Raw genomic sequence first — 55,589 nt, forward strand, 5'->3', positions numbered from 1 at the left:
GAACTCTCGGGGGTAGGGCTTGGGCACAGCGACATCCTTCCAGCCCGCCCACAGGGCAAGCCATCTCAGGTGTCACCTATCGGTGCAGCAGACCCGGTGGTGGAGCTTGTCGTCGTCGCTCGGGACGGCTTGCAGGGCGCGGGCGGCCAGGGTCGCTATGTGGCGGGCGAGGGTGTGGTGGGCGTCGGCGGGGTCGAGTTTGTGGTGTTGGACCAGGGCGGGATCGACGTGCTGGAGGCGGTCGGCCAGCTCACGAGTGATCAGATGCTCGTAGACGCCCCGCTCAAGATCCGTCATCACCGCACGGTAACTCTCTCTGTGGCGGCACTGCCCTCCGCCGCGCTGTGAAAGGTGACGTCGAGCTGTCGCTTGCACCGTCCGGCGGAAACAACAGCACCCGTACGTCCGCGAGTGCAGCGAAGGCCCGCTCCAGCAACGGTCGGACTTCGCCCCAGTCGAGACCGCCGTTACCGCAGCTCAGCGCCGGCACCGCGACCGAGGAGATGCCATGCGCGCGGACAACGTGGACGAGGTCGCTGAGCCCGGCCTGGATATCTGCCACCTTCGAGCTGGTACGCCAGTGGCCCTTCGTCGGGAAGTTGATCACGTAGCGGCCTGGTCCTGGACGAGCCGAGTCAAAGAGGAACATCTGACCAAGCTTTATCTCCTTGGCGGCGCATGCTGCCCGGTAGGCGGCGTAGTTGGCCGGGTAGGCGCGTTTGAACTGAAGGGCGATCCCCTTGCCCATCACACCCACGGTGTTGACCGCGTTGACCAGAGCCTCGGCGTCAGCGGTCAGCAGGTTGCCTTGCGCGATGATGATCAAATCCGTGTCTTTCCCATGGTGATCCTTGGTACCAGTTGGGCCTGACATCGACGGACACGGCAGTGAGGCTAGCGGCAGCCACTTCTCAGCAGGTACTGGAAGGGTTTGCGCCCTCAGGTGGTGATTTCGGAGATTTCCGCTCGGCCCAGGCGTGACAAGATCGGCGAATGGCCGCCAGGGCTTGGCGTGGTTGTCCTTCCGCACCGATTGGAGGCGGTTGACGAATTCCGCGGCCACGGCCGTCGAGGTCGTCAGGAGCGGCACGGCGGCTGCGATCATCTTCAACTCGCGTGCTTGCCGAAGAAGCGGCCACGACGGGTCCGAGGTGACGTCAAAGCCGTACGCGGTGGCCAACGAGCGGTGTCTCCCTGTTCCTCCGAACCGTGCCTCGCCGACCGCAACCGCCGCTAGATCAACCTGCCAGGGTCCGATGGAGGTCGCGTCGAAGTCACACAGGACCGTCCGACCCGACGTCTCTCTGAGCAGGTTGCTCGCGTGGGCGTCCCCGTGGATAAGCGTCTGCGTCCCGCGCTCGATGAGGGCCGTGACTTGCGGCTCCAGGCGTTCACACCAGCCGGCCAGGAAATCCCGGTCGGGCTCGCTGAGCCCGTCGGCGTCAGCCAGCCTTCGCCGTGCGTCGCCGACCGGGTCCCAGACGGGCAGCGGGAAGGGTGGCACGCCGAGTGCATGAAATTCGCGCAGCACCGTGCCAAGATCCTCCGCCGTGAGGGTAGGTGGTTGCGGCGGGACGTATTGCCACACCGAAGCGACGAGATCCCCGACCTCGATTGGCTGCTCGACGTCTCGCGCCAGGCGGATCGTCGGCGCATCGATCTCGGCGAACCACCGCGCAAGCCGGACCACCTTCCGCACCCTGTCCTGAAGCTGATGGGTCCGCGCGATCCGGATGACGATTCCGGCCCGAGGCAGCGCGAAGGCGGCGTTGTTGGTCAGTCGCAGCAACTGGGCGTCGTCGGCCGAGACGCCTAGGGTGCTGGCGATGTCCCGCATGGCCGCCGTCATCGCCGCCTCGGAGAACCGTCCGCTCATGCTGGACGAAGCAACCGCAGCGCCTTGATGACCATGCTCCAACGGTCGGACGTGTGGGTCGCGTTCAGGGGCATCCCCTCGGCCACGACAATGCCGGCGGCGCGCAGCACCGCCACGTGCCCCGCATACGCCGGATGCGCGGCCAGCTCCGCCTTGACGTGCGGAAAGGCAAGGATCGGTAGGCCCGCGCCCGTTGCCTCGTTGAGGACGCCGAGCGCCAACGTGTCGTTGATGCCCAAGGCCCACTTCGTCACGGTGTTGAACGTGACCGGCGCGGCCACCACCACATCGGCCGGTGGGTGCGGCTCGGGGTCGCCGGGCATCCGCCACTCGACGCGTACGAGATGGCCGGTCTTGTCTTGCAGCGCCGCACGGTCGAGCCATACGGCGGCGGTGGGACTGGCGATCATGCATACCCGCCACCCGTCGGCGATCAGGAGGTCGACCAGCTCGTCGATGTGTTCCGCCGGACCTGCGGCGCACACGACCAGATACAACACCGGGCGTTCGGGCGGCGCCTTCTCGCTCATGTGTCGGCTCTGCCGCCCAGGGCCGCGGTGTTGTGGGTGGGTGTTCGGACCAGGACATCGAATACTGGCGCGTTCTCCCAGCTCGGCTGAAGCATGGTCACCTTGGCCCACCCCCAGGAGCGGTACGCCGTTTGAGCGGCAGCATTGTCGGGACGAGCCAGGAGCGTGGTTCGCGGCTCACCTCGGGCCGCGATCAGCTCGTCATGCAACGCGGCAGCGATGCCCCGGCGGCGCCAGGCGGGGTGGACCAGCAGCTCGCTGAGCGCGAAGGTGCGGGTGCCGTCCTCTTCGGTGAACCCGGGCGGCACGGGCTCGTGGATGCCCTCCCACCATCGCGTCTGCGGGGGTAGCGGGAAGCCGTAGATGTAGCCGACCAAAACGCCGTCGACTGTGGCGGTGACTAGCTCCCACCCAACTCGCTCCATGTGGAGGTCGAGCTGACGCCGGTAGCGATCCTCGCTGTAGAACTCGCCGCGACCCGCGTAGACCTCTAGGTAGAGGTCCACAAGCTGATCGAGGATCCCCTCGGCCTCCTCGGCGCTGTGATGGCGGAGTCGCAGGCCCTCAATCACACACTCACCGCCCGGTCGTAGGCGTGAACGAACTGCCGCGTTGCCGCGGTCGGGTGCCGTGACGCGGCTAGATTCGAGCGCACCTGCGAAAGCTGTCGGCTTATGCGCCCCGAGTTCATCTGACTGGCCACCGGCAGGATGTCCAGGGCTATGCGTGCTGCCCCGTTGGCGTCACCTTGCTGGTACGCGGCCTCAGCGAGGTCGACCGTGTATAGGACCTGGTTGCGTCGATGGCCCGGCGACGGATTGGTGATGATGGCGCGGAACGACTGAGCGGCACGGTCGGGCCGGTCCAGCGCGAGGTAGGAAAGCCCCTGGATGCCGTTCACTTCTTGCTCGTTCACGAAGTCGAGAAAGCCCAGATCATCCTCGTGCGGTCCACGCTCCAGCTCCCGGCGTGCTTTGGTCATCTCCCGGCTGAAGCCACTCGCATCCCTGAGCACGGCGTACGTATGCGCTCTGCGCAGATGGAGCAGCGTGGTGAGTCGAGGTGTCGCCCATCTGGCAGAGACGCGTAGCGCGGCTTCGGCGCAGTGCAGCGACTCGCCGGGTTGACTCTCGCGGAGCAGCATAGATAGCTGGGTCAGCGCACGTACTTCCACGCGAGGGTCGTCGGCGATGCGGGCCCGGGTGATGGCCTCGTTCAGGTACGGCCTGGCTTCGGGCCTGCGTTCAGCATCGATAGCGAGCCACGCGGCCTGGATGCTGAGGTCAGCCAGGGCGCTTTGAAGGGCGTCGCCGACTTGTCGGCTGTAGGTGGCCCTCGCCGCCCAGGCCGACAGCCTGGCGTGCGCCTGGACGGCGACATCACAGAGTTGGTCGGCGCCGGCTGCCGCATCGGCTCGACGGAGATCTTCGACCAGCGAGCTGGCCAGTCGTACCTGCTCCATGCCGATGTTCCTCGGGTCAGTAGCTCCCGGGAGCAGGTAGGTGTGCCCGGCTGCGGCGAGTCCCGCGAGCGCGGCCATTGCGTTGAAACGTCGCCGGTCCGTAGCGCCACCCCCTCCGGTTGCTGCCCCCTCCACGGTAACCGCTATGGCCGGCAGATCGCCCTGCTCAGCTATCCGGCCGCGGGCATAAAGATCGTCTGTCGTGCCCTCTGCGGAGCGGTGGTCGGCGAGGTAAGGCTGGCCAGGAAGACCGAACCATAGGCAGGGTGCGGGTATCCCGAGAAGCTGTGCCCAATGCGTCAGTCGGTCCAGGTGTACCAGCGGTGGGCCGTTCTCCACCCGACTGAGCTGCGCCTGCGTGATGCCCAACCACCCCGCCACCACGGTCTGCGGCAAGGCGACCCGCCCGTGGTACGGATGGCAGCGGTACGCCCGGATCACCCGCCCGAGATGCCGCTCTGCCAACGCGAGCCGCACCGGCTCGTGTTCCCAGAAGCTAGCCGGCACCACCGGCGGCGCGCTCAACCGGTCCCGCTCGGCGGCCTGGCAGGGCGTACACCGTCCGCTGTCGTTGTCCCGGGCCAGCCGTCCGCCACACCGGGGGCAGTTCGCGTGGGTCACCGGCGGCTCCGTCCGTCTCGCCTCATCGAACCTATCCATTGAACACGGTGCGTGCGGAGCTGGTATACGCACGACGCATATGGTCGAGGACCGCCGGACAGGGCAGACGACAGCTACTCAGGCTGGACGAAGCAACCGCAGCGCCTCGATGACCATGCTCCAACGGTCGGACGTGTGGGTCGCGTTCAGGGGCATCCCCTCGGCCACGACAATGCCGGCGGCGCGCAGCACCGCCACGTGCCCCGCATACGCCGGATGCGCGGCCAGCTCCGCCTTGACGTGCGGAAAGGCAAGGATCGGTAGGCCCGCGCCCGTTGCCTCGTTGAGGACGCCGAGCGCCAACGTGTCGTTGATGCCCAAGGCCCACTTCGTCACGGTGTTGAACGTGACAGGCGCGGCCACCACCACATCGGCCGGTGGGTGCGGCTCGGGGTCGCCGGGCATCCGCCACTCGACGCGTACGAGATAGCCGGTCTTGTCTTGCAACGCCGCACGGTCGAGCCATACGGCGGCGGTGGGACTGACGATCATGCATACCCGCCACCCGTCGGCGATCAGCAGGTCGACCAGCTCGTCGATGTGTTCCGCCGGACCTGCGGCGCTCACGACCAGATACAACACCGGGCGTTCCTTCATGCCCGCAGTCTGCCCGACCAGGGCGACACGGAGTCGACCATACGCATCGCACATGCCGCCAACGATCACCGCGACATGCCGTAGTGCCTGGTCAAGCGCGAGAGTCGACGTATGGCCCGGGGCGGGTGCCTTGTCCCGGAGTGGCGCCGACCCTCACCGGCGCGGCTCCATCCACCCGCCCCGGTGCCCCTCGATCCGTCAACGTCTCGGAGCCGGCATGCCCACCTCGATCGACGACGACCACCCGACGCACCGGAGCCTGGCCGCCGCCTGGGCGTCGGTCGACGTGCGGGCCGCCGGCGACTTCTGGTGCAGCCTCGAAGACCGCCGATCCGGCCTGCTCCGGCACCGCGACGCGCCGCTGTTCTTCACCGCGTTGGGCCAGCTCACGGTCGGCGTTGACGACCCGGCGCACCGGGCGGCGCTGCTCCTGGTGCTCGGCCGCGCGTACCGTCATCTTGACCTGCTCCCGCACACCACCACCGTCGGTGACGCCCTGCTCGCCACCGTGGCCCGTCACGCGCACCCACTGTGGACGTCGCAGCTCGCCCGCGCTGCGGAGCGCGCCCTGCGCCGCGCCACGCAGGCCATCCGTCGCGCCGCCGCGCAGGTCGACGACGGTCGGGCCTGGTGGCACGTCGAGGTGGTCGACCACGACCGGCCGTCGCCCGACATCGCCATCCTGACGGTACGTCCCTGGCGGCGAATCCCCTTCCAGTCAGGTCAGGCGGTCCCGGTCTGCACACCCCGCCTGCCGGGGCAGTGGCGCTGGCTCTCACCGGCCAACGCCCCACGCGCGGACGGCACCGTCGAGCTGCACGTCCGCGCCGTACCCGCCGGCTCCGTCTCCCACGACCTGGTCCACGAGGTACGCCCCGGCGAGTTGCTCTGGCTCGGCCCACCTCGCGACGTTGGGCTGAGTCTCGACCCGTCGAGCGCGAACGATCTGCTGCTCGTGGCCGGTGGCACCGGGCTGGCGCCGCTGCGTGCCCTGGTCGAGCAGGTCGCCGCCGCACCTGATGGTCGGCGGGTGACGCTTGTCGTCGGCGCCCGCGCCTTCCTCGACCTGTACGACGCGATCACGCTCGACAAGCTGCAATGCGCCCACGACTGGCTGACCGTCGTGCCGGCGTTCTCCGCCGACCCCTGCGCCGAGCCGGCCGAGCAGGGCGACGCCCTGACCATCGCCCTCGATCACTACCAGCCGGGCCAGGAGGTCTACCTCTGCGGCCCACCCGCGATGCTGGCCGGCGCGCGGGCACGGCTGCTCGCCCGGGGCATTCCCGACGCTCGCATCCACACGCCCGCGACCTTCACCCGCTGACGGGCAAATGCCGCAGTCGATACATTCTGGCGGGCCCTGTGAGGTTGGCAGATTCACTTTTCCCTATCCGAAGACACGAACAATTCGGACCAAGTCCTGGCCTTCGTCTTGTTAGCCTGATCGCCAATCCACAATCGTGGGAGATGACCATGACCGGATATTGGGAAGCAGACCGCACTGTGCACTTCTCGCGCAGACTCGGCAAGTCGGCCGCGGAGCTGGGCGAAAGTGGGGGAACGACGACCTGTCCCGACGTCTGGGAGCTGTCGAACGGCGATGTCGCGGTCATCGGGCGCGATCTGACCGATGTCCTTGCCACCCGGCTACCCGGCGGCGTCAGTGTGGGTGCCGACGAACGGGTGGTCGTCATTCCAAGGAGCATGCTCGTTGCCGCCAAGCCGGACATCCCGGATGCGTGATCTGTTGAGTGCGGTCGGCCGGGAGCGGCTGAGCCTCGCCGAGTACGACGCCGACTTCTACGCGACCGTCGAGTCGACCGACGGTCCGATCCTCAAGACCGAGCGGATGCAGACCTTCCGTGAGCCGGGCAGCCCCAGTTGGGAGGCGTACGCCGATGGTCGTTGGGAGGACGCTCTTCGGATCGCCGCGGAGCCGAACCCGGAGTTGGTGGCGTTCTTCGAGCACCTTGACCAGCTCGGTTCCGGCCTTCGGCGCCTACGGATCGTCGAACTGCCGTTGACGCCGTACCTGATCTGGGAGCTGCATTTCCTTCGCTACCGGGCCGAAGCCGGGGAGCAGATTCGCGTGCTGAACGCAGGCTCGGTGAGCGAGTGGGAGGCTGCGGCTGGCTTGGTTCCGGAGCTGATGGTGGTCGGCCGTCAAGCCGTCTACGAGGTTCTCTACGACGATTCGGGCACCCCTGTCGGTGCCGAGAAAGCAGTTGAGCCGGCCGTGGTGGCGGGCTGTCGAAGCCGTGTGCTGTCGCTGCTTGAGCAGGCCGAGCCCTTCGAATCCTTCTTTCGTCGAGAGGTCGACGGGACGAGGCCGAGACTGCCACAGCTGTAGTAGCCTGCCTCCACCAGCGAGCGTGGAGGCAGTGTGCCCCGACTCCGGATGGTCTCCGATCTGGCCCGTCGATCCGCCACGCCGACGATCCTGCTCCTTGCCGTCCTGGCCATGCTGGCAGCCGTCCTGCTCTCGCCCGCCGTCCTGCTCTGGATCGGCAGACGACCCGGGTACGACTGGCCGTTGCTGGGCAACGTCGGTCAGACGTACGGTGCTGCTTCGGCGATCCTCGCGGCTCTCGCGCTCATCGGCGTGGTGTCGTCGCTGACGCTGCAGGCACGGGAGGCCAAGGCGGCCCGTGAGCAAGCACTGCGCGCCCTGCACACCGATCTGCTCAAGATGGCCATCGACGAACCCGCGCTTCTCGAATGCTGGGGGCCGATCGAGGACGCCGCCGACATCGGTTGGTTCCGCAAGCACGTCTACGCGAACCTCATCGTGTCCCACTGGCAGTTGATGTGGGAGGTGGACGTTCTCACCGCGCAGCACCTCGAAGTGCTCGCGGACCAGTTCTTCAAGGGGCACGTCGGCCGTCGATTCTGGGCCGAGGCACGTACACCGCGGATGACCGCCGAGACGTCACGACGAGCCCGACGTTTCACGGCGACCGTCGACCGCCGCTACCTGGCGGCGGTGGCAGCAGGACCGGCCGAGAATGAGCCCGTCGGGACGGCAGGGTCGACCAGTCCCGACACAACGTCTGCGCGCGGGGCCCGGGCGGCGGGACACGCGACCGCGCTTGGCGTCGGCGTCGTACTCGGCGCGGCTGCCGTCATCGCCGGGCGCCGTCGACGCCTCGATGGCTCACGCCGGCGCGACGGCTGAGCGCATCAGGCGGCGGGGTCGCCGAACTCGCGTACGCCGTCGACGTCGACCGTGATCCGTTCGTTGTCGGTCCACTGACCGGTGGCGGCGAGCCAACTCGGGTCGTCGCGCTCGTCGATGTCACTCCAACTGTGCCGGTGGTGCCGTAGCTGGATCGGGCCTGTCGACTCGCCCGGCTCCAGCGTGCCGTCGGTGAAGGTCAGCTCGACCCAGCCGTAGATCGGTGTACCCGGGATCGGGTAGCCCGGTGGCGTGGGGGTGGTCGACGCGGGCGGCCCGGCCGGCGGTGGGATGAAGAACAGCACGGTCTGCCGGATCCGGTCGCAGCCCAGGGCGGCCCAGTCGCAGTTGGCCACCAGCGAGGTGTTGGCGCCCTCGAAGCGCAGGTGGTAGCGCACCCGCACGGTGCTCAGGTCGAGTGGCCCGGTGCCGGTGTTGGTGACGTTCACGGCGTGCTGGATCTGGTTGTTGGTGGGGGACCAGTCGAGGTTGAGGTAGCTGACAGTCGCGCGGCCGCTGGCGGTGCGCACTGTCGTGACGGCCGAGGTGTCGGAGTAGCCGCCGAGCGCGCGGGCGGCAACCCCGATCCGGTACGTCGTGCCGGGTGCCAGGTCGGTCAGCGTGATCGTTGTGCCGGTCGACGTGCCGAGCCAGCGGTACGAGTGTGGGCCCAGCGGAACCTGCACCTCATAGTTGATCGGCTGCTCGGCGGCCGGATCGCCGACCCATGTGGAGGGCGCCCAACTGAGGGTGAGCTGGTGTGGTTGGTTGACCACCACAGTGGGGGTGCCGGGGGTGCTGATGGCGGGGCCGTCGGCGCGGGCGGCATCGACGGCGAGCAGGCTCGCCAACGCGGCGAGGACGACGGCGGCGGTGAAGCGGCGAGCAGGCATACCCGAATGCTAGCGGCAATGCACCGAAGTCAATGCGATGTCTCACGTGTTGGGGGCGGATGCACGATGGTGCCCCAAAAGCCTATTGTCAGGATTCTGCACAGATCAGAACTGGCGATCAATAAAGGATTCTCCATACGCTGATCGGGCGGTCCATCCATCGCGAGGTGTCGAATGGTCATTCCACGTCCCATTGTCGCAGTGCTCACTGTCGTACTCTGCTGGCTTTTGATCCTTTTTCCGGCACCCGGCCCGGCGAGCGCCGCTCCGGCCGGAAGTCAGGAAATAGCCGATTATCTGGCTACCCACCCGGGCGGCAAGGCGATCAACGACAACGAGATCAGCTACGACGGTGGGGCCTTCGTCGTGACCCTGCGGCGGCCGTTCGGGACGCTCGCCGCCGCCGACTGCCCCTCGGGTTGGTACTGCTTCTACGAGTGGCCCAACTACGGCTATCCCCGGGGCCGGCTCTCCGACTGCGGCCGGCAGAGCCTCGCCACCTGGTACTGGCAGTTCCGTGTCGAGTCGGCGCACTACAACCTCACGAGCGGTTCGGTCTCGTTCTACTACTACGACACCCGGCTCTTCGACATCGGTGCGGGCAACCGGGTCCGCAGCGACGCGGCGCCCTACCGCAACTGGCCGAACTACGTGCAGCGTCGCTGCGGCTGACGGTCAGGCGCAGCCGGGGCCGGTGGTGCGGCTGGTCCGTTCCTTGCCCAGGAACAGCACGTAGTCGAGGGTCCGGTTGTCGGTCACAGTGGTCGTCTCGTGGCTGAGCAGCTCGCCGGTGCGGGCGTCGAACTGCACGGTCTCCCGGCGGTCCTGACTGTCGTCGGCGCTGAAGGCCAGCCCGGGTCTGTCGTTCCAGTCCGGGTACGCGCCCCGGTCCTGGATGCCCGGAGTCGCCGCCAACTCGAACAACAGCGCCGAGAGCTGACGCGGGCTCAGCAGGTGGTAACGGAAGATCCGCACGACCACGTTGAGCATCCCGGCCGCGTTGCGCAGCTCCGATGGCAACTCGCCCAGCTGCGCGGCGAGCTGCCGGCGTAGCTCCACCGGGTCCGTCGAGGGCACCGGCGGGATCTCGGACAGCTCACCCAGCCCGTAGCGGAACGACGTGGGCTTGCCGGAGCGGCGACCGCCGGTGACCAGGGTGACGATCCGCTGCCCGGACAACGCGGCGGTCCACCACAACTGCTCGTCGCGGTAGCTGCGGCGATCGAGGCCCGGCGCGAGATCCTCCGGTGCCCAGACCCGAAGGCAGGACACTGTGTACGCCCCGTCGGCGGCCGCGGGCGTGACCCCCGCGGCCGTCAGCGCGAGGTCCGCGAGACGCCGGGTGCTGCCGGCGTACGTGGGGGTGCTGCCGACCGACGGCACTGCCCCGGGCGACGCCTCGCTCGTCGGGGTGACCGGAGTCTCGTCGCGCCCCCGGATCCCGGAGCCGCAGACCGCCACCAGCGGTGTCAGGGACACCCCACCGAGCAGGATCGCCAGGACGGCCCGCAGCTTGGGCGGCAGTCGGCTGATCCGGCCGGGGCCCGCCGGCACCCCGCTGGAGCCGTCGCCAGCGGGGCGGCGGGGTCGGGGAATCGCGTTCGTGCGGGCGGAGTCGACGTAGCGCGGGGCCGGTCGGTTGACGGGCCGTTCGCCGTCGCGGACCGGCGGCCAGCCGGACGCGCCCGCTCGGGTGACACCTGCCGCGTTTCCCGTCGCCGCGCCCGGCCGGCTGCTGATCGGGGCGTTGCCACTCGTCGACAGCGCGCCGGACGCGAAGCGTGGCGGGTTTCCGCCGTCGCCGGGGCGGGCGATCGGCGGTGCCGTCGGACGCCGCGGCGTCCCGTGCCAGCCACCGGGACCCGGCTGTTGCTGAATGGGGACCGACCCCCAGGGCCACGCCGGTGCCTCCGGGACGGGCGGGGGCCGCGTCTGGTCCGGCGGCATCCGGTCCAGTGGGGCGGCGCGGTTCTGCTGGCTCGGCTGTGGTCCCGCCGCGTCGAAGCGGGCCGACCTGTCGTTTGCCGGTGACGCCGGGTGCGGTGTCGCGCCCGGCAGGGTGGGCAGGCCGGCCGCCGGCGGCGGCACCACCTCCGGCCGGAACTCCTGTCGGTAGGCGTGCGCCGCGTGGGCGGCCAGTCGGAGGTACCAGGCTCGTCCGGTGGGGCCGGCATCCTCGTAGGTGCAGCAGATCAGCGCGTGGCTCAGCAGGGAGAGCAGGTACTGCGCGCGCCAGATCGTCCCCCAGTTGCCCTTCGTGGCGACCGTCGACCCCGCAGTGTGGCTGGCCTTGATCACCTTCGTCGCCAGCGCGGGCAGCCGGTCCGAGGCACGACCGCCCGGGTCGACGAGCAGGGCGAGGAGCGCGTTGGCCTGGGTGGTGCGGGGCGCGCCGGCCACCTCGGGGAGGACGAAATCCAGAAGCAGGGTGACCAGGTCGCGGGTGAGTGGTGCGTCGACGGCGAAGCGGTCCGTGTCGACCAGGCAGAACTTCCGGACCTGCACCCGGTCGGCCGAGGAGTACGGGAAGAGCACGTTGCGCCCGTGCAGGTCGCCGTGCGACGCCCCACTGAGCCTGTCGATCTTGTGGTCGGCAAAGAGCGCGCCGGCGTCGGCGAGCCGGAGTGGGTTCGGCAGCACCAGGCCGAGCGCGGGGTCGTACAACCAGTCGGCGGCGGGGTCGCCGAGGCCCAGCGCGGAGACGGCCCCGTACACCTCGGCCTCGGCACCGGCGTCGGCCAACTCCTGTCGCACGAACTGGCCGACACTTGTCTGGCTGATCCGACGCCCCGGGCGGTGCCACCCCCACACCCCGTCGAGCAGTGCGCGGTAGGCGTCCCTGAGCTGGTCGTCGCTCACCTCGGCGAGCGGGACGACCCGTTCCGCCCCGCGCGCGACGTCCTGGAACATCAGGTGCCGGCCGTCGCCGACCGGGTGTCGCGGGTACGGCTGGCGGACCAGGTGGCGCTCCGCGAAGCCCGCGTCGACGCCGACCGCCCTGCGGTGCCGGGCGGCCTCCTCACTCGCCTGCCCGGTCGACAGCACCTTCACGTACAGCTGCTCGGGATCGCGGCCGTCGTTCTGCTCCACGACCACCGGGATCAACCGCCCGCCGCCGCGCCCCCGAAGCGGGGTGCCATGGCTCGGGGGGCGAATGCTGGCGTCACGCCCGGTCGCCCAGTTCCGCAGCGCGGCCGAAACCGCCGCATCCTGTATGTAGCGTTCGAACTCGTCAATGAGGCCGTCGCCCATGTCCGCCGTTGGACCTTCCACGAGGGGTGAAAGTGGACGCGGACGGGCGGGGGTGGCACGTCCGAGGAGGGATGCGCGGGTGGGCGCGAGGCTCAAGCTACCGCAACTTTCGGGCGAACGCGGTATTTATTCGCAGCATCCCCCGCACCTACCCAAAAGTAATAGATGACTACTTTCCGCTTGCGGGGCAACGCGATCCGTAACGTCCAGAGTGGAGGCTGGCCGTCAGGAGTGGTCGTCATCCGAGGGCGTCGCCGGCAGGTGGACGGCCCCGACGAGGGCGTCGGCGAGGAGGGCGGCGGCGTCATCATCGAGCCCGAGGGTCGTGGCGTGCCGCCGCGACACGTCCCGCAGTCGGGCCACCTGGGCCGCCGTCACCACGATCCGGCCCTCGACCGCCGGCAGTGCGGTGCCGGCCAGCTCGCGACCCGACGCCGCACGACGCTCGGTGCCTCGCCACCGCCGCCAGCGCGACCTCGCCACCTCGACGCCGAGGCCCAGGATCTCCCGGACCGACATCGTCACCACCTCGAGGACGACCGCGCTCACCAGCGCCTCCTCGATGCCGAAGCCGACAGCGCTGCCGGGCGTGCGGCCCCGCGCCGCCCCGGCGTGCCACAGCGCGGCCACCTCGTCGAAGACCTCCGACTCGGCCGGGGCGAGTCGCCCGCTCACCTGCCGGGCCAGCCGGACCACGAAGTCCGACGCGTCGACGGTGGTGGTCGGAACGGCGGATTCCATGGTCAACGCGGCCTCCCGAGCCGACTCCAGCACGATTCGACCCCAGGCTATCGAGCACCGGCAAGCACGTCTGTCCCTCGATCGTCGCAACGGCCACGGCGCGGACGGCGGACCGCTCGGTCCGTTACGCGACGTAGTCGGTTTAGAGATAATGCCTGGTCAACCGACTACCTACCGTGAACCCGTCATCACCAACGGCCTCGACGTCGGCGTCGTCACGCCCACCGGCCGAGGCCTCAGACGGGAGAAACACCATGCGTACCAAGAAACAAGCCCGAGCGTTCGTACTCGTGCTCGGTCTCGTCGCGGCCGGGGCGGTGCTCGTCCCGGCGAGCCCGGCATCCGCCGCGGTCCCCGGCCTGGTGCGGATCGCCGCGACAAGTGTCAGCAACTCGGCCGACTTCCACAGCGCCACGGCGACCTGCCCGGTCGGCAAGGTGCTGACCGGCACCGGCTACGAGCTGAACGGCGTCACCGGCGAGGGCATCGTCGACGACCTGCGCCCCAACGGGGGCCCGGCCACCGCGCCGACGGCCGTCACGGTGGGCGCGTACGAGGCGGAGGCGTTCGCCGGCAACTGGTCGGTGACGGCCTACGCGATCTGCGCCAACCCGCTGCCCGGCCTGGTGCGGGTCTCCGCGGTCAGCGTCAGCGACTCGGCCGACTTCCACTTCACCACGGCGACCTGCCCGGTCGGCAAGGTGCTGACCGGTACGGGCTACGAGCTGAACGGCGTCACCGGTGAGGGTGTCGTCGACGACTTCCGCCCCAACGGCGGCGTAGCCGCGGCACCGACAGCGGTCGGTGTCGGCGCCTACGAAGCCGATGCCACGGCTCTCAACTGGTCGGTGACCGCGTACGCGATCTGTGCCAACCCGCTGGCGGGCCTGGTGCGTGCCGCCACAGTGGGTGCCAGCAACTCCCTCGACTTCCGCAGCGTCGTCGCGGGCTGCCCGGTCGGCAAGGTGCTGACCGGTGCCGGCTACGAGCTGAACGGTGTCACCGGTGAGGGCGTCGTGGACGACTTCCGGCCCAACGGAGGCCCGGCGACCGCCCCGACGACTGTCGACTCGGGTGCGTACGAGGAGGACGCGTTCGCCACCAACTGGTCCGACACGGCGTACGCCATCTGCGCCACGGCGTAGCCGGCAGGCCGTGGTCGGAACGGACGGCCGCCCCGACAGGCGTGATGCCGGTGGGTCATCACGATGACTCACCGGCATCACGCTCGTCAGGGCAGGACCGTCAGCGCTCGTCCGGCCTCACGGATTCCAGTAGACGAAGACGCTGGCCCTGTCGAAGCGTCGTTGCTTCAGGTCGGCACGCTGGATCACCCAGTGGATGCTCGCCCCGCCCTGTCTGCCGCCGTGGAACTCGGCCAACAGAACCCAGTCACCATGGTCGGGTGGCCCGTCCTCGCCGGAGCTGCCCGAGCGGTCGGCGCCCAACCAGGCGGGGTTGAAACCGTTGCAGTCAGTGCCGTAGCCGCCCAGCAGCAGCGGCGTCGTATGGCCGCCGTAGGAGAAAGCGCCGTCCGGCACGTCGCCCAGGACGTCCTGCCACACCTTGGTCAGCTCCTCGAACGGAGGATCGCCCGGCAACGGCGGAGACCACGGTGGCCCCGGGATCGTCTTGACGTAGGGCAGGGAGATGTCGACGGTGAGGTGCAGATCGCCCTGCGGGATCTCCGCGTAGACCTCGGCGCACTCCTCGTCCTCCGGAGAGAACCCCTGCGGATACTGCTCACGCTCGTCGACTGCCACGCCCGCCGGCACGTACATCACCTGGCCGTAGCCGTCCTCCTCGGGCCAACCGAACAGCAGCAACTGGCCGTCGGCCGGTAGCGGAAGGTCTGTCACGTCTGCCGGAAGGGCAGCGCAGTCGATGGTGGCGATCAGGGGGAACGTGGGATCCTTGGCGTCGGCTGGGAGCAGCACGGGCCCACGGATGGCGCCCACGACCGGCCCATCACCCTGCTGGGTCAGGAGCGCGGACGGGCGGGCGAGCCCCAGCCAGCGCTCCACCTCGGCGGCGGGGATGTCGCGGCGCAGCGCCTCGGCGCGGACCTGATCGAGAATCTTCTCGTTTCGGGGAAGCACGCGAACACCGTAGATCAAACGTGCGACATCCTCCGACCCCTGCTGACCGCCGTGCTGGTCCTGGGCCTACGGCCCCATCGGGTACGGCCCGTGGCGCCCCACCAGATCGCTCGACGCCGACCCGACCGCGACCCCGGCCAGGCGCGGCTGCCGAGCAGGCCCGAGCCGGGCAGGTTGAGCCGGACGCCGGTGGAGATGGCAGTAGTCCACAACCGCCAACAATAGGCGCAATGTCCGAAAAGCAGCGGCACCTTCACCCCACAGTCGGAGGTCGAACTGTCCATGCCGCACGTCGCGGCCAGTTGGTCCGGCAGCGGCGCGAACACGGTGTCGTGGGATCCGACCCTGCGAGTGGTCGTACCGCCCGGGAGCGTCGCCGGCACCTACACCGCGGTGGTGACCCACTCAGTCCTGTAATTTTCGCGACCGGGGCGGTCAGACCACCGTCAGGTCGCCGCGGACCGGAGGGCGTCCGCTACCGGGCGACGTGCGGCGCTGCGCCGACGACCTTCCAGGATGGCCGGGTCGGCTATCCCGTGGCGCGGAGGCGGTCGTCGAGGGCGTCCAGGTCGGGGACGAACCAGATGTGCCCGCCCCGGTTCGACTCGTGTACCAGGGCGCGAAGCGCCGAGCTGCCCTCCAACTGCGCCGAGATGTCCCCGACCACGACAAGCCGCACCTGGTAGTTGACGAACTTCTGCATCACGTCGCCGGCGATGCGGGTGCCCAACGAGAAGAAGCGTTCGTCGAGCCGGGTGGCCGGCACGGCGACCACCCGGGCGCCGAGGAAGGCCGCGCCGATCAGGTCCAGTGCGTCCTGCTCGGTAGCGATGGTCGGGCCGGTCGGGTCGCAGACCAACACCTGTACGCCGACGCGTTCCCGGATCTCGTCAGGCATCGTGGACCTCCCGGTCGAGTAGGCCGTTGTCGGCGTTGAGGACGGCGTCGAGCAGGTGCAACAGCTCCGCGGTGGCGGCCGGGTCGCCCAAGATGATGATCTTCGTGCGGTGGCGTTCCTCGTCGTACACCGTCTGCACCCGCAGTGGGTTGGCCTGGTCGTGGCCGGTGTTGGCGCTGGTGAGCACGAGCGTGCCGAGCCGGTCGGCGGCAGCCCGGTCCACGCCGTCGACCTGCACGATGCTCGACACCTCCGCCTGCCCGCGGACGCTCGCGGGCGTGGACGCCTGTCCGGTGAGCGCGTCGAGATCCCGGGCGGCGATCCGGTACTGCTTGCCGATCCGCACCGCCCGCAGCCGGCCCGAGCGGATGTAGCCGCGCACGGTGCGGACGTGCAGGCCGAGCCGGTCGGCCACCTGCTCAACTGAATACATTTCCGTCATCATCCCCTATCCTAGCTTAATAGGGATGGTTAGGTAATGTTGAGGCGCGATGCGTGGCCCGTGACAGTCGCGACGATCTGCCGGTCAGGTCGCCGTGGACCGAAGGGTGTCCGCCACCGGGCGACGTGCGGCGGCCAGAGCGGGGACGGCGGTGAGCGTGGCGACCGCGACCAGGACGCCAATGGCCGTGCTGAGCGTCCAGGAGACAGGCGGGTATCGCTCGCCGTCGAAGAAGAGGTACAACCCGATGCCGAAGGGGATCCCGACGGCGACGCCGGGGATGGCGGGGAGCAGCTGCGCCACGGCCAGTCCCAGGCCGGCCTGGGCCGGCGTCGCGCCGAGCGCGCGGGCGACCGCCAGTGGCTGTCGGGTGTCGAGGACCGCGGTCCAGGTGCTCACGATGGTGTTGAGCAGCGCGAGGAAGCAGGCCACCCCGGCGACGATCAGCATGGCCTGGAGGGTTCGCTCGTTGCGGGGGTCGGGCAGCTCCGAGTAGCCCAGATTCAACGGATCGTCGTCCTGCGCCAGGATCGTGAGGACGGCGGCGAGCGCCGCCGTGGTGATCAGGGTGTTCACGGTGACGAGGCGGGCGCGGTGTGGCCGGCGCGCGTTGATGCGTACCCCGATCAGCAGCGCGGTGGGCAGCCGGCGCGACAACCAGATCGTCCACCGCCGGCGACGCGGTGGGGTGGGGACGTCGGCCAACGCCTCGATGGTGCTGGTGGTGGCGGCGCGTAACACCGGCCCCAGGGTCGCCGCGACGGCGAGCGCGAGGGCGAGCGCGGTAGCGGTGACCACCACGTGCAGCGGCGGGTTCACGCCGACGGAGCCGACGAATCCGGCGCTGGAACGGAACAGTACGGGCGCTGCGAGCCAGCCGATGGCCAGCCCGGCCCCGGCGGCGGCGAGCCCGATCACGAGGTACTCGGCCAGGTGGACGGCGGCGATCACGCCGGGCCCGGCGCCGATGGCCTTGAGCAGCCCCACCCGGCGACGCCGGGCGATGACCCGGCCGGCGACGATGCCGGCGATGCCGACCACCGCGAGACCGGTCAGCAGCCACGCGCCGACCACCAGCGCCGTCTCGGCCTGCCGGTTCTGTCGCCCACTGCTGTGGGCGATGTCCCGCGCGGACCGGAGGCTCCAGCCGCGGAAGCGGGGATCGCCGCCCGACGGGCGGATGGCCCCGGCGCCGGCATCGCGGTCGGCCAGCTTGAGGTTCAGGGTGTACGACAGCGGCTGGTCCCCGGCGAGGGTGGCGATGTCGCCGTGGTCGACCCAGACCAGGCCGCCCTTCTCCACCAGGTTCCCGCCCGGCAGGTGCCAGTGGACCTGCGGGTAGACCGGCCGGGCGGCGGTGACCGCGAACCCGGTCACGTGCAGCGGGTGGCCGTCGACGCCGACCGTGTCGCCGAGGCGTATGCCGAGGGCGTCGGCGAAGGTGCGTTCGACGACCACGCCGCCGGGGCGTACCCAGGTGCCGTCGGTCACCGCCGGCCGGTTGACCGCGGCCGGGGCCTGGTCGCGGCCCTCGACGATGACCCGGACCGTCGTGTCGCGGGCGGTCAACGCCAGGAAGGCCAGCGGGAAGGGTCCGCTGTGCGCGGTGACGCCGGGCAGGGTCGCCAGCGGGGCGAGCGCGTCGAGGGCCTGCGGACCGGTGAAGCCCGGTTCCACCACGAGGTCGGGCCCGGCGGTGGCGGCCCGGGTGCGCTCGTACGGGCGGGTGACGAGCTCGGTGAGGGTGAGGCCGAGAGTCATCGTCGCGGTCGCGGCGGTGATGGCGACCAGCAGCAGGACGTTCTCGGCCCGGTGTCGACGCAGGTGCCGCGTCAGCAGTCGACACATGAGCAGCAGGCGGCCCGCCACGTCAGCGCGCCTCGCCGTAGACGGTGCCGGCGAGGAAACTGTCGCCGGCGAAGGCCCCGTCCCGCATGGAGATCACCCGGTCGGCGACCGCCGCGATGCGGGGGTCGTGCGTGACCACGACGAGTGTCTGCCCGGTGTTGCGCAGCTCCTCGAACAGCCGCAGCACCTCCAGGGTGGCGGCGCTGTCCAGGTTGCCGGTCGGTTCGTCGGCCAACACCACCTGCGGCTCGTTGGCCAGTGCGCGGGCGATGGCGACGCGTTGGCGCTGGCCGCCGGACAGCGCCGAGGGGAGGTGCGTGGCGCGGTCGGCCAGCCCGACCTGGTCGAGCAGGTGCAGGGCTCGTCGGCGTGCGCGGCCGGGCGACCACCCGGCCAGCAGGGAGGCCAACTCCACGTTCTCCACGGCGGTGAGTTCGTCCATGAGGTGGAAGGACTGGAAGACGAGGCCGACGGTGTCGCGCCGCAGCCGCGACAGTGCCCGCTCACTCATCGTGTCGATCCGGCGATCGGTGAGCCACACCTCACCGTCGGTGGGGCGCTGTAACCCGCCCAGCAGGTGCAGCAGCGTGGACTTACCGCAGCCACTGGGCCCCATGATGGCCAGGGACTGGCCGGCGGGCACCTCCAGGTCGACCTCGTCGACCGCGCGTACCAGAGCGTCGTCCCAGCCGTACCACCTGGACAACCCCCGTGTCCGCACCGCCATCGACCCGGTCATGCCCCCGCCTTCCGTCCCACTCGATCACGCTCGGACCACGTGCGCTCGCACGCCTCCAGCCACTCCAGATCAGCCCGCAGCCGTAACACGACGCCCTCCAACAGCAACCCGGCGACCGGATCCACCGACCGTTCCAACGCGGCCCGTTGCGCGTCACGCAGACGGCGCAGCACCTCACGCCGTTGCGCGTCCACAAGCGCCACCGGATCGGCCAGCCGGGCAGCCGCGGCGGCGACCAGCTTCAGGTGAAACTCCGTGAGGTCCGGCTTGGGCCAGCTCACCTCGGTCAGCCAGCCGGCGACCCGCTGCTGTCCGGCCGGGGTCAACGCGTAGACCCGTCGGTCGGGCCGGTCCGGCAGGCCCTCGGCTCGCTCCGAGGTCACCAGCCCGGCCTTCGCCAGCCGGGCCAGCGTCACGTAGATCTGACCCGCGTTCATCGCCTCGCCGAGCGGGCCGAGCGCGTTGCGCATCCGGCTGCGCAGCTCGTACCCGTGCGCCGGTTCCTTGGCCAGCATGGCCAGCACCACGTCCTGCACCCGGCACACCCCTCGAATAGACCGCCAATAGATAACCGCTAGCTATGGCTCTGTCAAATCTCGACACCGGCCGTCGGCGTGGTCAGGTCGCCGTCGACTGGAGGGTCTTCGCTACCGGGCGGCGTACGGCGACCAGGGCCGGTACGGCGGTGAGCACGACGACGGCGAGCAGCACTCCACCCGCCGCGCCGAGCATCCAGGAGGCGGGTGCGTACTGGTTGTCGTCCCCGGCGAAGTAGCTGACCAGTCCCACCAGGATTCCGCCGGCGACGCCCGGTATCGCGGGAAGTAGCTGTGCCATCGCCAGACCCATCCCGGCCTGCCCGGGTGTCGCGCCGAGCGCGCGGGCGATCGCCAGCGGATGCCGGGAGTCGAGGACCGCGGTCCAGGTGCTCACGACCGTGTTGAGCAGTGCCAGGGCGCACACCACGCCAACCACGAGGAGCATGGCCTGGGTGGTGCGCTCGTCGCGGGTGTCGGGAAGCGCCGAGTAGCCGAGATTCAACGGGTCTCGACGCTGGGCCAGGGCCATCAGCACAACGGCGATCGCGGTCGTGGCGATCAGGGTGTTCACCGTGACGAGCCGGGCGCGGCGCGGTCGGCGCGCGTTGATGCGTACCCCGATCAGGAGAGCCGTGGGCAGTCGGCGCGACAGCCAGATGGCCCACCCACGGCGTCGCGGTGGCGTCGCGGCGTCGGCCAGCGCGTGGATGGTGCTGGTGGTGGCGGCGCGGACCACCGACCCCAGGGTCGCCGCGACCGAGATTCCGAGGGCGAGCGCGGTCGCCGCGAGGACTGTGCGCAGCGGTGGCGGGTGGACGCCGGCCGAGCCGATGAGCCCGACGGCCGGGCGGAACAGCGCGGGCGCGGCGAGCCAACCGGCGGCGAGACCCGTCCCGGCGGCGGCGAGCCCCATCACGAGGTACTCGACGAGGTGGCTGATGGCGATCATCGCGGGCCCAGCCCCGACGGCCTTGAGCAGCCCCACCCGACGGCGCTGGCCGATGGCCCGGCCCGCGACGATGCCAGCGACGCCGGTCACCGCGAGGGCGGTCAGCAGCCAACTGCCGATCAGCAGGGCCTGCCGCGCCGGGCCGTTCAACCTGCTACTGGCCTCGGCGATCTGCCGCTCGGTGCTGAAGCGCCAACCGTGAAACCTCGGATCGTGCTCAGTGTCGCCGAGCGACGGTTCGATCGCGGCGACGCCGCGTCCCGGGTGGGTCAGTGTGAGGTTCAGGGTGTACGACAGTGGCTGCTCACCGGCGAGCGAAGCGATGTCGTCCCGGTCGGCCCAGACCAGGCCGCCACCCTCGGTCAGCACGCTGCCCGGGAGGTGCCACCCGGGGCGCGGGTACGCCGGTCTGGCGGCGGTGATAGCGATCCCGGCCACGTGCAGCGGGTGGCCGTCGACGGTGATCGTGTCGCCGGGGCGGATGGCGAGGGCGTCGGCGAAGGTGCGTTCGACCACGACACCGCCGGGGCGTACCCAGGTGCCGTCGGTCACCGCGGGCCGGTCGACGGCGGCGGGTGCCTCGTCGCGGCCCTCGACGATGACCCGGACGGTGGTGTCGCGGGCGGTCAACGCCAGGAAGGCCAGCGGGAAGGGTCCGCTGTGCGCGGTGACGCCGGGCAGGGTCGCCAGCGGGGCGAGCGCGTCGAGGGCCTGCGGACCGGTGAAGCCCGGTTCCACCACGAGGTCGGGCCCGGCGGTGGCGGCCCGGGTGCGCTCGTACGGGCGGGTGACGAGCTCGGTGAGGGTGAGGCCGAGAGTCAATGTCGCGGTCGCGGCGGTGATGGCGACCAGCAGCAGCAGGTTCTCGGTCCGGTGCTGACGCAGCCCCCGGATCAGCAGTCGCCAGACGAGCAGCAGGCGGCCGGCCACCTCAGCGCGCCTCGCCGTAGACGGTGCCGGCGAGGAAACTGTCGCCGGCGAAGGCCCCGTCGCGCATGGAGGTCACCCGGTCGGCGACCGCCGCGATGAGGGCGTCGTGCGTGGCCACGATGAGTGTCTGGCCGGTGTTGCGCAACTCCTTGAGTTCGTCCATGAGGTGGAAGGACTGGAAGACGAGACCGATGGTGTCGCGCCGAAGCCGGGCGAGGGCACGCTCGCTCATCGTGTCGATCCGGCGGTCGGCCAGCCACACCTCGCCGCCGGTGGGGCGCTGCAGCCCGCCCAGCAGGTGCGGCAGGGTCGACTCACCGCACCCGCTGGGCTCCATGATGCGGCTGCGCAGCTCGTACCCGTGCGCCGGCTCCTCGGCCAGCATGGCCAGCACCACGTCCTGCACCCGGCACACCCCTCGAATAGACAGCTAATAGATAACCGCTATCTATAACCCTGTCAAATCCCGACGCTCGGCGTCGGAGGGTTCCAGTACCGTCTGGAAACCATGGACGTGCGGCGCGGCGACGCCATCATCGGGCGGGCTCACCCCGCTGGTCTGCTGCGCGCCGAGCTGGACCGGGCCGCCACCAGCCACGGCGGCCTGGCCCTGGTCACCGGCGAGCCCGGCATCGGCAAGACGACCCTCGTCACGTCGGCGGCGCGGGAGGCCCGGCAGCGTGGCGCGTTGGTGCTCGGTGCCGCCTGCTGGGATTCCGACAGTGCCCCCGGCTACTGGCCGTGGGTGCAGGTGCTGCGCGGTCTGCGGCGCTCCGCCGACGACTGGGCGGTGGCGCGACCGGACGCCGAACCAGCCCTCGCGGCCCTGCTCGGCGAGAACGACACGGGCAAGGAGCAGGCCGACCGCCTCACCGGCTGGGCCGGCGTCGAGACGAGTGGGGACAGCACCGACCAGGAGACGTTCGCGTTGTACGACGGGGTGACCGCCGCCCTGGTCGCGGTCTCCCAGCATCGGCCGGTCGTGGTCATCCTCGACGACCTGCACTGGGCCGACCCGGCCTCCCTGCGACTGCTGAGCTTCGCGGCCCAGCACACCTGGTTCGAGCGCCTGCTGCTGATCGGCACCTACCGCGACGCCGAGGTCGAGTCGGGTGAGCACCCGCTGCGCCCGCTGCTGATGCCGCTTGTCGCAAAGGCCACCACCATCACCCTCACCGGCCTCTCCCGGGACGAGGTGGCCGCGCTGATGGTCCGGACGGCCGGGCGGGAACCCGACGCCGACCTCGTCGACGAGGTGCACCGGCGTACCGGCGGCAACCCGTTCTTCATCGAGCAGACCGCCCGGTTGTGGCACGCCGACGAGGCGGCGGACACTATCGCCCCCGGTGTACGGGAGGCGGTGCGGCGTCGCCTCGCCCAACTGCCCCCGCCCGTGGTCGAGGCGCTCACCGTCGCCGCCGTACTGGGCCGCGAGTTCCACCGCCAGGTCCTCGCGGCATGCGTGACCGCCCCCGTGGCACAGGTCGACAGACTGCTCGACCGTGCGCTGACCGCCCGGTTGGTGGTCGCCAGGGGCGGCGGCCGGTTCGCCTTCGCCCACGACCTGGTCCGCGAGACGCTCTACGACGGTCTGGCCGACGACGACCGGCAGGCCCGGCACGGCACTGTCGTCCGGGCGGTCGACGACCTGCGGGAGCTGACCGATCTGTTGATCCCCGCCGACCTCGCCCGGCACGCCTACCTCGCCGGCCCCGCGCTCGACCGGGCCCGGCGGGCCACGCTGCTGGTCGCCGCCGGGCGGGACGCGTTCGCCCGGCTCGGCACCGACGAGGCCGCGGTGCACTTCCGTCGGGCGTTGGAGGTCGTCGAGGACCGGGAGCAACGGGTGCGGATCCTCGTCGAGTTCGGCGAGGCCCAATATCACCACGCCGGCCGAGAGGAGGCCGGGCAACTGCTCACCGAGGCCGGCGCGCTGGCTCGCACCCTCGACAACCCGGTGCTGCTGGCCCGCGTCGCCCTCATCGTCAACCGCTCCCGCCAGGTGGAGACCGTCGACTCGCTCGACTCGGCGGAGCTGGTGCGCGACGCGTACCGGAAACTGATCGGCGAACCGGACATTGAGGCGACCGTCGGCACGCTGATCGCCGATCTGATCACCGCCACCGAGACGATCGCCCGCCGAGGGCAGGACGACGAGGCGCTGACGTTCAGCCTCTGGGCCCGCCACGACACCACCTGGGGCCTGGGCACCGCGGCGGCCCGCGCCGCGCTGACCGCCGAGATCCGGGATGTGGCCCGCCGTACGGGCGACCGGGAGACCGAGCTTTGGGCCACCTCGCTGCGCTGGGTGGCGCTGCTGGAGTTGGGCGACCCTCGCTTCAACGAGGAGTTCACCACCTTCGTCAGCGTCGACCGGCGGGGCGACCTCGCTCGGTACCGGTTGGCGGCAGCCGTCGACAGCGGGATCATCGCGGCCTTCCGAGGTGACTTCGTCGAGGCCGACACGAGGTTCGCCGACCTCACCGACCCGGGCCATGCCGAGTTCGGGTTCATGGGGCATCACCTGCGCTGGTCCCGGCTGCTGCTCCAGGGCCGGCACGACGAGGCCGACACCCTGCTGGACGGCCTGGCCCCGATGGACTACCCCTACCGGGAGTTGCTGCGGGCCATCACCGCGGCGGAGCGTGGCGACGACGCCATGGCGGTCCGGCTGACCGCGGGAATCGAGGCCGCCGCCATCCGGTACCCGCGTCCGGTCTCGCCGCTCTGGCTGCGGTTACGTGCGCAGGTCGCCGCCGCGTCCGCCGACCCGGGGCGCTGCGACGCCGCGCGGGCCGAGCTGGCCCCGCATCGTGGAGAGTGGACGGTGGGGCTCTTCGGCTGCGACATCAGCGGGCCCGTCGACCACTGGCTGGCGCTGATCGACGCCGCCCAGGAGCGCTGGGCCGACGCCGTCGCCGGCTTCACTGCCGCCCGGGACTCCGCCGACCGGCTGGGCTCGCGCCCCTGGTCGCTCATCGCCCGCGTCGGCCTCGCGAAGTCCCTCGCCGGGCGGGGACACCCGGGCGACGCGGCGACGCTGGCCGCGCTGCGTGCCACCACCGCCCAGGAAGCAACAGCTCTCGGCATGACGCAGGTGCTCCGCCAACTCGCCGCGACCTCCACCGCCGCGGCCGGGCCCACCGCCACCGCACGCCAGGCCGTCGCGCCGACCGCAGTGGCCGGGCCAGGTCAGGCTTTCGCGTCCGGTCGGGCCGCGACGGTCGCGCCAGCCATCGAGGGGTACGAGTTTCGGCGCGACGGGCCGGTCTGGCAGCTCGCGTACGCCGGTGTCGTGGTGCACCTGCCCGATGCCAAGGGCCTGCACGACCTGCACCTGCTGCTGAGTCGGCCGGGCAGTGACGTGCCGGCCGTGGAGTTGCTCGACCCGGCCGCCGGGCCGGAGCTGGTCGCCGCCCGGCGGATGGGTGCCGACCCGGTCCTCGATGACGAGGCGAAGGCACGCTACCGGCGGCACCTGGCACGTCTCGACGAGGAGATCGATCGGGCCGCCGCACGCGACGACGACCGGAGGGTGGCCGCGTTGGACGTCGAACGGGGCGCGTTGCTCGACGAGCTGCGTGCGGCGGCGGGGCTGGCCGGGCGGAGTCGCCGCCTGGGCGACGAGGCCGAGCGGGCCCGCAAGACGGTGACCGCGCGGATCCGGGACACGCTACGCAAACTCGACGCTCGGCACCCGGCCCTCGCCAACCACCTGCGCGACGCCGTCTCGACCGGCAGCACCTGCCGTTACCTGCCGCCCAAGCCGCTGCCCTGGCGGCTCTAACCGCGCACCCCACGCCACCCCGCGATCTCGCACTCTCGGTCGCCGTTGCGGGCGGATTCACCACACTCGTCGGGACAGAAAGTGCAAGATCGCGGGGCCAGGGTCAGGGTTAGCGGCGGTTGTAGCGGTACATGGTCAGGGTGCCGAAGACGAGGAGGAAGCCGGCGCTCCAGACCAGCAGCCACATCGTGGCCGTCGGGTCCGACTCGCCGCTCATCGCGCCGCGGATCGACGCCACCAACTGCGTCACCGGGTTGACCTTCACGAACGCCTGGAGCCAGCCGGGCATCGTGCTCGGGTCGACGAAGACGTTGCTCAGGAACGTCAACGGGAACAGCACCATCATGCTGACCCCCATCACCGACTTCTCGCTGCGCAGGATCAGCCCGAAGAACGTCCACACCCAGGAGAACGCGAACGAGAAGACCACAAGCAGCCCGATCCCGACGGCCGCGCCGACCACCCCGCCGGCGGGGCGGAACCCGAGCACCAGCCCCAGGCCCAGGATCACCAGGGCGGCGAGGATGTAGCGCAGCACGTCGCCGAAGATCATGCCGACCAGGGCCGCCGGGCGCCAGACGGGCAGCGTCCGGAACCTGTCGAAGATGCCCTTCTCGATGTCGGTGTTGAGGCCGATCCCCGTGTACATGGTGATCATCACGACGCTTGTCACCATGATGCCGGGAAGGAAGAACTGGAGGTACTCACGGGGGCTGCCAGCGAGCGCACCACCGAAGAGGTACGTGAACATCAGCACCATGATGACCGGGAAGGCTGTCACGTCGAAGAGCTGCTCCGGCACGTGCTTGATCTTCAGCATGGCCCGCCAGCCGAAGGTGAGCGACGCGCTCAGCGCGCTGGGCCGGGGCGGCCGGGCAGCGGGCGCGAGCACTGTCGCCAGCGCCTCGGCGGAGGGGACGTAGACCGTCGGTGCCCGTTCGGTGGTGGTCGTGGCGTTGCTCATCGGGCTGCCTCCAGCTCGTCGTCGCGCTCGTCGGCCGGCACGGCGGGGTGGTCGGTCAGGGCCAGGAAGACCTCGTCCAGGCTCGGCTGACCGAGGGAGAAGTCGTCGACGACGATGCCGGCACGGGCCAGGTCGCCGAGCGCACGAGCGGCCTGGGCGCTGGCGTCGAGGTCGGTGCCGGCCTCGCCGACCCGGGCCGTCAACGCCACCGGGTCGGCGGCGAGCTGCACCGGCACGTCGAGTGCCTCCCGGAGCAGCTTCTCCGCCTGGGGCCGTTGGCCGGGATCCCGCAGTCGCAGGTGGACGGTGCCGGAGCCGACCGACGACTTCAGCTCACCCGGGGTGCCCTCGGCGATCACCCGCCCGTGGTCGACGACCGCGATCCGCCCGGCGAGCTGGTCGGCCTCGTCGAGGTACTGCGTCGTCAGCAGCACCGTCGTGCCGTGCGACACCACCGCGCGGACGATCTCCCACACCTGGTTGCGGCTGCGCGGGTCGAGGCCGGTCGTCGGCTCGTCGAGGAAGAGCAGATCGGGTGTGTTGAGGATGCTCGCGGCGATGTCGATGCGCCGCCGCATCCCACCCGAGTACTTCTTCACCTGGCGGTCGCTCGCCTCGGTCAGGCCGAACGCGGCGAGCAGGGCCGCCGCGCGCTCCCGGGCGGCCGGCTTGCGCAGGCCGAGCAGGCGGGCGAGGAGCACCAGGTTCTCCGTACCGGTCAGGTCCTCGTCGACCGAGGCGTACTGACCGGTGAGGCTGACCCGGGAACGGACGCTGTCGGCCTCGGTGACCACGTCGTGCCCGAACACCCGTGCCGAGCCTCCGTCGGGGCGCAGCAACGTGGCGAGCACCCGGACCGCTGTGGTCTTGCCCGCCCCGTTCGGGCCGAGCAGGCCGTAGACGGTGCCGGCGGGCACCTGGAGGTCGATCCCGGCCAGCGCCCGGGTCTCCCCGAACGAGCGGGTGAGCCCCTCGGCCTCGATGGCCAGGCCGGTGGTGCGTCTACTCATGATTCGTGCCTCTCATCAGTTCGTCAGGAGACGTAGGGTCGGGCGGCCCGGCCCTCGCGCAGGGCCAGACCCCACCAGCGGAGCTGGTCGAGCAGGACGCTGGCGTCGCGGCCCACCTGGTCGGTGCACTGCGGTGTCGGCTCGCCGGCGAGCAGGTCGATCCCGACGACGTCGCGCACCGTCGTCGCGTGCAGGGCGGTGAAGACCGTGCGTAGCTGGTCGACCGCGTGCCGACCGGTGGATCGACAGCCGTACGCCACGAAGCCGACCGGTTTGGCCTGCCACTCGTCGTACGCGTAGTCGATGGCCTGCTTCAGGGGCGCCGGGAAGCTGTGGTTGTACTCGGGGGTGACCACGACGAACGCCTCCGCCCGCCCCACCTCGCTGACGAACGCCCGGATGGACGTGGTCGGCTCGGCGGGGTAACGGCCCGGAAAGTCGTACTCGGTCAGGTCAACGACAGTCACCGCCAGGTCGTCGTGCCGCACGGCCTGGTCGACGAACCAGCCGGCGACCCGGTCGCCGGCCCGCCCCTCCCGGGTGCTGCCGATGATCACGGCGACCCGCAACGGTGTCATCATCGCCACCCCCTTCCACCTCCAAGGCGCGAGACGGCGGCCAGCCGCCCGCCAGATCCGATCTAGCGGGCGGCGTTTCGGGGTGGAATGTCGGTGGGGATCGGCTTGACTGTGGTCGACGAACAGGGGATTGGCATGGTTCAGGTGCGTATCGACCCGTGGCGCGAGGAGGATCTCGACCTGCTGCGGCGGCTCAACACCCCGCAGACGCGCAAGCACACCGGCGGCCCGGAGAGCGACGAGCAGATGCTCGCCCGGCACGAGCGCTACGTGCACTTCGCCGACGACGGCCAGGGCTGCATGTACGTGATGGTCCTGCCGGACGGGGCGCGGGTGGGCAGCGTCGCGTACTGGGCCCGGCAGTGGCGGGAGCAACAGGTGTACGAGATGGGCTGGGCGGTGCTGCCCGCGTACCGGGGGCGGGGGCTGGCCAGCGCGGCGGTGCGTGCGGTCGTCGACGTGGCCCGCACCCGACGGGACCGGCGCTACGCCCACGCCTACCCCTCGGTGGACAACCCCGCCTCGAACGCGGTCTGCCGCAAGGTCGGGTTCACGCTGCTCGGCGAGACGGATTTCGAGTACCCGCCGGGGCGGCTGATGCGTGCCAACGACTGGCAGCTCGACCTGACCGCACCACCGACCGGGAGCTGAGGTCGGCGGTGCGGCCGGTGACAGGTCACCAGGTGGTGTCGAGGCGGTGCCGCTGCGCGGGGGTCAACTCCAGGTCGACAGCTGCCAGGCTCTCCTCCAGTTGTGCCACCGAGGAGGCGCCCACCAGCGGGATGGACGGCAGCTCACCGCCCAGCAACCAGGCCAGCACCACCTGGTTGACAGTCGCGCCGGTCTGCCCGGCCACGTCCCGCAACGCGGCCAGCCGCCGGGGCGCGCTGGGCAGGTCGTACGCGGCGCCCAGCGGCCTGTCCGCCCGGGTGAACGCCCCCTTGAGCAGTGGCGAGTACGCCACCAGGGTCAGCTCGGGCTCGGCCCGCAGGTAACTGAGCAGGTCACCGGCGACGCCGCCCGGCTCACCGTCCGGATCCAGCTCGCTGACCAGGTCGGTGCGGTTCGGCAGGTAACTGCGGTGGTACTGGAGCACCTCGTACCCCGGCAGGCCGGCGGCGGCGGCCAGCGCGCGGGCCCGCTCCACCCGCCAGGCGCGGTGGTTGCTCGCGCCCAGCAGGCCCACGGTCCCCTCGGCGACCAACTCGGCGAAGCCTTCCACGGTCTCCGCGAGCGGCACCGTCCGGTCCTCGATGTGTGCGTAGAGCAGGTCCAGCCGGTCCACGCCGAGCCGGTCCCGGCTGCGCTCGGCCGACTCGCGGATCACCTTCGCCGACAGGCCTTCGGCGTTGTCCAGGTAACTGGTCCCCGGGGCCAGTGGCCGGGCCCCCAGCTTGGTGGCGATGACGATCTCGGCGCCGACGCCTCGGCTGCGCCGCCACCGTCCGAGCAACTCCTCACTCTGGCCGCCCTGCGAGCCGTCGACCCAGAACGCGTAGTTGTCCGACGTGTCGATGAACGTGCCACCCGCCTCGACGTACCGGTCGAGGATCGCGTACGAGGTGGCCTCGTCGGTGGCGCTGCCGAAGAGCATCGCGCCGAGGCTGAGCACGCTGACCTCGCGCCGGGTCGCCGGGTCGGTGCCGATCGTGCGGTACCGCATGGGATCTCCTCTCGTGCGCCCTGCCGGTGGGCGCACCGGTCACCCTGCAAGCTGGAGTGCGCTCCAGGTCAAGCGCCGAGTCACCAGGGCAACACCCCGTACCCGCCGCCGGTGTCCATCTGGAAGCCCCAGAGCAGCCCGCTCGGCCCGTCGGCGGGCAGCGTCGCCAGGTGCACGCTGACCTCGGCGCCCTGCTCGGCGGTGCGGAAGCCGTGGTGGCTGTTGAAGTCGGTGGCGCAGTAGCCGGGGTTCGCCGCGTTCACCTTGATCGGGGTGTCCCGCAGCTCCTTCGCGTACATGGCGGTGAGCATGTTCAGCGCCGCCTTCGACGACGGGTACGGCACGGAGGTCAACGCGTACAGCGCGCCCGCCGGGTCGGTCATCACCGCGATCGAGCCGACCTCGCTGGAGACGTTGACGATCCGGGCCGCGGGGGCCCGACGCAGCAGTGGCAGCAGCGCGTTGGTCACCGTCGCCACCCCGAACACGTTCGTCTCGAACACGCCGCGCAGCGTCGCCACGGTCGTCTCGCTGGGCAACCCCCGCTCGCCGTCGGCGAGCACGATGCCGGCGTTGTTGACGAGCACGTCCAGCCGGCCGTACTCCGTCTCCACACGTTTCGCGGCTGCCGCCACCGACTCGGCGTCGGTGACGTCCAGCGGCACGAAGCGGGCGTCCGCGCCGCCGTCGCGCAGCTCCCGCTCCGCTGCCCGACCGCGCTCGGCGTCGCGGGCACCGACCAGCACCGTCATCCCGAGGGCGCCGAGCTGGCGGGCGGTGGCGAAGCCGATCCCCTTGTTGGCCCCGGTGATCAGGGCGATCATGTTCGTCATGCCGTCGAGCCTGTCCGCGCCGGCGGCCCCGGGGGAGAGACGGGCCGAGGCTGGGATCGGTGGTACCACCCTCGCGAGCCCGGCCCGGGGCATGCTGGAGGCATGACGAGCAGCGGCCTGCGGCGCGACGAACTGGCGGCGTTCCTGCGCACCCGCCGCGCCCGCCTGAGCCCCGCCGAGGTCGGCCTCCCCGACGGGGTACGCCGTCGCACGCCCGGCCTGCGTCGGCAGGAGGTCGCCCAGCTCGCCGGCATCTCGATCGACTACTACATCCGGCTGGAGCAGGGCCGTGGGCCGCACCCGTCCCGGCAGGTGCTGGCCTCGATGGCGCGGGCGCTGCTGCTGAGCCGGGACGAGCGCGAGTATCTGTTCCGGATTGCCGGGGAGAATCCGCCACCGACCGTCGGCCCGAGCCGGGAGGTGCCCGCCGGGCTGCGCCACCTGCTCGACGCGATGACCGAGACCCCGGCGTACCTCGTCGACGCCGCGTACCACGTCCTGGCCTGGAACCGCCTGGCCACGTACTTCGTGGGGGACCTCGCGGCGGTGCCCGACGCGGACCGCAACATGATCCGCTGGACGTTCCGGCAGCCGGCGACGAGCGCGCACTGGGCCGATGCCGAGGTGATCCGGTTCGTGCGTGGCACTGTCGCGGACCTGCGGGCCGCCTACGGTCGCTACCCGGCCGACCCGGCGATCCGCGACCTGGTCACCGAGCTGCTCGGCACCTCACCCCGGTTCGCCCAGCTCTGGGCGGAGCACGACGTCGCGCAACGTCGTCCGGTCGTCAAGCGGGTACCGCATCCCGACCTGGGGCAGTTGGAGTTCGAGTGCCGGGTCCTGCTGGTGCCGGAGACCGACCAGCGGATGATCGTCTACGTTGCCGAGCCCGGATCGCCGACCCACGCGGTGTTCCGCCGGATCGCCGAGCGCGTGGGCTCCGCCGAGCGCGTCGGCTCCTGAGCGCCGAAACACCGTGATGCCTCAGGGTCATCATGATGACCCTGAGGCATCACGCTCACAGGGACCCTGCCCGCCCGTGGCCGGCGGCTCAGGTCACTTGGGCAGGTAGTCGAAGGTGTCCGGGTTCGGGCCCTGCCGCCCGGCCTCGCCCTTGTTCAGGTTGGTGATCCGCTCCATCGCCGCGTCGTCCAGCTCGAAGTCGAAGATCCGGGTGTTCTCCTCGATCCGCTTCGGGGTTGTCGACTTCGGGAAGATGATGTCGCCGCGCTGCACGTGCCAGCGGAGCACCACCTGCGCCGGGGTGCGGCCGACCTGCTCGGCGATGTCGACAACCGTCGGGTCGTCGAGCACCTTGCCCTGCGCGATCGGCGACCACGCCTCGGTGAGGATGTTGTGCGCGCGGCCGTAGGCGCGGACCTCGTCGTTGGCGAAGTAGGGGTGCGCCTCGATCTGGTTCACCACCGGCACGACGCTCGCCTCGGCGGCCAGCCGCTCCAGGTGCGACACCTGGAAGTTCGACACGCCGATCGAGCGGGCGCGGCCGTCGCGCTGGAACTCCTCCAGCACCTTCCAGGTCGAGACGTAGTCGCCGTCGTACAGGGTCGGCAGCGGCCAGTGGATCAGGAACAGGTCGATGTAGTCCATCTTCAGCGCCGCGAGCGTCGAGTCGAACGCCCGGCGGGCGTCGTCGGGGCGGTGGAAGCCGTTGTTCAGCTTGCTCGTCACGTACACCGAGCCCCGGTCGAGGCCGGACACGCGGACCGCCTCGCCGACCTCGGCCTCGTTGCCGTACATCTCGGCGGTGTCGATGTGCCGGTAGCCCGTCTCGAGAGCTGTCGTCACCGCCGCGACGGTGTCCTTCGGCTCGATCTGGAACACCCCGAAGCCGAGCTGCGGAATGGTGGTGCCGTCGTTCAGGCTGATGTCGGGAATCGTGTTGGGCACTGCGGCTCCTTCGCGTCTTCGTGTGCGATCTTCATCCTTACCCGCGGGGACGTGTCGTTCACCGCCGGAGCCGTGGTGACGAGCGCAACGATCGGGAGGTTCACCCGGTCGTGTCGAAGAGCACCGGCCACGGTCGTGCCGCCGGCACCGACGTCGGCGCGGGCGCGACGGGCTCGGCATCGGCCAGCACCTCGGCGGCGAGCTGCCCGAACATCGACGCCGCCGGGTGCGCCGACCGGTCCGGCCAGGCCGCCGAGGTGCGTCTGACCAGCGAGGTGTCGGAGATCGGCCGCCAGGCGACCCGGGGTTCGCGACGTGCCACCGCCGCCGGTTCCACGGCCACCGCGCCGCCGGCGAGCACGAGCCCGAAGAGGAACTCCGGGTTGCGGGCCGGCCGCACCCGGGCTGGCCGCCAACCGTGCCGTCGGCACACCGTCAGCAGATGGTCGTGCCACCCGGGCGCGGTCGCCCGGGGCGCGGCCACCAGATCCAGCCCGGCCAGCGACGCCAGCGCCACGTCACGGCCGCGGGCCAGCGGCGAGGCGCGCGGCAGCAACACCCCGAGGGGTACGTCGACAGGTGCGCCGAACCGCAGCCCGTCCGCCGCCACCGGGTGGTGCACCAGCCCCACGTCCAGGGTTCGCTCGGTGAGCATCCGGGCTTGCTCGGCGGTGGTCAGCTCGTGCAACTCCAGGTCCAGGCCGGCCGCCCGGGTGGTGAGCCCGTCCAGCAGCGCGCGCAGCGTCACCGCGGGCGTCTCCGGCGGCACACCGGCCCGGAGTACGCCCAGCTCACCCGCGCGGATCTGCCCCATCAGGCTGCGCAGCCGGCCGGCACCGGCGAGCAACTCCTCCGCCTCGCCGAGGAGCAGCTCACCGGCGGTGGTGAGGCGTACCTGGCGGCGGGACCTGTCGAACAGCTCGACTGTCAACTCCCGTTCCAGGCGCTGGATGGACTGGCTCAGGGGCGGCTGGGCCATCCCGAGCAGCTCCGCGGCCCGGCCGAAGTGCAACTCGTGTGCGACAGCCACGAAGTGCCGCAGGTGCCGGAGCAGATCCACGGCCGGACCCTACGCCAGCACCGGCCGGGTGCCGCTGGATACCGTGCCGGCGTGGACGTCAGCGAGCGCATCGAGGCCCTCTTCACCGCCGTCGGAGTGACGGCCAGCCTGCACGCCGTGGACCTGGACGCCGTGGACCTGGACGCCGTGGACCTGGCCCTCGCTGGTGGCGGTCTCGACGTCGGCGGCGGTCCGGAGGTCGGGGTGCGGGCCGACGAGCAGGTGGTGATCGCCTCGATCTTCAAGATCCTGCTGGTGTTGGAGTTCGCCCGGCAGGTCGAGGCCGGTCAACTCGACCCGACCGAACGGGTCCTGGTCACCGCCGCCGACCGGCTCGGCGGGTGGGGTCTGGCCGGCTGCACCGACGACGCCGAGGTGTCGCTGCGCGATCTCGCGTACTTCGCCATGTCGGTCACCGACAACACGGCCGCCGACCTGTTGCTGCGCCGGGTCGGCCCGGATCTGCTGCCGATGCTCGCCGCCGAGCTGGGGCTGACCCGTACCCGCGTCCTCGGCGGTCCCCGGGACCTTGTCGAGATGATGCTCACCGACGTGGGCGCGCGTACCGAGGCGGAGTTCGCCCGGATCTTCCCCACGTTGCCGGCGGACCGGGTCCGGGCCATGCGGGTCTTCGACCCCGCGCGCACCACCTCCAGCACCGCCCGGGAGATCACCCGGCTGCTCACGCTGATCTGGCGCGACGAGGCCGGGCCAACGGCGGCGTGCGCGATGGTCCGCACCTGGATGGGCCAGCAGATCTTCTGGACCCGGCTGGCCGCCGGCTTCCCGCCCGGCGTCCGGGTCTCCGGCAAGACCGGCACCCTGCCCGGCCTGCACCTGGAGGCCGGGGTCGCCGAATACCCCGACGGCGGCCGGTACGCGATAGCCGTCTTCGCCCGCGCCGACCGGTTGGCCCCGCGCCGCATCGACGTGGACCTGGCGATGGGAGAGGCCGCCCGCACGGCCGTCGAGGCGCTGCGCGGCGACTGATTTCGTGACTCACGAGCGTCCGCGCACCGCCGCTGGGCTGCTCCGATATGCGGTGCCGTATCGGAGCCGACGGCCTTTCGTCTTGGACCGGGGCACTGTGGCGCTGGTTGGCTCGGGTGGACCGATCGCCCGACCACGGGGAGTAGCTCCGCATGCCCAGTCTCGACCGCCGTCGCTTCCTGCGCGACGCCGCAGCCACCACCGCGCTTGTCTCCGCCGGTGGCCTCGCCGCCGGCTCCGCCACCCCGGCCCAGGCCGCCATCCCGGCCGCCGCGCCCACGCCGACCACCCGCCGCAGGGGCGCGGTCAGCTTCCGCTGGTGGGGTACGGCCGGCTGGCGTGTCGACATCTCCGACCGGACCGTTCTCGTCGACCCGTTCCTCAGCCGGATCGACACCGGGCTGTTCACCGGGGCGTTCCGGACCGATACCCAGTTGACAGTGCGCACCGACGTGATCGACAGGCGCGTCGACAGGGCCACGACGGTGCTTGTCACGCACACGCACTGGGACCACTTCATGGACGTGCCCCACATCGCCACGCGCACCGGCGCGCGAGTGTTCGGCACGCTCACCGCATACCACCTGGGGTTGGCCTACGGGGTGCCGTCGACGCAGCTCAGCGCCGTCAAGGGCGGGGAGGTGCTGGACTTCGGCGACCACAGCGTCGAGGTGGTCGGCTCACTGCACAGCCGCAACCCGTCGTACTCGGTGGCCTTTCCGGGGGTGCGGGTGACCCAACCGCCGCAGCCGGCGACCATCGCGGACCTGCCGGAGGGCGACACGCTGGGTTACCTGCTGCGGGTCGACGGCGGCCCGGCGGTCTACTTCACCGGGGCCAGCGACGTCGCCGAACGCAACCTGACCGGACTGGCGCCCGACGTGGCGATGGTGGCCATGCAGAGCGCCACCGCCACCGGCGACTATCTGCCTCGGCTGTTGGCCGGCCTCGACTACCCGAAGGTCATCGTGCCGGTGCACTACGACAACTTCGAGACGCCGCTGGAGAACCCGCCGACGGTTGCCGAGACCGACCGCACCCGGCTGAACGACATGATCGCCGCGGTGCGCCGGATCTCGCCGCGCAGCCGGGTGCTGGTGCCCGAGTACGAGACCGCGTACCACTTCTGACCGGGTCCGGGCGGGCGCCCGCGCCCGCCCGGTCAGCCGGCGGCCAGCTCCGCCAGGGCGCGCACCGACTTCCAGTTGCGGGTGGTGGCCACCACGCCGAGCTTCTTCTCCAGGTACGCGTTCGTGAACTTCGACCGCCCGTAACCGCCGTCGACGAAGTGCAGGAAGACCTCCCGGCCGGTCACCGTGAACGACACGTTCTCGCCGCCGGGCACACTGAGGGCGTCCACAGCGGACTTCGTCGGCTCGGTGGCGAGGAAGGCCACCAGCACCCTGGTCGGGTCGTCCTCCCGGTCGGCGTACGGGTTGCCGCCGGCGACCGCCGCCAACTCCCGGCCACTGCGCACCAGCACCGGCACCGGCACCGCCAGCTCGTCGGTGAGCGCCCGCTCGATCCCGGCGGCCAGTTTCCCCGCGTCGCGCACCGTGCTGCCGAAGGCCACGTTGCCGCTCTGTAGGTACGTCTTGACGTCCTGGTGCCCGAGGTCGGTGACGATCCGGCGCAGGTCGGCCATCGCCAGCCGGGTGGTGCCGACGTTGACCCCACGTAGCAGGGCGACGTAGCGGGTCATGGCTCCTCCAGGGTTCGGGACCGACCGGCTCAGCGTAGGCCGCCCGGCCCCACCAGGCCCGTTTCGTAGGCGACGATGACCAGTTGCGCCCGATCCCGCACGGCCAGCTTGGTCAGCAGCCGCCCGACGTGCGTCTTGATGGTGGCCTGGCTGAGGTTGAGGTGCGCGGCCAACTCCGTGTTGGACAGGCCCCGGGCGATCAGCGTCAGCACCTCCCGTTCCCGCTCGGTCACCCCGTCCAGCTGGCGCGGCAACGGCCGGGCCGGCTCCGCCCGCCTGGCGAACTCGTCGATCAGCCGGCGGGTCACCGTCGGCGCGAGCAGCCCCTCCCCGGCGGCAACCACCCGGATCCCGGTCAGCAGGTCCGCCGGTGGGGTGTCCTTCAGCAGGAAGCCGCTGGCTCCGGCGCGCAGCGCCCCGTAGACGTACTCGTCCAGGTCGAACGTGGTCAGGATGATGACCCGGGTGTCGGCCGTCGCCGCGCCGGCACAGATCCGTCGGGTCGCCTCGATGCCGTCCATCTCCGGCATCCGTACGTCCATCAGCACCACGTCCGGCCGGTGCTGTTCGGCCAGCGCGACGGCCTCCGCACCGGTGCCCGCCTCGCCAACAGTGGTGCAGTCCGGGGTCAGGTCGACGAGCAACCGGAAGCTGCCCCGCAGCAGCGCCTGGTCGTCGGCGATCAGCACCCGGATCACGCGGCGACCCGGTAGGGCAGGCTTGCCGTCACCGCGAAGCCCCCGTCGGAGCGCGGCCCGGCGCGGAACTCCCCACCGTGCAACGCCACCCGTTCCCGCATGCCGATCAGGCCGTGGCCGTCCCCGCCGACAAGGACCGGCCGCCGGCCGTCGTCGGTCACCTCCACCCGCACCTCGGCGGGCGTGACAGTCACCATCGCCTGGCAGGCGGCCGGCGCGGCGTGCTTCACCACGTTCGTCACCGCCTCCTGCACGATCCGGTAGACAGCGAGGCCCACCGACTCGGGCACCGCGCCGACGGCTTCCTCCCGCCGCACGTCGAGCCGAACGTCGACGCCCCCGATCGCCGCCTGCCGGGCCAGCGCGGGAAGCTCGTCCAACCCGGGCGTCGGCGCGTACGGGGTGGTGCCCTCGCGCAGGACGCCGAGCACCCGGCGGACGTCGGTCAGCGCGTTGCGGCTGGTCTCCTCGATCACCCGCAGGGCGGCCCCCGCCTCCCGGGGATCGGCCTCGGCGACGTGGTTCGCGACGGCCGCCTTCACCACGATGAGGCTCAGCGTGTGCGCGACCACGTCGTGCAGCTCCCGTGCCACCCGCAGTCGTTCCTCAGTGGCTGCCTGGCGGACCAGGTGGTCGCTCTGCCGGGCGGCGAGGGCGCGACGCTCCCGCAGCAACCAGCCGATCAACCAGGCTGGCGCGATCATGACTGTCGCGTAGACCACCGCCCCGGTGCGCGACCACAGGTCACCGGCGGTCAGCACCAGACCGACGCTGACCAGGGCGAGACAACCGGCCGCGCTGAGCACCGACCGACGGGTGGCCGTCAACGTGGCCACCGTGTAGAAGGACAGGCCGATGGCGAAGGCCGGCGCGGCGGCGGCGAAGTTGGGAATCACCCCGGTGACCAGTGCCCCGGTGGTGCCGGCGCTGATCACCCACGCGACGGCGATCGGCCACCGCCGCCGGACGGCCAACGGCAGCCCGAGGGCCATCCCAACGAGCACGGACACCCAGAGCGGCTCGCGTACGCCACCGTGCAGCGGCGACTCCAGCGCCGCGTACGGGCAGAGGAAACCACCGACTGCCAGGGCGAGCACGGCGTCCACGAGGTAGAGGTCGACCGGCCGCAGCCGCCGGGTCAGCAGGAGAGGTGTCACGCCCCAGACGGTATCGGCCGGCCGGACCGGCCGCGTCCACCCGTGGGCGGTCATCCCGCAGGCCGACGTACCGGCGGTTCCGAGCCTCCACCTCCACCCGGGGGAGGGCCGGAAAGTGTCAGCTCCGGCACGACGCGCGACACCCGTCGCAACCGGCACCGTGGCGGTCATGACCACAGACACGGTGACCCTGACGGGGCTACGGGCGGTGTACGGCACCGGAACCCGGCGGGTGACGGCGCTCGACGGCGTGAGCACCAGCTTCGCGAGCGGCACGTTCACGGCGGTGATGGGCCCCTCGGGCTCGGGGAAGTCCACACTGCTGCACTGCGCGGCGGGGCTGGACAGCCCGACCGAGGGGATCGTCACGATCGACGGCACGCGCCTGAACGACCTCGGTGACGACGAGCTGACCCGGCTGCGCCGCGATCGGATCGGCTTCGTGTTCCAGGCGTTCAACCTGGTGACCACGCTGACCGCCGCGCAGAACGTCGAGTTGCCGTTGCGCCTGGCCGGCCGCCGCCCGCCGGCTGAGGACGTGACCGCCGCGCTGGACGCGGTGGGCCTGGCCGACCGGGCCGGGCACCGGCCGAGTGAGCTGTCCGGGGGCGAGCAGCAGCGCGTCGCCGTGGCCCGCGCGTTGATCACCCGCCCGGCGGTGGTCTTCGCCGACGAGCCGACAGGGGCACTGGACAGCGCCGCGTCGCGGCAGGTCCTCCGGCTGCTGCGGCGACTCGTCGACGACCACGGGCAGACAGTGGTGATGGTGACCCACGATCCCACCGCCGCCGCGTACGCCGATCGGGTTCTTCTCCTGGCCGACGGCCGCGTCGTCGACGAGCTGACCGGCGGGATCACCGCCGCTGCCGTCGCCGCGCGGATCGCCGAGCGGGAGACCGATCCGGCGGGCCCGGCCCGGCACGCGGCGACGCCCGCGGAGTCGTCGTGCTGAGCATCCGGCGCTCGACCAGCGCGTTCGTGGCAGTCGCCATCGGGGTCATGCTCGTCTCGGTCGCCACCCTGCTGCTCGCCTCCGGCCGCCCGCAGGTGCCGGACCGGTTGGCGCGGGCGGCGGTGGTGGTGCAGAGCCCCGAGGCGGGCACGTCGGCCGACAACTTCGCGCCGACCCGGCCCTGGTCCGCCGCCACCGCCGCGGACCTCGTCGGCCGGCTGGGCGGTCTGCCCGGTGTGGCGGCGGCGGTGCCGGACCGGACCTTCTACGCCCAGCCGCTCGTCGACGGTCGCCCCCCGGCCACCGACACCCGGCGGGAGGACGCCCACCAGGGGCACGGCTGGTCCAGCGCCCAGCTCGGGGGACTACGCCTCACTGCCGGCGAGCCGCCCCGCACGGCCGGCGAGGTGGTCGTCGACAGTGCGCTCGGGCTGCCGACCGGCGCGCCGGTCACCCTGCTCACCGCGGCGGGTCCGGCGCCGTACACGGTCACCGGTCTGGTCGACGCACCCGGTGTCCACGTCGCGGACGAGGTCGCCGCCGCGCTCGCGCCCGGCGTCCGGGCCATCGGGTTGGTGCTCGCACCGGGAGCCGATGCCGACCGGGTCGCCGCGGCGGCCGGTGGTGTCGTCGGCGCTGACGGGCAGGTGCTGACCGCCGACGCGCGTGGCGCGCTGGAACCCCGTAACGACGCCCGCACCCGCTGGATCGGCATGCAGGTGCTCACCGCCACGGCAGCCCTCGCCGGCTTCGTCACGGTGTTCGTTGTCGCCTCCACCTTCGCGTTCACCGTCGCGCAGCGCCGCCGTGAGCTGGGCCTGCTGCGCGCCGTCGGCGCCACCGCACGCCAGGTCCGCCGCGCGGTGTACGTCGAGGCCCTCGTCGTCGGTGCCTCGGCCGGGCTGGTCGGTCTGCTGGTGGGCGCGGCGCTGGCCCCGGTACTGGGTCGGCTACTCGTCGACGTCGGTTTCGAACCGTCGACCTTCCGGGTCCGCTACGAGGCCTGGCCGGTCGCCCTCGCGCTCGTCGCCGGACCGGTGATCGCGCTGCTGGCCGTCTGGTCGGCGTCGCGCCGAGCGGCGCGGGTCCGCCCGATGGAGGCGTTGCGCGAGGCGGCGGTGGAGCAGCGGCCGATGGGACGCCTGCGGATCGCCACCGGTGCGCTCCTCGTCGCGGCGGGGGTCGCGCTCAGCGTCGGCACGGCGACCGCCGACGAAGCCCGCGTCGCGGCACAGTACGCCCTGTACGCGGTGATGGCCCTGGTGGCCGGTGCCACGGTGCTCGCCCCGGCGGTGGTCGGCCCGGTGGTGCGACTGCTGCGTTTCCCGGTGCGGCGCTCCGGTGGCGCGATCGGGATGCTCGTCCGTGGCGGCGCGTTGACCGCGACCCGGCGGACCGCGTCCACGGCCGCCCCGGTGCTGCTCACCGTCGCCTTCGCCGTGCTGGTGTCCGGGATGGTGCGGACCACCACCGCCGCGTACGCGGCAGGCCGGGCGGACAACGTGAACGCCGGCTGGATCGTGGTGCCGGACCGATCGCCCGGTCTGTCGGACCAGGCGGTCGTCGCTACCGGCGGCACCGCACTCCTGCCGACCACCGTCTTCCGCACCGACCCCGGCACCGGGCCGGCCGACCGGCCACTGACCGCGCTCGGTGTGGACCCGGCCGGCTTCACCGCCGCGAACCGGGCGCTCACCGTCGTCGCCGGCTCGCTCGACGACCTGCGCGGTGACGACACAGTGGTGCTGACCGCCTCGGCGAACCTGCGGCCGTCCGATTCGTACGCGGTGGTCTTCGCCGACGGGGCACTCGTGTCGTTGCGCGTCGTCGCCGTGGTCACCGACGACTCGCTCCCCGGTGATCTGCTGCTGCCCCGGGCGGTGGTGCGCACGCACGACCCGTCGGCGCTGACGTCCACGGTGTTCGTCCGGGACCGGATCGCAGCTCCGGCCGGGGCGCGGATCGTCGACGTCGCCACCTGGGCGGCCGAGGCGGACGCCGCCGAGGATCGCCTCGTCTGGCTCTTCACGCTGCTGCTGATCGGCGTGTCGGCCGGCTACGGTGCCATCGCGGTGGCCAACACGGTGTTGCTGGCCGCCGCCGGCCGGGCTGCGGACCTGCGCCTGATCCGGTTGGCCGGGGCGACCCGGCGGCAGGCCATCTGGCTGGTCACGGCCGAGTCCGCAGTGGTGGTGCTGATCGGGGCGCTGCTCGGTGGGGGCGTCGCCTTCGTCGGTCTGCTCAGCATCCGCGCCGGCCTCGCCGAGCAGGTCGGTGCCCCCGTCGACCTGGTGGTGCCGTGGTCGGTGATCGGCGGCGTGCTGGGACTGTGCCTGCTGCTCGCCGCGCTGGCGAGCCTCCTGCCGACGTGGCGGCTGCTGCGGCACCGCCCCGGGCGGTCACCGGTCGGCCTCGTCGGATGACCGTGGCCGGCCGAGCGCCGAGGACCGCCGGTAGCTCACTCGACGACCGGCAGCACGACCTCGTTGCGGCGCAGGAACCACGGCGTCCACGGCAGGTCGTAGCGCGCGTACCGGATCGCGCCCGTTGGTTGCAGCCCGGCCGCGGTGACCGAGCGACCGAGCATGGTGGCCCGTTGGCTGAACGCCTGCTCCGTCCACCGGCCGGAGAACCGCATCGCCGCCGCCAGATGCGCCGGCACCTCGCGGGTCCGCACCCTCGGGTCGACAGGTTCGGGCAGGGTGGCGGCGGTGCGGGCGACCGGCATCACGAACTGGATCAGGTACGCCCCGGGCCGCTCACCCTCCACCTGGACCACCGGAACCGTCATCGCGATCTTCTCCGAGCCGCTGGCCGCGGGCAGCGCCGGCGCGGCTGTCCCGATCGGGTGCCGGGCCCGGTTGGCGCCACCGATGTACGCGGCCAGCGGCCGGAACGCCTCGATCGGCGCCCGGGTGAAGGACGCCTGGACCTGCATTTCGGCCACCAGGTGGGCCGGGTACCGACGCAGCTCGAAGCCGGGGTGTCGGGACACCACCCGGTACGGCTGCTGTTCGGTCATCGCGCGTCTCCCAGGGTCTGCTGGGACAGACGCTACCGCCCGTCCGGCTCCCGCTCGGCCGAAGTCGGCTGCTCGGGCCCACCGGCGACGGCCCGTGCGGTCAGCCGCCAGTACTGCCGCTTGCTCTCGTCGCGCAGCACCACACCGAGTTGGCCCAGCTCGCGGCGCAGCTCCCGGGCGTCGTCACGGCGGTCCCGCTCGATCGCCCGTTCCCGGGCGCGCAGCAGCGCGTCCGCGCCGGCGGGCAGACCGGGCAGGTCGCGCACCCACAGCCGGTACGCCGACCGGTGCGGGTCGTCGTCCGCCCAGCTCCAACCGTGCGTGCGGAACGCCTCGGCCAGTTTGGCGGCCGGCAGGTCCGTCGACTCCCGGGCCAACTCGGCGCCGTCGCCGTCGAGCAGCACCAGGTGCTTGTCGGCGAGGAAGACCACCCGGGCGTCGGCCCGCGCGACGGCCCGGTCCTGGTCGGAGCGGCGCAGCCGGACCTGCACCGCGTCGACGGTGACGATCAGCCGTTCGGCGGTGCCGATCCCGGCGACGACCAGGCCGGCGAGCACGCCCACCGCGACAGTGCCGGCGGTGGCCTGCGGCTCGGGCAGCCGGTCCAGCCACTCGACCAGGTCACCGAACGGCACCCAGGGCAGCCGGGCGAGCCAACCGGTCGTCGCCGCGAGGAGCCAGCCGAGGCCCGCACCGACCAGCGGGAAGCCACCCCACATGACGACCAGCTCTGTCGCGCCGCCGCTGACGACGGTGCGTGGGCGGTAGCTGGACACGTCCATGGTCAGGACACCTCGCGGCGCAGCGTCCGGAACAGGCCGGCGGCCAGCGGGAGGACCATCCAGACCAGCAGGGACACCACTATCCGTCCCCACTGCCCGCCGGTGACGGCGTCGCTGCTGAACAACGGTTCCATCGTCTTGCTGGTGTCCAGCCACTCGGACGGGCCGCGCAGGGGCTTGACCATCTCGCCGAGCACCCCCCAGAGGGTGGGCAGCAGGAGATAGCCGACGATCGCCAGCGGCGGGTTGAGCAGCAGCAGGCCGAAGGCGGCGCCCATCAGAACGCTGGTGACCTGGATGACCACCGCGTTCAGGACCAGCGACCAGTCGAACCCCCAGGTGCCCGCCCCGCCGGTGGCGGACGCCACGAGCGTGCCGATGGCGGCGACGGCGAGACTGGTCAGCACCGAGGCGAGCGCGGTCAGCGACACGGCGATCAGTTTAGCGACGACCACCCGTTCCCGGCGGGGCACCAGGGCGTAGGTGGTGAGGGCCGTCCGCTGCGACCACTCGCTGGTGATCGACAGGATGCCGAGCACCGGCAGCAGCACCGACACCGGCAGCAGCGACGGGACGAAGAAGTTGAGGAAGGTCTGGTCGGCGTCCTTCGCGTAGATCAGTTGCAGGGTGACGATCGCGGCGGTGACCAGAGCAATGGTGATCAGCAGCCAACGGCCAGCCCGGGTGTCGACGAGCTTGCGCACCTCCACGGCGGAGAGCCGGAGCAGCGACGGACGGCGTACCGGAGTGTGCTGCCGGGGCGCGACGGCGCCGGCGGCGGGCACGGTGGTGGTGGTCATCGGACGGCCTCCTTGGTGGATTCGCCGGCGGTCAGGGTGAGGAAGAGCTGTTCCAGGCCACCGCCGCCGGCGGGCCGCAGCTCGGCCAACGCGACGCCGGCATCGGCGGCGGCCTGGCCGACCACCTCGGCGTCGGCCTGCACGAGCAGCCCCTCGGGGCTGTCGGCGGCGCTCAGCCCGGCCGTCTCCAGCGCCCGGCGCAGCGCCGCGTCGTCGCGGGCCCGCACCACGGTGCCGCCGCCGGCCAGCAGCTCGTTCTTGTCGCCCTGGGCCACGATCCGACCGCCCCCGATCACCACCAGCCGGTCCGCGACCGCCTCCACCTCGCGCAGCAGGTGGGAGGAGAGCAGCACGGTGCCGCCCCGGTCGGCGAAGTCGCGCAGCAACCCGCGCATCCAGAAGATCCCCTCCGGGTCCAGGCCGTTCGCCGGCTCGTCGAGGATCAGCACCCGAGGGTCGCCGAGCAGCGCCTGCGCCAGGCCGAGCCGCTGGCGCATGCCCAACGAGTACGCCCGTACCCGACGCTTCGCCGCCACCGCGTTCAACCCGACCAGGTCGAGCTTCGCGGCGACCTCACGCCGGTCCAGACCCATGGTGTACGCGGACAGCGTCAACGCCTCGCGGCCGGTCCGCCCGGCGTGCTGGGCGGAGGCGTCCAGCAGCACCCCGACCTCCCGCCCCGGGTTGGGCAGTTCCCGGTACAGGTGACCGGAGACGGTGGCGCGACCGGTGGTCGGGGCGGTGAGCCCGCAGATCATCCGCATGGTGGTGGACTTGCCGGCGCCGTTGGGGCCGAGGAAGCCGGTGACGGTGCCCGGCTCGCACTGGAACGACACGTCGTCCACGGCCGGGTGTGGCCCGTATCGCTTGGTGAGGTTCTCTACCGTGATCATGCCGTTGAGCCTGCCCGCGCCGCCCGGCCATCCGCTGCGGCCACCGGTCGGTGCCGCGTCGACCTTGGTCGACGTTCGGGTCTCGACTTTGGTAGCTGGTCGTGGTGCCCGTCGGCTGCCTAGCATGGGGCGGTGACCAGCGTCGCCGTCCCGGAGCACCCCTGGCTGTTGCCGGGGGAGCTGGTGGTGCCGGCTGACCACGGGCGTAAGCATCCGCGCCGGACCACCCGCGACTGGATCGTGGACAGCGTCGCGTTCCTGGCCTCCCTGTTCTGGGTGCTGATCGTCACCGCGGACGCCCTGTCGCCCAGGCCGGAGATGGCGGCCCCGCTGCCGCACCACTGGCTGACCGGCGCGGACGCGCTGATCGGCCTGGTCTGCGCGGGGCTGCTCTGGGTGCGCCGGCGGTGGCCGCTCGGGCTGCTGGTGGCCACCACACCGCTGACCATGTTCTCGCTGGCCGCAGCCATCCCACTGGCGATCCTGTTCTTTACAGTCGTGGTGCATCGCCGGACCGCCATCGCGGTGGCGGTGACCGGCGCGGGTCTGATCACCAACCTGGTCTTCAGTTGGCTGCGTCCGGATGCGAACATGTCGTACTGGGAGACCGCGTCCTGGGGCGTGGTGCTCAGCTTCGCCGTGCTGGCCTGGGGGATGTTCGTCCGGGCCCGGCGGCAGTTGATCGTGTCGCTGCGCGAGCGGGCCGAGCGGGCCGAGGCCGAGCAGCAGCTCCGCGTCAGCCAGGCCCGCCACCTCGAACGCACCCGGATCGCCAGGGAGATGCACGACGTGCTGGCGCACCGGATCTCGCTGCTCAGCCTGCACGCCGGGGCGTTGGAGTTCCGCCCCGACGCGCCGGCCGACGAGGTGGCCCGCGCCGCCGGGGTGATCCGGGGCAGCGCACACGCCGCCCTCCAGGACCTGCGGGAGGTGATCGGGGTGCTCCGCGCCGAGGGCGACAACGACGTCGACGCCCCGGAACCGCCCCAGCCGACCCTTGCCGACCTGCCGGCCCTGATCGCCGAATCGCGCTCGGCTGGCGTCAACGTCAACGTCAGCGACATCGTCGACCGGTCGGGGGAGGTGCCGGCGGCGCTGGGTCGGGCCGCGTACCGGATCGTGCAGGAGGGGCTGACCAACGCCCGCAAGCACGCGGCCGGCGCGGCGGTCACCGTGGACGTGGCCGGCGGGCCGGGCGCGGGTCTGACCGTGGCGATCGGCAACCGGTGGCCGGTCGGCGTACCGCCCGGGGGCACGCTGCCCGGCGCCGGCACCGGCCTGGTGGGCATCAGCGAGCGCGTCACCCTGGCCGGCGGCCGGCTGGCCTACGGCCGGGACGACGCGGGCGACTTCCGGCTGGCCGCCTGGCTGCCGTGGCCGGCGTGACCGGGCCCGCGGGTGTGACCGGGCCGTCGGGGCCGGAGTCGGCAGTGCCGTCGGTACGCGTGTTGATCGTGGACGATGACGCCCTGGTCCGGGCCGGCCTCTCGATGATCCTCGGCGGCCTGCCGGACCTGACAGTTGTCGGCGAGGCGGCCGACGGCGGCGAGGTGCCCGCCGCGGTCGCCGCGTACGCCCCGGACGTGGTGCTGATGGACATCCGGATGCCACGGGTGGACGGGTTGACAGCCACCGAGGCGCTGCGCGCCCAGCCGCATCCGCCGGAGGTGCTGGTGCTCACCACCTTCGACGCCGACGAGCAGGTGCTGCGGGCGCTGCGCGCCGGGGCGGCCGGATTCCTGCTCAAGGACACCCCGCCGGCGGAGATCGTGCACGCCGTACGACGGGTGGCGGCCGGTGAGGCCACGCTCTCCCCGACGGTGACCCGCACGCTGATCGCCCACGTGACCGCCACCACCCCCACACCGGCCGGTCCCGACCCGCGCCGGGAGCGGGCACTGCGGCTGCTCAGCGGGCTCAGTGAGCGGGAGCGGCAGGTGGCGGTCGCGCTGGGGCGGGGTCAGACCAACGCGGAGATCGCGGGGGAGTTGTTCATGAGTGTGGCGACGGTAAAGGCGTACGTCTCCCGGCTGCTGACCCGACTGGACCTGAACAACCGGGTCCAGGTGGCCCTGCTCGTGCACGACGCCGGCCTGGTCTGAGCCCCGCGGGCGGCCCCGCCGGGGCCAACCTTCGATCGTGACGACACGGATGAGGTTATACTCATTTTTGGTTGTTTCATCGTTGGTTGTATCAGAGGTGATCGTGGACGGCTTTGTCGGACGGGACCGTGAGCTCCAGCTCCTGAGCGGCATGCTCGATCGAGTGCGACGGGGTGGCAGGGCCGGTCGGCCGGGTCGCGCACTCCTCATGCGCGGTCGCCGGCGGGTGGGCAAGTCCCGACTGGTCGAGGAGTTCGTGGAGCGGGCCGAGGTGCCGTACCTCTTCTTCACCGCCTCCGCGCAGCCGAGCGTCGCCGCCGACCTCGCTCTCTTCGTGGAAGAGGCAGCCGCCTCGACGCTGCCGGGTGCACAGATCCTTCGGGAGCAGCAACCACAGACCTGGGATGCCGCACTGGGCCTGCTCGCCGCCGCGTTGCCGACCGACCGGCCGAGCGTCGTCGTCCTGGACGAGATGCCGTATCTCATCGCGGGCGACCTGGGCTTCGAGGGGACACTGCAGAAGATCTTCGATCGTGAGCTTTCCCGACGGCCGGTCCTGCTGATCTGTGTCGGGTCGGACCTGGCGATGATGGAGGCCCTGAACGACTACGGCCGGCCGTTCCACCAGCGGGCCACCGAGATGGTCATCCCGCCGTTGAGCCCGGCCGACGTTCGCGACATGCTGGGCCTGTCCGCCGCCGACGCGTTCGACGCCTACCTGGTGTCCGGCGGTCTGCCGCTGATCCTCGACGAGTGGCCGACCGGCGCATCGGTGCGCGACTACCTTGCCGACGCCGTACGGGATCCGACCTCGGCCCTGTTGGTCAGCGGCGAACGGGCGCTCGCAGCGGAGTTCCCGCCCCAGTCCCAGGCGGGCCTTGTGCTGCGGGCCATTGGCTCCGGTGAGCGGACCTTCTCGCTGATCTCCCGGGCCGCCGGGAATCTTCCGCAGGCGTCCCTGAACCGCGCGTTGCGCCTGCTGACCCAGAAGCGGGCGGTGGAGAGCACCGTTCCGCTGTCCACCAGACCATCGCGGGAAACCCGGTACGCGGTGACTGATCCGTACCTGCGCTTCTGGCTGTCGTTCCTGGGGCCGCATCTCTCCGAGATCGAGCGAGGGCGGGGTGATCTGACCCTGGCCCGGATCCTCCGGTCGTGGACATCCTGGCGGGGGCGGGCCATCGAACCTGTCGTTCGCGAGGCGCTGCGCCGGCTGCCCAGCGAGCACCTGCCGGCGGAAGCAGCGACGGTCGGCGGCTACTGGACCAGGACGAATGATCCGGAAATTGACATCGTCGGTGCCGACCGGGAGCCCGTCGCTCGGCACATCAGCTTTGTCGGGTCGATCAAATGGCAGGAGAACCGGCCCTTCGACGCGCACGACCTCGGCCGGCTGCTCCTGCACCGGTCCCAGTTGCCCGGTGCCGACGAGTCGGTGCCCACCCTTGCCGTGGCGCGCAGCGGCACCGCCGTCGACGGGCTGCACGTCCTGTCGCCGGAGGATCTGCTTAGCGCGTACCGGAATTGAACTTTCGTCAGGTGCCGGCCGTACCCATGGCCGAGGATGTCGGTGCGGTGAGTCCGCCGTACCGCTGCCGAGCTGCGGGAGGCCTGCCGTGCGTGTTGGTGAGCAGTTGACGGATCCCATCGATCAGGTACTGGGAGAGGTGCCAATGCCGGCACCGCTGACCCCGGAGGACGTTCGGCTCGCGGTCCGGGCGGTGGTCGTGCACACCGCCGAGGAATGGCCCACCGGGCCGCTGTGCCGCAACGACGGTGCCTCCTACCCCTGCCGCCTGCACCGCTGGGGGCGACGGGTGCTGGAGGCACACGGGCTCAACGAGCGGCAGATCGAGGCGGTGATCCGGCACGGCAACCCGTTCGTGCACGTGCCCTTCCCCTTCACGGCGACCGGGCCGTCGCGGCAGCAGGCCGCGCGGGTCGTCTCGCCGGGGGCACGGTCCACCGCTGCTGGCCGGCCGGTGACGCCCCCCGTCACCGCGCCGCGCTGGCCCCGGGCGAGCTGACGACCCGCCCGACCCGGGGCGACACGACGCCGGCCCGACGCGAAGATCCCCTCCGCGTCGGGCCGACGTCGCGCCGGGCGGACGGCTCAGTTGCCGACCCCGCAGTCCGGCGCGGACCAACTCGTCGTGTTCGAGCTCTGGTCGCTGTTGTTCTCCCGGCGCGAGTCGACGTGCACGTGGTCGTCGTGGTCGGGGTAGCCCGGCCCGTAGATCCCGCTGAAGCCGTTGTTGCGGGCCCCGCGGGCGATCTGGCACAGCGAGGACGACCGCGCGGTGACGTCTGCCGCGCTTCCGTACAGGTGCTGGCTGTCGGACGCGCCTCCGACCTGGTTGTTGCAGGCGCGGCTGCGGAAACCGCTGGACACGTCGAGGGGTTTGTCGCCGAGGCTCTTGCGGAGCGCCTCCAGCTTCCACATGGTGCGCAGCGCGTTCTGCCGGGTCTGGGCCGCCGAGAGGGGGCCGCCGCCGTATCCGGACCCGCCGCACCCGTTGTCCAGTTCGCTGTGGCTGAAGTGCGCGGGCGTGCAGTCGTTGTCCTGTAGTTGGTACAGCTTGGCGTAGGTCTGCGGGCCGGCGATGCCGTCGGCACGCAGCCCGTACGCCTGCTGGAACCGCTTGACCGCGGCGGCGGTCTTCGGCCCGTACTGGCCGTCGTTCTCCACGATGTCCCGGTAGCCGGCCCAGCCGGCGACCCGGATCTGCAACTGGCGAACGTCGTTGCCCGAGCGTCCCTGGTACAGGTTTCGGGTCCAGGTGTAACAGCCGTCCGCGTGTGCCGCCGGCGCGGCGACCACCGTGGCGATTGCTGCCCCGGGCAGCGCCAGGGCGAATGCGACGGCGACCCGCTTCAAGGTGTTTACGCGCACAGAAGTCCTCCCGATAGGAGAGCGAATGGGGTGGCTCCAGGACATCGACCGAGAAGTCCCGCGATTTCCACCCTGACACCTATCGGTGCGGTTGGAGGTGATTAACGAGAATCGTCCTCACAAACCGTTGTCCCTGGGTGTTGGCTGGGAATGAGCCTGATTGGCCAAGCAGTCATCAGCCACCGAACGTCGCATTCCGTCGGACCGAGGGTGATGTTGCCCGGTCGCAGGTGGGCGGTAACGTCAGGCCGGGACGGCGGACTGGCGGAGGTGCACGTGGCACGCGGTGGCGTCTTCTGTGTCGAGGGTCAGTGGCACCGCGACCTCAACGAGCGGGGCTCCGTTCTGCCCACCCTCGAGTTGCTGGAGCGACTGGGCAAGATCCGCTTCATCCACAAGGACGCGGCCACCCGCGACGAGTTGTTCTACTTCCTGGACCGCTGGCTGCTCAAGCAGTACGCCGACCACCGGGTCGGCTTCTTCGCCATGCACGGGGAGCCGAGCCGACTCTGCCTGACCGACTGGCAGTCCGTGGAGTTGAACGAGGTGGCCGACCTGATGGCCGGCCGCGCGGAGGGGCGGCGACTCTATTTCGGCAGCTGTTCGGTGCTGCGGGCCTCGGACGCGGTGTTGCGCGAGTTCCTGGAGGTCACTGGCGCCGCGCTGATCTGCGGTTTCAGCCGAGAAGTCGACTGGGTCGAGTCGGCGGCCTTCGAGACCGTCCTGCTCGACGTGCTCGCCAACGGCCAGCGGCACAACGCCGCCGAGCTGCGGATGGGCTCCGCCCACTGGGCGCCGCTCGCCGCGTACCTCGGCTTTCGGGTGATCTATGCCAACGGGCGGGCCTGGCGCCCGTCCAGCCGGCCCCGGGTGCCCACCCAGGCGGTGCACCGCTCCGCGGCCCGGCCGCGCTGACCCGCCGCCGCCGCGTCGCCGCCACCCTGGTAGGAACGGGGAATGGCGCGCAACATCGCACGGAACACCCGGGTCGACCGGGACAGCCTGCTCGACTTCCTCCGGCCGCGACACCGTGTCGTGCTGATGACCACCCGGCCGGACGGTCGCCCGCAGTCGTCCCCGGTCTCCGCGGGGATCGACGGGCAGGGCCGGCTGGTGGTCTCCACCTACCCCGAGCGGGCCAAGGTGACGAACATCCGCCGCGACCCGCGCGTCTCGGCGTGCGTGCTCAGCGACGACTGGAACGGCCCCTGGGTGCAGATCGACGGCAGCGCCGAGGTGCTGGACCTGCCCGAGGCGCTGGAGCCGCTTGTGGACTATTTCCGCAGCATCTCCGGCGAACACCCGGACTGGGACGACTACCGGGCGGCGATGGTGCGCCAGGGCAAGTCACTGATCCGGGTCACCATCGACGGGTGGGGTCCGATCGCCACCGGCGGCTTCCCCGCCCGCCTCGCCGACTGAGGGCAGCCCTCGGCGGTGCCGGTCAGTCGACCAGGGCCGCGTAGACGAGCTGGCGCAGCTGGGAGCGCAGCGGGTGGGTGCTCGACGGCATCAGCTGGGCGAACAGCAGCGCGGTGACCTCCTCGGCCGGGTCCACCCAGAAGGCGGTGCTGGCCACCCCACCCCAGTAGAACTCACCGACGCTGCTCGGCACCCGACTGGGGATCGGGTCGTCGACCACCGCGAACCCGAGGCCGAACCCGATTCCGTCCAGGGTCGTCTCGGCGAAGCCGCCGGTGGACAGGGTGCCCAGGTCCTGGCCGCCCGGTAGGTGGTTGCGGGTCATGAACCGCACAGTGCGCGGCCCGAGCAGCCGCACCCCGTCCAGTGCCCCACCGCGCAGCAGCAGTTGGGTGAAGCGGTGGTAGTCGGCGGCGCTGGAGATGAGACCGCCTCCGCCGGAGAACAGGGTCGGCTTGCGGTACGCGCGCGCGCCGACGCTGTCGTACCGGGCGGCCTGGCCGGTGCGCGGGTCCGGTGCGTAGAGCGCCGCCAGTCGGTCGGCCTCGTCGCCGTCCACCCACCAGCGGGTGTCGGTCATGCCGAGCGGGCCGAAGATCCGGTCGGCGAAGAACCCGTCGAGGCCCTGCCCGGAGATCACCTCGACGAGCCGGCCGAGCACGTCGGTGGCGACGGAGTAGCCCCAGGCGGAGCCGGGCTGGAACAGCAGCGGCAACTCGCCGAAGGCCGCACAGGCACCCGCGAGGTCGACATCCTCCGGCGGGTGCAGGTCGTAACCGGCCGCCCGGTAGAGCCCGTCGACCACCGAGGTCTGTAGGAAGCCGTACGTCAACCCGGCGGTGTGGGTGAGCAGGTGCCAGACCCGGATCGGCTCGACCGCCGGCACGGTGTACGGCTTGAGCGTCGACCCCTTGGAGTAGACCCGCAGGTCGGCGAACTCCGGCAGCCAGCGGCTGATCTCGTCGGTCAGCTCGAACCGGCCCTCCTCCCACAGCATCATCGCCGCGACCGAGGTGACCGGCTTTGTCATCGAGTAGATCCGCCACAGCGTGTCGGCCTCGACCGGTGCGCCCGACTCCCGGTCGGCCAGCCCGTACGTCGAGGAGTGCGCCACCTCGCCACGCCGGGTGACCACCACCTGCCAGCCGGCCAGCCGGCCGTCGTCGACGTACCGGCCGAAGTGCTCGTCGATCCGCGCCAACCGCGCCGGGTCGAAACCGATCTGATCCGGGTCCGTGCTTCGCGCCACACTCACGCCGCCGAACCTACTCGCCGGTACGCCGCCACCGGAAGGGGGCCGCCACCAGCGACGCCGGCCCGTCAGCTGTCGGTGGTGGCCACTAGCCTGGCCGGATGCCGGAGCTGACCGAGGATGTGACCTTCCGCAACGAGGACTGGTACGGCGAGGAACTCATCGACAGGCACTTCGCGGGCTGCGAGTTCTTCGACGTGGACCTGACGGAGGCGGTGAGCCGGGGCGCGATCTTCACCGGGTGCACGTTCGGCAACGTGCTGTTCAACGCCTCCCGGCACGTCGACTCCGCCTTCACCCGTTGCGTCTTCCGGCGGTGCAACTTCTTCGAGGCCGAGTTCTCCGGCTGCAAGCTGGTCGGCAGCACCTTCGTCGAGTGCGACCTGCGGCCGATGGTGGTGGACGGCGGCGACTGGTCGTTCGTCGCGTTGCCCGGCGCCGATATGCGGGGCGTCCGGCTGACCGGGGTGCGGATGCGCGAGGCGGACCTGACCAGGGCCAATCTTACAGGCGCCACGGTCACCGCTGTCGATCTGTCCGGCGCGCAGCTGCTCAACGTCCGGCTCGGCGGCGCCGACCTGCGCGGCAGCGACCTCACCGCGCTCGACCCGACGGTCGTCGAGCGCGCCGGTGCCATCGTCGACGCCGAGCAGGCCATCGTCATCGCGCAGCTGCTCGGCTTCCGGATCGGCTGACCCCGAGGGGCCGTCGCGGTCCCGCCGGTCCCGATCCGGGGTGGGTCGGGTTCGACCGACGGCGATCGGTCACGGGCTGGACACGTCCGGCGCTCCGGATCTAGCGTGTCGTCCACACCGGTACAAACGTGAAACGGCTTACAGTGGACGGTCGGGTCCGCGGTGGTCGATGGCGGCCGTGTGGTGGAGGTGGAGGGGTCGGTGGCGGACGAGGACCGCACGCGGGCACAGACCCGCACCGCGCTGCGCCGGGTCGCCCGTGCCCGGCAACGGCGGCGCTGGGCGGTGGAGGGGGCTGCCGTACTCGTCTGCCTGGTGGTGTTGGTCTCGTACCTCGCCAGCCGGTCCGACCCGGAGCCCGGTGACGACCAGGCGGGCCGCGCGGGCGACGCGCCGGCCGGTGCCGCCCGTTCCGCGGCACACCCGGGCACCGACGGGCGTACCGGCGAGGCGGGGCCGGCGATGCCGGGCCTGCGCCCGCGCCAGCGCCCACCCTCGCCCGACCCGACACCCTCGGCCAGCGCGCCCGCCACACCGCCTGTGTCGCCCGCGTCGCCGGGGTCCCCGGTGCTGTCGGTGACCCGGGGGGAGATGCCCGCCGAGGTCGACCTCACCGCCGTGGGCACCCGGGACTGGGTGCACTGGGGCGAGCGCGGTGGCAACTCGACGGTCCGCAAGCGCTCCGGCTCCGGGGAGATCGTCGACGCGGGTGGTGCCGGCACCCGGGTCGGTTGGGACGGCAACCAGGAGTACGTCCGCTGGTCCGACGGCTCGTCGCAACGGTCGACGAGCGGTACCGCCAACGGCGTCTACACCTGCGGTGCCGGAAACGGGTTCACCCTCGCCGTCGCCGGCAGCGGCGAGCCGCGCACGGTCCAGGTCTACGGCGGCACGTGGATGGCCCGGGGTCGCCTGGAAGCGCGCCTGTCCACAGGTGGGCCAGCCCGCGCCGCAGTGATCGAGGATCCGTACACCAGTCAGAGCGCGCAGTTCACCATCCGGTTCTCGCTGCCGAAGGGCGCCCGACTGCTGCTGACCTGGACCGTCGAGAAGGTCTTCACCCCGCACTGCGGCAACGTCGGCCTCCAGGCCGTGGCGGTTCGCTGACCGACCGGTCGCACAGCGGGACAGTTTGTCCGTCGCGCACCGTCGATGAGGCCGTAACTTTCTGCTGTCCCCATCCGACTATCCAGTGTGGAGGCAGCGGAGATGAGCAGCAGGACCGCCCACCGCGTCCGTCGCGCCGTTACGTCCGGTGCCGATGACACGTCCGGGGAGGTGCTCCGCGACATTCCCCTCCCGCCGTACGTGACCGGCGAGGACACCCAGTTCGCGGTGCGGGCGGTGGTGGTGCACGCCCCCCAACGATGGTCCGGGGGAGTGGTCTGCCGCAACGATGCCAGCCCGCACCCGTGCCGCCTGCACCGCTGGGGCACCCGGGTGCTCGCACTGCGTGGGCTGCGGGCGGCCGACATCGCCGCGCTGATCGAGCGCGGTGACCCGACGGCGGTGGTCCCCCCACCGGACCGCCCGGCCTGAGCGCACGCCCGGCCGGGAGGCGCGGTGCGCCTCCCGGCCGCCGCTCAGCAGGTGATCGGCTTGACCCAGGAGCACTCGACGCACTCCGGGGTCCGGGGGCTTTCCGGCACCGTTGGCGGCGCCACCCGCGTCGTCGTGGTCGCGCCGCTCTCGCGGTATCCCGCAGGCGCCACGGCGATCTGGTCCTCCAGCGACTTGACCGCCAACCGCTACGTGGGCCGGCCGACCGACTTGTCGTGACCACCCCAGTAGTGCCGCTGCGCCCCCATCACCATGGGTGCGACAAGTGCGGCGAGCGCCCCGCCGAGCAGCGGAAAGACGATGAACACCCAGAGCTGCCGCAGGGCCACGCCACCCTCGAAGACCGCCGGGCCGAACGCGCGGGCCGGGTTGACGGCGGCCCCGGTCAGCGTCACCCCCACCAGTTGGGTCGCGGCGAGAGCCAACCCGATGGCCAGACCGGCGGTTCCGGGATTCTCGCTCCGACTGGTCACCACCAGGACGACAAGCACGAAGAGGAACGTCAGGATGAGTTCCAGCACCGCCGCGCCGCCCCTGTTGATGTGCGCGCCGTAGCCGTTCGTGCCGAGCGCGGCGGTCTGGTCCGCGACGTCACCCCAGCGGGTCAGCGCCCACAGCACGAAGGCGGCCACCGTCGCGCCGACGAACTGCGCGACCCAGTACGCCACCGCGCCGATCACCGAGATCTTTCCGGAGAGCAGCACACCCAGCGTCACCGCCGGGTTGACGTGGCTCCCGGACAGTGGGCCGATCGTGTAGACGAGAGCGACCATCACGAAGCCGAAGGCGAGAGCGACCACCACCACGCCGCCCTGGACCCGTGCGGCGACGGCGCTACCGACGCCGAAGAAGACCAGCAGCAGCGTGCCGAGGAACTCTGCCGCGTACCGACGGAAGTCGCTCATGAATCGAGCGTAAGTGCAGGTCAGGTGGCTGTTGTCGGAATGGCTATCTGCGACCGGCGCGGGCGGCGGTCCGGGGTTGGCTACCCCCGTTCGGCCGGATCACACAGGTGCGCCGGCCCCCGCTCTCGACTGATCCGGCTCTATTTGACGGATGCCCGGCCAACGGGCACGGTGGGAGTGCAGGGGCCGCCAGCTGCCCCGATTCGACGCGACGGCGACGACCGTTCGCCCTCCTGTCGCCGCACACGTGCGCTCGTACGCGAGCCGACCGTCCGGTCTGGGCACCGCACCATGCCGACCGCGAGCCGAGAATCCACGAGGAGTTCCACAC

The 55,589-nt window shown here is 71.6% G+C and carries 56 protein-coding genes; 22 read left to right on the forward strand and 34 right to left on the reverse strand.

The window, feature by feature from the left end; translation table 11 throughout:
- Positions 1-72: 72 nt before the first annotated feature.
- From AB0A95_RS19695 to AB0A95_RS19720, 6 genes are all read right to left on the reverse strand, one after another.
- A complete protein-coding gene (locus AB0A95_RS19695; protein WP_357557188.1) occupies positions 73-297 on the reverse strand; it encodes a hypothetical protein in 225 nt (74 codons plus the stop codon).
- The gene (locus AB0A95_RS19700) at positions 284-1,876 is read right to left on the reverse strand and encodes a macro domain-containing protein (RefSeq protein ID WP_357557189.1); all 1,593 of its coding nucleotides are present in this window, start codon (positions 1,874-1,876) and stop codon (positions 284-286) included. The genes AB0A95_RS19695 and AB0A95_RS19700 overlap by 14 nt, the downstream gene beginning before the upstream one ends.
- A complete protein-coding gene (locus tag AB0A95_RS19705; protein ID WP_357557191.1) occupies positions 1,873-2,406 on the reverse strand; it encodes a flavoprotein in 534 nt (177 codons plus the stop codon). The genes AB0A95_RS19700 and AB0A95_RS19705 overlap by 4 nt, the downstream gene beginning before the upstream one ends.
- The gene (locus AB0A95_RS19710) at positions 2,403-2,978 is read right to left on the reverse strand and encodes a GNAT family N-acetyltransferase (protein WP_357557192.1); all 576 of its coding nucleotides are present in this window, start codon (positions 2,976-2,978) and stop codon (positions 2,403-2,405) included. The genes AB0A95_RS19705 and AB0A95_RS19710 overlap by 4 nt, the downstream gene beginning before the upstream one ends.
- The gene (locus AB0A95_RS19715; RefSeq protein ID WP_357557193.1) at positions 2,975-4,489 is read right to left on the reverse strand and encodes a hypothetical protein; all 1,515 of its coding nucleotides are present in this window, start codon (positions 4,487-4,489) and stop codon (positions 2,975-2,977) included. The genes AB0A95_RS19710 and AB0A95_RS19715 overlap by 4 nt, the downstream gene beginning before the upstream one ends.
- A 117-nt stretch (positions 4,490-4,606) precedes the next feature.
- A complete protein-coding gene (locus tag AB0A95_RS19720; RefSeq protein ID WP_357557194.1) occupies positions 4,607-5,125 on the reverse strand; it encodes a flavoprotein in 519 nt (172 codons plus the stop codon).
- Between the two features lie 217 nt (positions 5,126-5,342).
- Between AB0A95_RS19720 and AB0A95_RS19725 the strand changes: the two genes are divergently transcribed.
- The 4 genes from AB0A95_RS19725 (at position 5,343) to AB0A95_RS19740 (ending at position 8,300) form a co-directional block, all read left to right on the forward strand.
- Positions 5,343-6,449: an FAD-binding oxidoreductase gene (locus tag AB0A95_RS19725; protein ID WP_357557195.1), complete on the forward strand. Its 1,107-nt coding sequence runs from the start codon at positions 5,343-5,345 to the stop codon at positions 6,447-6,449.
- A 143-nt stretch (positions 6,450-6,592) separates the two neighbouring features.
- The gene (locus tag AB0A95_RS19730) at positions 6,593-6,868 is read left to right on the forward strand and encodes a hypothetical protein (protein ID WP_357557196.1); all 276 of its coding nucleotides are present in this window, start codon (positions 6,593-6,595) and stop codon (positions 6,866-6,868) included.
- Positions 6,861-7,475: a DUF6879 family protein gene (locus AB0A95_RS19735; protein WP_357557197.1), complete on the forward strand. Its 615-nt coding sequence runs from the start codon at positions 6,861-6,863 to the stop codon at positions 7,473-7,475. Before AB0A95_RS19730 ends, AB0A95_RS19735 begins: the two co-directional genes overlap by 8 nt.
- A gap of 33 nt (positions 7,476-7,508) precedes the next feature.
- Positions 7,509-8,300, forward strand: coding sequence for a DUF6082 family protein (locus AB0A95_RS19740; RefSeq protein WP_357557198.1), 792 nt, complete (start codon positions 7,509-7,511; stop codon positions 8,298-8,300).
- 5 nt (positions 8,301-8,305) lie between these two features.
- Here AB0A95_RS19740 and AB0A95_RS19745 read toward each other — a convergent pair whose 3' ends face one another.
- Positions 8,306-9,193, reverse strand: a complete 888-nt coding sequence (locus tag AB0A95_RS19745) for a cellulose binding domain-containing protein (RefSeq protein ID WP_357557199.1) — start codon at positions 9,191-9,193, stop codon at positions 8,306-8,308.
- Between the two features lie 201 nt (positions 9,194-9,394).
- On the opposite strand from AB0A95_RS19745, the gene AB0A95_RS19750 reads away from it, so the two are divergent.
- Positions 9,395-9,865 (forward strand): peptidase inhibitor family I36 protein, encoded by a 471-nt coding sequence (locus AB0A95_RS19750; protein WP_357557200.1) that lies wholly within the window; start codon positions 9,395-9,397, stop codon positions 9,863-9,865.
- Between the two features lie 3 nt (positions 9,866-9,868).
- Here the strand turns inward: AB0A95_RS19750 and AB0A95_RS19755 are convergent, their stop codons facing one another.
- Together AB0A95_RS19755 and AB0A95_RS19760 are read right to left on the reverse strand one after the other, a co-directional pair.
- Positions 9,869-12,283, reverse strand: a complete 2,415-nt coding sequence (locus tag AB0A95_RS19755; protein WP_357557202.1) for a hypothetical protein — start codon at positions 12,281-12,283, stop codon at positions 9,869-9,871.
- Between the two features lie 387 nt (positions 12,284-12,670).
- Positions 12,671-13,219, reverse strand: a complete 549-nt coding sequence (locus AB0A95_RS19760; protein WP_357557204.1) for a hypothetical protein — start codon at positions 13,217-13,219, stop codon at positions 12,671-12,673.
- A 221-nt stretch (positions 13,220-13,440) separates the two neighbouring features.
- Here AB0A95_RS19760 and AB0A95_RS19765 point away from each other — a divergent pair, with 221 nt between their 5' ends.
- Positions 13,441-14,331, forward strand: a complete 891-nt coding sequence (locus AB0A95_RS19765) for a hypothetical protein (protein ID WP_357557206.1) — start codon at positions 13,441-13,443, stop codon at positions 14,329-14,331.
- A 117-nt stretch (positions 14,332-14,448) separates the two neighbouring features.
- Here the strand turns inward: AB0A95_RS19765 and AB0A95_RS19770 are convergent, their stop codons facing one another.
- From AB0A95_RS19770 to AB0A95_RS19805, 8 genes are all read right to left on the reverse strand, one after another.
- Positions 14,449-15,285, reverse strand: a complete 837-nt coding sequence (locus AB0A95_RS19770) for a hypothetical protein (protein WP_357557207.1) — start codon at positions 15,283-15,285, stop codon at positions 14,449-14,451.
- A 529-nt stretch (positions 15,286-15,814) separates the two neighbouring features.
- Positions 15,815-16,183, reverse strand: a complete 369-nt coding sequence (locus AB0A95_RS19775; RefSeq protein ID WP_357557209.1) for a DUF4180 domain-containing protein — start codon at positions 16,181-16,183, stop codon at positions 15,815-15,817.
- A complete protein-coding gene (locus AB0A95_RS19780) occupies positions 16,176-16,616 on the reverse strand; it encodes a helix-turn-helix domain-containing protein (protein WP_357557211.1) in 441 nt (146 codons plus the stop codon). Before AB0A95_RS19780 ends, AB0A95_RS19775 begins: the two co-directional genes overlap by 8 nt.
- Positions 16,617-16,709: 93 nt before the next feature.
- Entirely contained in the window at positions 16,710-18,494 is a 1,785-nt protein-coding gene (locus AB0A95_RS19785; RefSeq protein ID WP_357557213.1) for an ABC transporter permease, read from the reverse strand.
- Position 18,495: 1 nt separating this feature from the next.
- Positions 18,496-19,212 carry an ABC transporter ATP-binding protein gene (locus AB0A95_RS19790; protein ID WP_357557214.1) on the reverse strand — a complete coding sequence of 239 codons (717 nt, stop codon included), beginning with the start codon at positions 19,210-19,212 and terminating at the stop codon, positions 18,496-18,498.
- Positions 19,209-19,748, reverse strand: a complete 540-nt coding sequence (locus AB0A95_RS19795) for a PadR family transcriptional regulator (protein ID WP_357557215.1) — start codon at positions 19,746-19,748, stop codon at positions 19,209-19,211. Before AB0A95_RS19795 ends, AB0A95_RS19790 begins: the two co-directional genes overlap by 4 nt.
- Positions 19,749-19,830: 82 nt before the next feature.
- Entirely contained in the window at positions 19,831-21,630 is a 1,800-nt protein-coding gene (locus tag AB0A95_RS19800; RefSeq protein WP_357557216.1) for an FtsX-like permease family protein, read from the reverse strand.
- Between the two features lies 1 nt (position 21,631).
- Positions 21,632-22,036: an ATP-binding cassette domain-containing protein gene (locus AB0A95_RS19805; RefSeq protein ID WP_357557217.1), complete on the reverse strand. Its 405-nt coding sequence runs from the start codon at positions 22,034-22,036 to the stop codon at positions 21,632-21,634.
- 102 nt (positions 22,037-22,138) lie between these two features.
- Here AB0A95_RS19805 and AB0A95_RS19810 point away from each other — a divergent pair, with 102 nt between their 5' ends.
- Positions 22,139-25,417: an AAA family ATPase gene (locus AB0A95_RS19810; protein ID WP_357557218.1), complete on the forward strand. Its 3,279-nt coding sequence runs from the start codon at positions 22,139-22,141 to the stop codon at positions 25,415-25,417.
- A gap of 109 nt (positions 25,418-25,526) precedes the next feature.
- Here AB0A95_RS19810 and AB0A95_RS19815 read toward each other — a convergent pair whose 3' ends face one another.
- From AB0A95_RS19815 to AB0A95_RS19825, 3 genes are read right to left on the reverse strand one after another with little or no spacing between them, the layout of a single operon-like run.
- Positions 25,527-26,381 (reverse strand): ABC transporter permease, encoded by an 855-nt coding sequence (locus AB0A95_RS19815; RefSeq protein WP_357557219.1) that lies wholly within the window; start codon positions 26,379-26,381, stop codon positions 25,527-25,529.
- The gene (locus tag AB0A95_RS19820) at positions 26,378-27,391 is read right to left on the reverse strand and encodes an ATP-binding cassette domain-containing protein (protein ID WP_357557220.1); all 1,014 of its coding nucleotides are present in this window, start codon (positions 27,389-27,391) and stop codon (positions 26,378-26,380) included. Before AB0A95_RS19820 ends, AB0A95_RS19815 begins: the two co-directional genes overlap by 4 nt.
- Positions 27,392-27,414: 23 nt before the next feature.
- A complete protein-coding gene (locus AB0A95_RS19825; protein ID WP_357557221.1) occupies positions 27,415-27,972 on the reverse strand; it encodes an NAD(P)H-dependent oxidoreductase in 558 nt (185 codons plus the stop codon).
- A 132-nt stretch (positions 27,973-28,104) separates the two neighbouring features.
- Here AB0A95_RS19825 and AB0A95_RS19830 point away from each other — a divergent pair, with 132 nt between their 5' ends.
- Positions 28,105-28,620: a GNAT family N-acetyltransferase gene (locus tag AB0A95_RS19830; RefSeq protein WP_357557222.1), complete on the forward strand. Its 516-nt coding sequence runs from the start codon at positions 28,105-28,107 to the stop codon at positions 28,618-28,620.
- Positions 28,621-28,645: 25 nt separating this feature from the next.
- Here the strand turns inward: AB0A95_RS19830 and AB0A95_RS19835 are convergent, their stop codons facing one another.
- Positions 28,646-29,632 (reverse strand): aldo/keto reductase, encoded by a 987-nt coding sequence (locus AB0A95_RS19835; RefSeq protein ID WP_357557223.1) that lies wholly within the window; start codon positions 29,630-29,632, stop codon positions 28,646-28,648.
- A gap of 80 nt (positions 29,633-29,712) precedes the next feature.
- Positions 29,713-30,465 carry an SDR family oxidoreductase gene (locus AB0A95_RS19840; RefSeq protein ID WP_357557224.1) on the reverse strand — a complete coding sequence of 251 codons (753 nt, stop codon included), beginning with the start codon at positions 30,463-30,465 and terminating at the stop codon, positions 29,713-29,715.
- A gap of 102 nt (positions 30,466-30,567) precedes the next feature.
- Between AB0A95_RS19840 and AB0A95_RS19845 the strand changes: the two genes are divergently transcribed.
- Complete coding sequence (locus tag AB0A95_RS19845) at positions 30,568-31,428, forward strand: helix-turn-helix transcriptional regulator (RefSeq protein WP_357557225.1); 861 nt, start codon at positions 30,568-30,570, stop codon at positions 31,426-31,428.
- Between the two features lie 93 nt (positions 31,429-31,521).
- Here AB0A95_RS19845 and AB0A95_RS19850 read toward each other — a convergent pair whose 3' ends face one another.
- Together AB0A95_RS19850 and AB0A95_RS19855 are read right to left on the reverse strand one after the other, a co-directional pair.
- The gene (locus AB0A95_RS19850; protein WP_357557226.1) at positions 31,522-32,373 is read right to left on the reverse strand and encodes an aldo/keto reductase; all 852 of its coding nucleotides are present in this window, start codon (positions 32,371-32,373) and stop codon (positions 31,522-31,524) included.
- Positions 32,374-32,473: 100 nt separating this feature from the next.
- Positions 32,474-33,433: a LysR family transcriptional regulator gene (locus tag AB0A95_RS19855; RefSeq protein ID WP_357557227.1), complete on the reverse strand. Its 960-nt coding sequence runs from the start codon at positions 33,431-33,433 to the stop codon at positions 32,474-32,476.
- 51 nt (positions 33,434-33,484) lie between these two features.
- On the opposite strand from AB0A95_RS19855, the gene AB0A95_RS19860 reads away from it, so the two are divergent.
- Both AB0A95_RS19860 and AB0A95_RS19865 read left to right on the forward strand, forming a co-directional pair.
- A complete protein-coding gene (locus tag AB0A95_RS19860; protein ID WP_357557228.1) occupies positions 33,485-34,423 on the forward strand; it encodes a serine hydrolase in 939 nt (312 codons plus the stop codon).
- Positions 34,424-34,575: 152 nt separating this feature from the next.
- Positions 34,576-35,553: an MBL fold metallo-hydrolase gene (locus AB0A95_RS19865; RefSeq protein ID WP_357557229.1), complete on the forward strand. Its 978-nt coding sequence runs from the start codon at positions 34,576-34,578 to the stop codon at positions 35,551-35,553.
- Between the two features lie 32 nt (positions 35,554-35,585).
- Here the strand turns inward: AB0A95_RS19865 and AB0A95_RS19870 are convergent, their stop codons facing one another.
- Genes AB0A95_RS19870 through AB0A95_RS19880 form a run of 3 tightly spaced genes read right to left on the reverse strand, consistent with a single transcriptional unit; the run spans position 35,586 to position 37,980 of the window.
- Positions 35,586-36,125, reverse strand: a complete 540-nt coding sequence (locus tag AB0A95_RS19870; protein ID WP_357557230.1) for a DUF1697 domain-containing protein — start codon at positions 36,123-36,125, stop codon at positions 35,586-35,588.
- 29 nt (positions 36,126-36,154) lie between these two features.
- Positions 36,155-36,823, reverse strand: a complete 669-nt coding sequence (locus AB0A95_RS19875) for a response regulator transcription factor (RefSeq protein ID WP_357557231.1) — start codon at positions 36,821-36,823, stop codon at positions 36,155-36,157.
- On the reverse strand, positions 36,820-37,980 hold the full coding sequence (locus AB0A95_RS19880; protein ID WP_357557232.1) for a sensor histidine kinase: 1,161 nt from the start codon (positions 37,978-37,980) through the stop codon (positions 36,820-36,822). The genes AB0A95_RS19875 and AB0A95_RS19880 overlap by 4 nt, the downstream gene beginning before the upstream one ends.
- A 169-nt stretch (positions 37,981-38,149) precedes the next feature.
- Here AB0A95_RS19880 and AB0A95_RS19885 point away from each other — a divergent pair, with 169 nt between their 5' ends.
- A complete protein-coding gene (locus AB0A95_RS19885; RefSeq protein ID WP_357557233.1) occupies positions 38,150-38,932 on the forward strand; it encodes an ABC transporter ATP-binding protein in 783 nt (260 codons plus the stop codon).
- Positions 38,926-41,355, forward strand: coding sequence for an ABC transporter permease (locus AB0A95_RS19890; protein ID WP_357557234.1), 2,430 nt, complete (start codon positions 38,926-38,928; stop codon positions 41,353-41,355). The genes AB0A95_RS19885 and AB0A95_RS19890 overlap by 7 nt, the downstream gene beginning before the upstream one ends.
- Positions 41,356-41,390: 35 nt before the next feature.
- On the opposite strand, the gene AB0A95_RS19895 is transcribed toward AB0A95_RS19890, so the two are convergent.
- From AB0A95_RS19895 to AB0A95_RS19910, 4 genes are read right to left on the reverse strand one after another with little or no spacing between them, the layout of a single operon-like run.
- On the reverse strand, positions 41,391-41,954 hold the full coding sequence (locus AB0A95_RS19895; RefSeq protein WP_357557235.1) for a heme-binding protein: 564 nt from the start codon (positions 41,952-41,954) through the stop codon (positions 41,391-41,393).
- Positions 41,955-41,986: 32 nt separating this feature from the next.
- Positions 41,987-42,736, reverse strand: a complete 750-nt coding sequence (locus AB0A95_RS19900; protein WP_357557236.1) for a hypothetical protein — start codon at positions 42,734-42,736, stop codon at positions 41,987-41,989.
- A gap of 2 nt (positions 42,737-42,738) precedes the next feature.
- The gene (locus tag AB0A95_RS19905; protein ID WP_357557237.1) at positions 42,739-43,536 is read right to left on the reverse strand and encodes an ABC transporter permease; all 798 of its coding nucleotides are present in this window, start codon (positions 43,534-43,536) and stop codon (positions 42,739-42,741) included.
- Positions 43,533-44,429: an ATP-binding cassette domain-containing protein gene (locus AB0A95_RS19910; RefSeq protein WP_357557238.1), complete on the reverse strand. Its 897-nt coding sequence runs from the start codon at positions 44,427-44,429 to the stop codon at positions 43,533-43,535. Before AB0A95_RS19910 ends, AB0A95_RS19905 begins: the two co-directional genes overlap by 4 nt.
- Before the next feature lie 132 nt (positions 44,430-44,561).
- Here AB0A95_RS19910 and AB0A95_RS19915 point away from each other — a divergent pair, with 132 nt between their 5' ends.
- The 4 genes from AB0A95_RS19915 (at position 44,562) to AB0A95_RS19930 (ending at position 48,558) form a co-directional block, all read left to right on the forward strand.
- Positions 44,562-45,815, forward strand: a complete 1,254-nt coding sequence (locus AB0A95_RS19915; RefSeq protein WP_357557239.1) for a histidine kinase — start codon at positions 44,562-44,564, stop codon at positions 45,813-45,815.
- Complete coding sequence (locus tag AB0A95_RS19920) at positions 45,794-46,531, forward strand: response regulator transcription factor (RefSeq protein WP_357557288.1); 738 nt, start codon at positions 45,794-45,796, stop codon at positions 46,529-46,531. Before AB0A95_RS19915 ends, AB0A95_RS19920 begins: the two co-directional genes overlap by 22 nt.
- 103 nt (positions 46,532-46,634) lie before the next feature.
- Positions 46,635-48,059 carry a DUF234 domain-containing protein gene (locus AB0A95_RS19925; protein ID WP_357557240.1) on the forward strand — a complete coding sequence of 475 codons (1,425 nt, stop codon included), beginning with the start codon at positions 46,635-46,637 and terminating at the stop codon, positions 48,057-48,059.
- Between the two features lie 145 nt (positions 48,060-48,204).
- Positions 48,205-48,558 carry a hypothetical protein gene (locus AB0A95_RS19930; protein WP_357557241.1) on the forward strand — a complete coding sequence of 118 codons (354 nt, stop codon included), beginning with the start codon at positions 48,205-48,207 and terminating at the stop codon, positions 48,556-48,558.
- 86 nt (positions 48,559-48,644) lie between these two features.
- Here AB0A95_RS19930 and AB0A95_RS19935 read toward each other — a convergent pair whose 3' ends face one another.
- The gene (locus tag AB0A95_RS19935; protein ID WP_357557242.1) at positions 48,645-49,424 is read right to left on the reverse strand and encodes a D-Ala-D-Ala carboxypeptidase family metallohydrolase; all 780 of its coding nucleotides are present in this window, start codon (positions 49,422-49,424) and stop codon (positions 48,645-48,647) included.
- A 276-nt stretch (positions 49,425-49,700) separates the two neighbouring features.
- Here AB0A95_RS19935 and AB0A95_RS19940 point away from each other — a divergent pair, with 276 nt between their 5' ends.
- Complete coding sequence (locus AB0A95_RS19940) at positions 49,701-50,339, forward strand: hypothetical protein (RefSeq protein ID WP_357072223.1); 639 nt, start codon at positions 49,701-49,703, stop codon at positions 50,337-50,339.
- A 42-nt stretch (positions 50,340-50,381) separates the two neighbouring features.
- Entirely contained in the window at positions 50,382-50,846 is a 465-nt protein-coding gene (locus tag AB0A95_RS19945) for a PPOX class F420-dependent oxidoreductase (RefSeq protein WP_357557243.1), read from the forward strand.
- Positions 50,847-50,868: 22 nt separating this feature from the next.
- On the opposite strand, the gene AB0A95_RS19950 is transcribed toward AB0A95_RS19945, so the two are convergent.
- The gene (locus tag AB0A95_RS19950) at positions 50,869-52,101 is read right to left on the reverse strand and encodes a serine hydrolase domain-containing protein (RefSeq protein ID WP_357557244.1); all 1,233 of its coding nucleotides are present in this window, start codon (positions 52,099-52,101) and stop codon (positions 50,869-50,871) included.
- Positions 52,102-52,199: 98 nt separating this feature from the next.
- Here AB0A95_RS19950 and AB0A95_RS19955 point away from each other — a divergent pair, with 98 nt between their 5' ends.
- The 3 genes from AB0A95_RS19955 to AB0A95_RS19965 all read left to right on the forward strand — a co-directional run bounded on the left by AB0A95_RS19955 (position 52,200) and on the right by AB0A95_RS19965 (position 54,332).
- The gene (locus AB0A95_RS19955; protein ID WP_357557245.1) at positions 52,200-52,793 is read left to right on the forward strand and encodes a pentapeptide repeat-containing protein; all 594 of its coding nucleotides are present in this window, start codon (positions 52,200-52,202) and stop codon (positions 52,791-52,793) included.
- 201 nt (positions 52,794-52,994) lie between these two features.
- Entirely contained in the window at positions 52,995-53,900 is a 906-nt protein-coding gene (locus AB0A95_RS19960) for a hypothetical protein (RefSeq protein ID WP_357557246.1), read from the forward strand.
- Positions 53,901-54,002: 102 nt separating this feature from the next.
- Positions 54,003-54,332 carry a hypothetical protein gene (locus AB0A95_RS19965; RefSeq protein WP_357557247.1) on the forward strand — a complete coding sequence of 110 codons (330 nt, stop codon included), beginning with the start codon at positions 54,003-54,005 and terminating at the stop codon, positions 54,330-54,332.
- Positions 54,333-54,541: 209 nt separating this feature from the next.
- Here AB0A95_RS19965 and AB0A95_RS19970 read toward each other — a convergent pair whose 3' ends face one another.
- Positions 54,542-55,258 carry an aquaporin gene (locus AB0A95_RS19970; RefSeq protein WP_357557248.1) on the reverse strand — a complete coding sequence of 239 codons (717 nt, stop codon included), beginning with the start codon at positions 55,256-55,258 and terminating at the stop codon, positions 54,542-54,544.
- Positions 55,259-55,589: the final 331 nt, after the last annotated feature.

Origin of the sequence: Micromonospora sp. NPDC049230, from assembly GCF_040647875.1 — a bacterium.
In the GTDB taxonomy this organism is placed as follows: Bacteria; Actinomycetota; Actinomycetes; order Mycobacteriales; family Micromonosporaceae; genus Micromonospora.

What these genes read in the sequence shown, in the direction of transcription:
- AB0A95_RS19695 (WP_357557188.1), bottom strand. Translation starts at nt 297, where the DNA reads ATGACGGATCTTGAGCGGGGCGTCTACGAGCATCTGATCACTCGTGAG.
- AB0A95_RS19700 (WP_357557189.1), bottom strand. Translation starts at nt 1,876, where the DNA reads ATGAGCGGACGGTTCTCCGAGGCGGCGATGACGGCGGCCATGCGGGAC.
- AB0A95_RS19705 (WP_357557191.1), bottom strand. Translation starts at nt 2,406, where the DNA reads ATGAGCGAGAAGGCGCCGCCCGAACGCCCGGTGTTGTATCTGGTCGTG.
- AB0A95_RS19720 (WP_357557194.1), bottom strand. Translation starts at nt 5,125, where the DNA reads ATGAAGGAACGCCCGGTGTTGTATCTGGTCGTGAGCGCCGCAGGTCCG.
- AB0A95_RS19725 (WP_357557195.1), top strand. Translation starts at nt 5,343, where the DNA reads ATGCCCACCTCGATCGACGACGACCACCCGACGCACCGGAGCCTGGCC.
- AB0A95_RS19730 (WP_357557196.1), top strand. Translation starts at nt 6,593, where the DNA reads ATGACCATGACCGGATATTGGGAAGCAGACCGCACTGTGCACTTCTCG.
- AB0A95_RS19735 (WP_357557197.1), top strand. Translation starts at nt 6,861, where the DNA reads ATGCGTGATCTGTTGAGTGCGGTCGGCCGGGAGCGGCTGAGCCTCGCC.
- AB0A95_RS19745 (WP_357557199.1), bottom strand. Translation starts at nt 9,193, where the DNA reads ATGCCTGCTCGCCGCTTCACCGCCGCCGTCGTCCTCGCCGCGTTGGCG.
- AB0A95_RS19765 (WP_357557206.1), top strand. Translation starts at nt 13,441, where the DNA reads ATGCGTACCAAGAAACAAGCCCGAGCGTTCGTACTCGTGCTCGGTCTC.
- AB0A95_RS19775 (WP_357557209.1), bottom strand. Translation starts at nt 16,183, where the DNA reads ATGCCTGACGAGATCCGGGAACGCGTCGGCGTACAGGTGTTGGTCTGC.
- AB0A95_RS19780 (WP_357557211.1), bottom strand. Translation starts at nt 16,616, where the DNA reads ATGTATTCAGTTGAGCAGGTGGCCGACCGGCTCGGCCTGCACGTCCGC.
- AB0A95_RS19790 (WP_357557214.1), bottom strand. Translation starts at nt 19,212, where the DNA reads ATGACCGGGTCGATGGCGGTGCGGACACGGGGGTTGTCCAGGTGGTAC.
- AB0A95_RS19810 (WP_357557218.1), top strand. Translation starts at nt 22,139, where the DNA reads ATGGACGTGCGGCGCGGCGACGCCATCATCGGGCGGGCTCACCCCGCT.
- AB0A95_RS19815 (WP_357557219.1), bottom strand. Translation starts at nt 26,381, where the DNA reads ATGAGCAACGCCACGACCACCACCGAACGGGCACCGACGGTCTACGTC.
- AB0A95_RS19820 (WP_357557220.1), bottom strand. Translation starts at nt 27,391, where the DNA reads ATGAGTAGACGCACCACCGGCCTGGCCATCGAGGCCGAGGGGCTCACC.
- AB0A95_RS19825 (WP_357557221.1), bottom strand. Translation starts at nt 27,972, where the DNA reads ATGATGACACCGTTGCGGGTCGCCGTGATCATCGGCAGCACCCGGGAG.
- AB0A95_RS19830 (WP_357557222.1), top strand. Translation starts at nt 28,105, where the DNA reads ATGGTTCAGGTGCGTATCGACCCGTGGCGCGAGGAGGATCTCGACCTG.
- AB0A95_RS19835 (WP_357557223.1), bottom strand. Translation starts at nt 29,632, where the DNA reads ATGCGGTACCGCACGATCGGCACCGACCCGGCGACCCGGCGCGAGGTC.
- AB0A95_RS19840 (WP_357557224.1), bottom strand. Translation starts at nt 30,465, where the DNA reads ATGACGAACATGATCGCCCTGATCACCGGGGCCAACAAGGGGATCGGC.
- AB0A95_RS19845 (WP_357557225.1), top strand. Translation starts at nt 30,568, where the DNA reads ATGACGAGCAGCGGCCTGCGGCGCGACGAACTGGCGGCGTTCCTGCGC.
- AB0A95_RS19865 (WP_357557229.1), top strand. Translation starts at nt 34,576, where the DNA reads ATGCCCAGTCTCGACCGCCGTCGCTTCCTGCGCGACGCCGCAGCCACC.
- AB0A95_RS19870 (WP_357557230.1), bottom strand. Translation starts at nt 36,125, where the DNA reads ATGACCCGCTACGTCGCCCTGCTACGTGGGGTCAACGTCGGCACCACC.
- AB0A95_RS19885 (WP_357557233.1), top strand. Translation starts at nt 38,150, where the DNA reads ATGACCACAGACACGGTGACCCTGACGGGGCTACGGGCGGTGTACGGC.
- AB0A95_RS19895 (WP_357557235.1), bottom strand. Translation starts at nt 41,954, where the DNA reads ATGACCGAACAGCAGCCGTACCGGGTGGTGTCCCGACACCCCGGCTTC.
- AB0A95_RS19900 (WP_357557236.1), bottom strand. Translation starts at nt 42,736, where the DNA reads ATGGACGTGTCCAGCTACCGCCCACGCACCGTCGTCAGCGGCGGCGCG.
- AB0A95_RS19905 (WP_357557237.1), bottom strand. Translation starts at nt 43,536, where the DNA reads ATGACCACCACCACCGTGCCCGCCGCCGGCGCCGTCGCGCCCCGGCAG.
- AB0A95_RS19910 (WP_357557238.1), bottom strand. Translation starts at nt 44,429, where the DNA reads ATGATCACGGTAGAGAACCTCACCAAGCGATACGGGCCACACCCGGCC.
- AB0A95_RS19930 (WP_357557241.1), top strand. Translation starts at nt 48,205, where the DNA reads ATGCCGGCACCGCTGACCCCGGAGGACGTTCGGCTCGCGGTCCGGGCG.
- AB0A95_RS19945 (WP_357557243.1), top strand. Translation starts at nt 50,382, where the DNA reads ATGGCGCGCAACATCGCACGGAACACCCGGGTCGACCGGGACAGCCTG.
- AB0A95_RS19955 (WP_357557245.1), top strand. Translation starts at nt 52,200, where the DNA reads ATGCCGGAGCTGACCGAGGATGTGACCTTCCGCAACGAGGACTGGTAC.
- AB0A95_RS19965 (WP_357557247.1), top strand. Translation starts at nt 54,003, where the DNA reads ATGAGCAGCAGGACCGCCCACCGCGTCCGTCGCGCCGTTACGTCCGGT.
- AB0A95_RS19970 (WP_357557248.1), bottom strand. Translation starts at nt 55,258, where the DNA reads ATGAGCGACTTCCGTCGGTACGCGGCAGAGTTCCTCGGCACGCTGCTG.